Annotated in this window: 49 protein-coding genes (2 of these 49 cut by a window edge); 32 read left to right on the top strand and 17 right to left on the bottom strand. The window is 65.5% G+C overall.

Annotated elements, in window-relative coordinates; all coding sequences use genetic code 11:
• Positions 1-37, bottom strand: partial view of a FadR/GntR family transcriptional regulator gene (locus tag AC1VV3_RS17200; protein WP_132265500.1) — the 5' portion only. Its footprint begins 641 nt before the window's first position; only the first 37 of its 678 coding nucleotides appear in the window; it begins with the start codon at positions 35-37; its stop codon lies beyond the left edge, outside the window.
• A 76-nt stretch (positions 38-113) separates the two neighbouring features.
• Positions 114-1,460 (bottom strand): GntP family permease, encoded by a 1,347-nt coding sequence (locus AC1VV3_RS17205; protein WP_482963034.1) that lies wholly within the window; start codon positions 1,458-1,460, stop codon positions 114-116.
• Positions 1,461-1,794: 334 nt separating this feature from the next.
• Between AC1VV3_RS17205 and AC1VV3_RS17210 the strand changes: the two genes are divergently transcribed.
• The 3 genes from AC1VV3_RS17210 to AC1VV3_RS17220 are packed head-to-tail and all read left to right on the top strand — an operon-like array spanning position 1,795 to position 4,221.
• Positions 1,795-2,061: a helix-turn-helix domain-containing protein gene (locus AC1VV3_RS17210; protein ID WP_132265502.1), complete on the top strand. Its 267-nt coding sequence runs from the start codon at positions 1,795-1,797 to the stop codon at positions 2,059-2,061.
• Positions 2,062-2,107: 46 nt separating this feature from the next.
• On the top strand, positions 2,108-3,217 hold the full coding sequence (locus AC1VV3_RS17215; RefSeq protein ID WP_482963035.1) for a Gfo/Idh/MocA family protein: 1,110 nt from the start codon (positions 2,108-2,110) through the stop codon (positions 3,215-3,217).
• Entirely contained in the window at positions 3,214-4,221 is a 1,008-nt protein-coding gene (locus AC1VV3_RS17220) for an SMP-30/gluconolactonase/LRE family protein (protein ID WP_482963036.1), read from the top strand. Before AC1VV3_RS17215 ends, AC1VV3_RS17220 begins: the two co-directional genes overlap by 4 nt.
• An 11-nt stretch (positions 4,222-4,232) precedes the next feature.
• Here the strand turns inward: AC1VV3_RS17220 and AC1VV3_RS17225 are convergent, their stop codons facing one another.
• Positions 4,233-5,012, bottom strand: coding sequence for a DeoR/GlpR family DNA-binding transcription regulator (locus tag AC1VV3_RS17225; RefSeq protein WP_482963037.1), 780 nt, complete (start codon positions 5,010-5,012; stop codon positions 4,233-4,235).
• Positions 5,013-5,219: 207 nt separating this feature from the next.
• Between AC1VV3_RS17225 and AC1VV3_RS17230 the strand changes: the two genes are divergently transcribed.
• The 3 genes from AC1VV3_RS17230 to AC1VV3_RS17240 all read left to right on the top strand — a co-directional run bounded on the left by AC1VV3_RS17230 (position 5,220) and on the right by AC1VV3_RS17240 (position 11,463).
• Positions 5,220-7,568: a TonB-dependent receptor domain-containing protein gene (locus AC1VV3_RS17230; RefSeq protein WP_482963038.1), complete on the top strand. Its 2,349-nt coding sequence runs from the start codon at positions 5,220-5,222 to the stop codon at positions 7,566-7,568.
• Positions 7,569-7,638: 70 nt separating this feature from the next.
• The gene (locus AC1VV3_RS17235) at positions 7,639-9,756 is read left to right on the top strand and encodes a phosphocholine-specific phospholipase C (RefSeq protein WP_482963039.1); all 2,118 of its coding nucleotides are present in this window, start codon (positions 7,639-7,641) and stop codon (positions 9,754-9,756) included.
• 186 nt (positions 9,757-9,942) lie between these two features.
• On the top strand, positions 9,943-11,463 hold the full coding sequence (locus tag AC1VV3_RS17240; protein WP_482963040.1) for a DUF5690 family protein: 1,521 nt from the start codon (positions 9,943-9,945) through the stop codon (positions 11,461-11,463).
• Here the strand turns inward: AC1VV3_RS17240 and AC1VV3_RS17245 are convergent.
• The gene (locus tag AC1VV3_RS17245) at positions 11,423-12,634 is read right to left on the bottom strand and encodes an MFS transporter (protein WP_482963041.1); all 1,212 of its coding nucleotides are present in this window, start codon (positions 12,632-12,634) and stop codon (positions 11,423-11,425) included. The two genes, AC1VV3_RS17240 and AC1VV3_RS17245, sit on opposite strands and share 41 nt — an antisense overlap.
• A gap of 379 nt (positions 12,635-13,013) precedes the next feature.
• On the opposite strand from AC1VV3_RS17245, the gene AC1VV3_RS17250 reads away from it, so the two are divergent.
• From AC1VV3_RS17250 to AC1VV3_RS17305, 12 genes are all read left to right on the top strand, one after another.
• Positions 13,014-14,240, top strand: a complete 1,227-nt coding sequence (locus AC1VV3_RS17250; protein WP_482963042.1) for a CaiB/BaiF CoA transferase family protein — start codon at positions 13,014-13,016, stop codon at positions 14,238-14,240.
• The gene (locus AC1VV3_RS17255) at positions 14,237-14,887 is read left to right on the top strand and encodes a GntR family transcriptional regulator (RefSeq protein WP_207912925.1); all 651 of its coding nucleotides are present in this window, start codon (positions 14,237-14,239) and stop codon (positions 14,885-14,887) included. Before AC1VV3_RS17250 ends, AC1VV3_RS17255 begins: the two co-directional genes overlap by 4 nt.
• A gap of 48 nt (positions 14,888-14,935) precedes the next feature.
• Complete coding sequence (locus tag AC1VV3_RS17260; RefSeq protein ID WP_482963043.1) at positions 14,936-15,514, top strand: cysteine hydrolase family protein; 579 nt, start codon at positions 14,936-14,938, stop codon at positions 15,512-15,514.
• Between the two features lie 176 nt (positions 15,515-15,690).
• Complete coding sequence (locus AC1VV3_RS17265) at positions 15,691-16,899, top strand: FAS1-like dehydratase domain-containing protein (RefSeq protein WP_314466205.1); 1,209 nt, start codon at positions 15,691-15,693, stop codon at positions 16,897-16,899.
• Between the two features lie 10 nt (positions 16,900-16,909).
• Positions 16,910-18,076 carry a CoA transferase gene (locus AC1VV3_RS17270; RefSeq protein WP_482963044.1) on the top strand — a complete coding sequence of 389 codons (1,167 nt, stop codon included), beginning with the start codon at positions 16,910-16,912 and terminating at the stop codon, positions 18,074-18,076.
• Positions 18,073-19,266 carry a CaiB/BaiF CoA transferase family protein gene (locus AC1VV3_RS17275; protein ID WP_482963045.1) on the top strand — a complete coding sequence of 398 codons (1,194 nt, stop codon included), beginning with the start codon at positions 18,073-18,075 and terminating at the stop codon, positions 19,264-19,266. Before AC1VV3_RS17270 ends, AC1VV3_RS17275 begins: the two co-directional genes overlap by 4 nt.
• Before the next feature lie 19 nt (positions 19,267-19,285).
• Positions 19,286-20,161 carry an NAD(P)-dependent oxidoreductase gene (locus AC1VV3_RS17280; protein ID WP_132265523.1) on the top strand — a complete coding sequence of 292 codons (876 nt, stop codon included), beginning with the start codon at positions 19,286-19,288 and terminating at the stop codon, positions 20,159-20,161.
• Between the two features lie 25 nt (positions 20,162-20,186).
• Positions 20,187-21,149 (top strand): SMP-30/gluconolactonase/LRE family protein, encoded by a 963-nt coding sequence (locus AC1VV3_RS17285; RefSeq protein WP_482963046.1) that lies wholly within the window; start codon positions 20,187-20,189, stop codon positions 21,147-21,149.
• Complete coding sequence (locus AC1VV3_RS17290) at positions 21,146-21,970, top strand: HTD2 family dehydratase (RefSeq protein ID WP_482963047.1); 825 nt, start codon at positions 21,146-21,148, stop codon at positions 21,968-21,970. The genes AC1VV3_RS17285 and AC1VV3_RS17290 overlap by 4 nt, the downstream gene beginning before the upstream one ends.
• Positions 21,971-21,983: 13 nt before the next feature.
• Complete coding sequence (locus AC1VV3_RS17295) at positions 21,984-23,462, top strand: aldehyde dehydrogenase (RefSeq protein ID WP_482963048.1); 1,479 nt, start codon at positions 21,984-21,986, stop codon at positions 23,460-23,462.
• A 102-nt stretch (positions 23,463-23,564) separates the two neighbouring features.
• The gene (locus tag AC1VV3_RS17300) at positions 23,565-24,683 is read left to right on the top strand and encodes a Rieske 2Fe-2S domain-containing protein (protein WP_482963153.1); all 1,119 of its coding nucleotides are present in this window, start codon (positions 23,565-23,567) and stop codon (positions 24,681-24,683) included.
• A gap of 30 nt (positions 24,684-24,713) precedes the next feature.
• Positions 24,714-25,427 (top strand): GntR family transcriptional regulator, encoded by a 714-nt coding sequence (locus AC1VV3_RS17305; RefSeq protein WP_134096019.1) that lies wholly within the window; start codon positions 24,714-24,716, stop codon positions 25,425-25,427.
• 45 nt (positions 25,428-25,472) lie between these two features.
• On the opposite strand, the gene AC1VV3_RS17310 is transcribed toward AC1VV3_RS17305, so the two are convergent.
• The gene (locus tag AC1VV3_RS17310; RefSeq protein WP_482963049.1) at positions 25,473-27,125 is read right to left on the bottom strand and encodes an FAD-binding protein; all 1,653 of its coding nucleotides are present in this window, start codon (positions 27,123-27,125) and stop codon (positions 25,473-25,475) included.
• A gap of 286 nt (positions 27,126-27,411) precedes the next feature.
• Here AC1VV3_RS17310 and AC1VV3_RS17315 point away from each other — a divergent pair, with 286 nt between their 5' ends.
• The 8 genes from AC1VV3_RS17315 to AC1VV3_RS17350 all read left to right on the top strand — a co-directional run bounded on the left by AC1VV3_RS17315 (position 27,412) and on the right by AC1VV3_RS17350 (position 37,061).
• Positions 27,412-27,894 carry a hypothetical protein gene (locus AC1VV3_RS17315; protein ID WP_482963050.1) on the top strand — a complete coding sequence of 161 codons (483 nt, stop codon included), beginning with the start codon at positions 27,412-27,414 and terminating at the stop codon, positions 27,892-27,894.
• 132 nt (positions 27,895-28,026) lie between these two features.
• Positions 28,027-29,514: a carboxylesterase/lipase family protein gene (locus AC1VV3_RS17320; RefSeq protein ID WP_482963051.1), complete on the top strand. Its 1,488-nt coding sequence runs from the start codon at positions 28,027-28,029 to the stop codon at positions 29,512-29,514.
• Between the two features lie 9 nt (positions 29,515-29,523).
• The gene (locus tag AC1VV3_RS17325; RefSeq protein WP_132265534.1) at positions 29,524-30,285 is read left to right on the top strand and encodes an SDR family NAD(P)-dependent oxidoreductase; all 762 of its coding nucleotides are present in this window, start codon (positions 29,524-29,526) and stop codon (positions 30,283-30,285) included.
• Between the two features lie 269 nt (positions 30,286-30,554).
• Entirely contained in the window at positions 30,555-32,675 is a 2,121-nt protein-coding gene (locus tag AC1VV3_RS17330; RefSeq protein ID WP_482963052.1) for a TonB-dependent receptor, read from the top strand.
• A 4-nt stretch (positions 32,676-32,679) separates the two neighbouring features.
• Positions 32,680-34,089 carry an FAD-binding oxidoreductase gene (locus tag AC1VV3_RS17335; RefSeq protein WP_482963053.1) on the top strand — a complete coding sequence of 470 codons (1,410 nt, stop codon included), beginning with the start codon at positions 32,680-32,682 and terminating at the stop codon, positions 34,087-34,089.
• A 95-nt stretch (positions 34,090-34,184) separates the two neighbouring features.
• Positions 34,185-35,495: an MFS transporter gene (locus tag AC1VV3_RS17340; protein ID WP_482963054.1), complete on the top strand. Its 1,311-nt coding sequence runs from the start codon at positions 34,185-34,187 to the stop codon at positions 35,493-35,495.
• Positions 35,496-35,568: 73 nt separating this feature from the next.
• Positions 35,569-36,345 carry a helix-turn-helix transcriptional regulator gene (locus AC1VV3_RS17345; protein ID WP_482963055.1) on the top strand — a complete coding sequence of 259 codons (777 nt, stop codon included), beginning with the start codon at positions 35,569-35,571 and terminating at the stop codon, positions 36,343-36,345.
• Positions 36,342-37,061, top strand: a complete 720-nt coding sequence (locus AC1VV3_RS17350; protein ID WP_314466236.1) for a FadR/GntR family transcriptional regulator — start codon at positions 36,342-36,344, stop codon at positions 37,059-37,061. Before AC1VV3_RS17345 ends, AC1VV3_RS17350 begins: the two co-directional genes overlap by 4 nt.
• A gap of 20 nt (positions 37,062-37,081) precedes the next feature.
• Here the strand turns inward: AC1VV3_RS17350 and AC1VV3_RS17355 are convergent, their stop codons facing one another.
• A complete protein-coding gene (locus AC1VV3_RS17355) occupies positions 37,082-37,636 on the bottom strand; it encodes a GNAT family N-acetyltransferase (RefSeq protein ID WP_482963056.1) in 555 nt (184 codons plus the stop codon).
• Between the two features lie 57 nt (positions 37,637-37,693).
• The gene (locus AC1VV3_RS17360) at positions 37,694-38,104 is read right to left on the bottom strand and encodes an SRPBCC family protein (RefSeq protein ID WP_482963057.1); all 411 of its coding nucleotides are present in this window, start codon (positions 38,102-38,104) and stop codon (positions 37,694-37,696) included.
• Positions 38,105-38,272: 168 nt separating this feature from the next.
• On the opposite strand from AC1VV3_RS17360, the gene dinB reads away from it, so the two are divergent.
• A complete protein-coding gene (dinB, locus tag AC1VV3_RS17365; protein WP_482963058.1) occupies positions 38,273-39,355 on the top strand; it encodes a DNA polymerase IV in 1,083 nt (360 codons plus the stop codon).
• A gap of 18 nt (positions 39,356-39,373) precedes the next feature.
• Here the strand turns inward: dinB and AC1VV3_RS17370 are convergent, their stop codons facing one another.
• Positions 39,374-40,495 carry a zinc-binding dehydrogenase gene (locus tag AC1VV3_RS17370; RefSeq protein ID WP_482963059.1) on the bottom strand — a complete coding sequence of 374 codons (1,122 nt, stop codon included), beginning with the start codon at positions 40,493-40,495 and terminating at the stop codon, positions 39,374-39,376.
• A 252-nt stretch (positions 40,496-40,747) separates the two neighbouring features.
• Between AC1VV3_RS17370 and AC1VV3_RS17375 the strand changes: the two genes are divergently transcribed.
• Positions 40,748-42,358, top strand: coding sequence for an FAD-dependent oxidoreductase (locus AC1VV3_RS17375; RefSeq protein ID WP_482963154.1), 1,611 nt, complete (start codon positions 40,748-40,750; stop codon positions 42,356-42,358).
• Between the two features lie 39 nt (positions 42,359-42,397).
• On the opposite strand, the gene AC1VV3_RS17380 is transcribed toward AC1VV3_RS17375, so the two are convergent.
• Positions 42,398-43,294 carry a dihydrodipicolinate synthase family protein gene (locus AC1VV3_RS17380; RefSeq protein ID WP_482963060.1) on the bottom strand — a complete coding sequence of 299 codons (897 nt, stop codon included), beginning with the start codon at positions 43,292-43,294 and terminating at the stop codon, positions 42,398-42,400.
• Between the two features lie 182 nt (positions 43,295-43,476).
• Between AC1VV3_RS17380 and AC1VV3_RS17385 the strand changes: the two genes are divergently transcribed.
• A complete protein-coding gene (locus tag AC1VV3_RS17385) occupies positions 43,477-44,013 on the top strand; it encodes an AAA family ATPase (protein ID WP_482963061.1) in 537 nt (178 codons plus the stop codon).
• A 21-nt stretch (positions 44,014-44,034) separates the two neighbouring features.
• Here AC1VV3_RS17385 and AC1VV3_RS17390 read toward each other — a convergent pair whose 3' ends face one another.
• On the bottom strand, positions 44,035-44,943 hold the full coding sequence (locus AC1VV3_RS17390; protein WP_482963062.1) for an SDR family NAD(P)-dependent oxidoreductase: 909 nt from the start codon (positions 44,941-44,943) through the stop codon (positions 44,035-44,037).
• Between AC1VV3_RS17390 and AC1VV3_RS17395 the strand changes: the two genes are divergently transcribed.
• Complete coding sequence (locus AC1VV3_RS17395) at positions 44,942-45,949, top strand: IclR family transcriptional regulator (RefSeq protein ID WP_482963063.1); 1,008 nt, start codon at positions 44,942-44,944, stop codon at positions 45,947-45,949. The two genes, AC1VV3_RS17390 and AC1VV3_RS17395, sit on opposite strands and share 2 nt — an antisense overlap.
• A gap of 129 nt (positions 45,950-46,078) precedes the next feature.
• On the opposite strand, the gene AC1VV3_RS17400 is transcribed toward AC1VV3_RS17395, so the two are convergent.
• Positions 46,079-48,832 (bottom strand): TonB-dependent receptor domain-containing protein, encoded by a 2,754-nt coding sequence (locus AC1VV3_RS17400; RefSeq protein WP_482963064.1) that lies wholly within the window; start codon positions 48,830-48,832, stop codon positions 46,079-46,081.
• A 346-nt stretch (positions 48,833-49,178) separates the two neighbouring features.
• On the opposite strand from AC1VV3_RS17400, the gene xdhC reads away from it, so the two are divergent.
• Positions 49,179-50,093, top strand: a complete 915-nt coding sequence (xdhC, locus tag AC1VV3_RS17405; protein ID WP_482963065.1) for a xanthine dehydrogenase accessory protein XdhC — start codon at positions 49,179-49,181, stop codon at positions 50,091-50,093.
• Between the two features lie 21 nt (positions 50,094-50,114).
• Here the strand turns inward: xdhC and AC1VV3_RS17410 are convergent, their stop codons facing one another.
• Positions 50,115-51,818 (bottom strand): FUSC family protein, encoded by a 1,704-nt coding sequence (locus tag AC1VV3_RS17410; RefSeq protein WP_482963066.1) that lies wholly within the window; start codon positions 51,816-51,818, stop codon positions 50,115-50,117.
• A gap of 244 nt (positions 51,819-52,062) precedes the next feature.
• Between AC1VV3_RS17410 and AC1VV3_RS17415 the strand changes: the two genes are divergently transcribed.
• Positions 52,063-52,413 (top strand): hypothetical protein, encoded by a 351-nt coding sequence (locus tag AC1VV3_RS17415; RefSeq protein ID WP_482963067.1) that lies wholly within the window; start codon positions 52,063-52,065, stop codon positions 52,411-52,413.
• A 162-nt stretch (positions 52,414-52,575) separates the two neighbouring features.
• Here the strand turns inward: AC1VV3_RS17415 and AC1VV3_RS17420 are convergent, their stop codons facing one another.
• The 5 genes in view from AC1VV3_RS17420 to AC1VV3_RS17440 are tightly spaced (at most 9 nt apart) and all read right to left on the bottom strand, a layout consistent with a single transcriptional unit that may run on beyond the window.
• Positions 52,576-53,286: an alpha/beta fold hydrolase gene (locus AC1VV3_RS17420; protein WP_482963068.1), complete on the bottom strand. Its 711-nt coding sequence runs from the start codon at positions 53,284-53,286 to the stop codon at positions 52,576-52,578.
• Positions 53,283-54,083: an SDR family NAD(P)-dependent oxidoreductase gene (locus AC1VV3_RS17425; protein WP_482963069.1), complete on the bottom strand. Its 801-nt coding sequence runs from the start codon at positions 54,081-54,083 to the stop codon at positions 53,283-53,285. Before AC1VV3_RS17425 ends, AC1VV3_RS17420 begins: the two co-directional genes overlap by 4 nt.
• Positions 54,049-55,005, bottom strand: coding sequence for a LysR family transcriptional regulator (locus tag AC1VV3_RS17430; protein WP_482963070.1), 957 nt, complete (start codon positions 55,003-55,005; stop codon positions 54,049-54,051). The genes AC1VV3_RS17425 and AC1VV3_RS17430 overlap by 35 nt, the downstream gene beginning before the upstream one ends.
• Before the next feature lie 9 nt (positions 55,006-55,014).
• On the bottom strand, positions 55,015-56,493 hold the full coding sequence (locus tag AC1VV3_RS17435; RefSeq protein ID WP_482963071.1) for an acyl-CoA reductase: 1,479 nt from the start codon (positions 56,491-56,493) through the stop codon (positions 55,015-55,017).
• Positions 56,493-57,005, bottom strand: the 3' end of a protein-coding gene (locus tag AC1VV3_RS17440; RefSeq protein ID WP_482963072.1) for a hypothetical protein. The gene runs 876 nt beyond the window's last position; 513 of the gene's 1,389 nt are visible here — the last part of the coding sequence; the start codon falls outside the window, past its right edge — the gene reads right to left on this strand; it ends in the stop codon at positions 56,493-56,495. Before AC1VV3_RS17440 ends, AC1VV3_RS17435 begins: the two co-directional genes overlap by 1 nt.

Below are 57,005 nucleotides of genomic sequence, written 5' to 3' on the forward strand. Positions count from 1 at the left end.
CCGCATAGGCCTGATCGGAAAGCCGCGTCTGGTTCATCGAGTTTCCTGTTTGTCCATCATCGTTTGCAGTCAGCGGCCCGCGAGTGCGGGCCGGTTATCGGGATGGTCCTTTGTTAGATGATGCTGCTGGCCGCAAGCACCAGCAGCAGTCCGACCACGGCGACCACGGTTTCCATGATCGACCATGTGCGGAACGTTCCGGGCATGTCCGTGCCGAGGTAGCTCTTCACCAGCCAGAAGCCCGGATCGTTGACGTGCGAGAAGAACAGCGAGCCCGCGCCGATGGCCAGTACCATCCATTCGGGCTCTACGCCCGAGCTGGCGACCAGTCCTTCCATGACGCCGGCCGTGGTGATCGTCGCCACGGTGGCCGAGCCGGTGGCCAGGCGGATGCAGACCGAGACGCCCCAGGCCAGCAGCAAGGGCGAGATCGCCCCGCCGCCCGCCAGACGCACCAGCATGTCCGAAAGACCGGCGGTGACGAGGACCTGCTTGAGCGCACCGCCGGCGCCGATGGCCAGGAGGATGCCGCCCGCGGGCGCCATGGCCTCCAGCCAGATCGCGTCCTGAATGCGGCGCTCGCCGAGGCGGCCTCCGAACAGCAGGGGCAGGGCAACGAGATTGGCGATGAGCAGGGCGATGACGGGATCGCTCACCCAGCCGAGCCAGGCCAGCTTCGCGGCGACCGCTGGCGGAGCGATGGCGACGGCCTGTCCCGCGGCGATCAGCACCACCGGCAGCAGGACCGCGGTGAGGGTGCGGCCGACCGAGGGCGTCGCCACGTCGATCGTCTCGGGCGCGAGCAGCGGCGGGCTGAGTTTGACGCCGGGCGCGGTAAAGCGGGCGAGCACCGGGCCGGCGATGATCGCAGTGGGAATGCCCACCAGCAGGCCGTAAGCCAGGGTGAGGCCGAGGTTGGCGCCAAGGGCATTCACGGCGAGCAGCGGTCCGGGGTGCGGCGGCACGAGGGCGTGGACGACCGAGAGACCCGCCAGTGCCGGCAGCATCAGCCGCAGCTTGGAAGCGTCATCGTCCTGGCCCTTGGGCAGTGCCGCCGCGGCAGAGGCGACGATCGGCAGCAGCAGCACCAGTCCTGTCTCGAAGAACAGCGGCAGCCCGATCAGCAGTGCGGTGAAGAGGCTGACCCAGGGCGCGCCCTTGACGCCCGACACGCCGAGCGCGGCTCGCGCCAGCCCGGCCGCGCCGTTCGACAGTTGCAGCATGGCGCCAAGCCCGAGACCCAGGGCGACCACCAGGCCGGTGCCACCCAGGATCGAGCCGGCGCCCTTCTCAACGGCCTTTGCCGTTTCATCCAGCGGTATGCCGGCCAGCACGCCGACGGTGAAGGCGCCGCACAGCAGTCCCACGAAAGGATGCAGTCGCCCGCGGACGATGAGCGCAATCGACAGCGCGATGCCGACGATGGCGGACAGGACGAGCCTGATGTCTTCCGGCGTCATGATGCCTGCGATTCCGATGCGGTCGATGCTGCTGCGGGGAACCGGACATTCTTCCATGGGCCACACGCCCGCGCTCGACGAAATGACAGGGTCATCCCTCGCCTCTCCCTAGTCTTTGCTTTGTGATCGGGTTGGCAATACCACCCAAACCTGTTGGACAGGTTATAGCTGGAAGATCGGCATATTCTAGACAATTTAGTGTGAGAGGTAAGATTTCTCTTGAACCTGTCAGACTGATTCCATTATCACTAGGCTCAACGAACTCCGGTGCGGCAGGCTCTCAGCGGGCATGCGCGGTACCTCAAGAACCGAGTCATTTAGGGGAGAGAAAGAGATGCACCTGGTTGCAGATCTGTGCACGGTTCCCGTCAGTCAGGATGTTGCCGCGCGGGAGGCTCCGGCCGAACCGCTCCATTTCACGCCGACCCAGCTCAAAGTCCTGCGCTGCGTGCGTTCGGGACTTTTGAACAAACAGATCGCCTATGAACTCGGCATGGCCGAGGCGACGGTGAAGGTCCACATGACGGCGCTCATGCGCAAGCTGAACGTGCGCAACCGAACGCAGGTCGCCATCGCGGCGGGACGTCTGGCGCGCGCGTGATCGCGCATCCGTCGTGGGGCAGGAACGGCAACGTGGGGACAGGACGATGACGACAGGTTCGCGGCGCGAGGTTCTGGGAATGGGCGCGGGACTGGCGGCGGCGGGAGTCGCTCCGGGGTTTTCTGCTCAGGCCTTCGCGGCGCCGCGCAAGATCGGCTATGCCGTCGTCGGCCTGGGCTACTACGCCACCCGGCAGATCCTGCCGAACTTCGCCAATTGCGAACAGTCGCGGCTGGTTGCGCTGGTCAGCGGCACGCCGTCCAAGCTGGAGAAGTACGGCGCGCAATACGGCATCCCCAGGACGCATCGCTACAACTATGCCGAGTTCGACCGCATCCGCGACAACCCGGATATCGACGCGGTCTATGTGGTCCTGCCCAATAGTCTCCATGCCGAATACACCATCCGCGCCGCTCAGGCGGGCAAGCATGTCCTTTGCGAAAAGCCCATGGCCACCTCGGTGGCGGAATGCCAGGCGATGATCGCGGCCTGTCGCAAGGCCGGGAAGAAGCTGATGATCGGCTATCGCTCGCGGTTCGAACCCTACAACCGCCTGGCGATCGAATTGGCGCGGGGCGGTCATGTCGGTCCGACGCGGCTCGTCACGGCGGAGCACGGCTTTCCCATTCAGCCCGATCAATGGCGGCTGGACAAGGCGCTTTCCGGTGGCGGGTCGATGATGGACATCGGCATCTACAGCCTCAACGCCGCCCGCTACCTCACCGGCGAGGAGCCGGTGGAAGTGAGCGCGGTGGAATCGACCGACCGCGCCGATCCGCGTTTCCGCACCGTGGAGGACCGCGTCAGCTTCGTGCTCCGCTTCCCATCGGGCGTGCAGGCGAACTGCATCTCCAGCTACAGTTCTTCGCACAATGCCTACCGCGTGCATGGCACCCAGGGGTGGATCGCGATGGAGCCGGCCACGCCTTACACCGGACAGGCGATGACGATCCGCAAGGACGGTGTCACTGCACCGAGGACGCTGCCGCCGCCCGCGCGCAACCAGTTCGCCGGGCAGCTCGATCACCTCGCCGAATGCGTGCTGACCGGCGGCGCCCCCATCGTCGCGGGCGAAGAAGGACTTGCGGACATGCGTATAATAGAGGCGATCTATCGATCGGCGGCGGAGCGCCGCATCGTCGAGCTGAAGGCATGATCGATCGCCGCATGATGCTGGCCGGCCTCGCCGCCGTGCCGCTGCTCGACGCGGTGAGCGCCGAGGCCAAGGCGCCGGCGATCGGCACCGTGCGCCGTCTCGATCCGGCGCTCGACAGGATCGTCGCGCCCGGCGCTTCGGTGACGCGTCTTGCCGAAGGATTTCGCTGGGCGGAAGGCCCGGTCTGGGTTCCCGGCAGCAACTGCCTGCTCTTCGGCGATCCGCCGAGCAATACCGTCCACCGCTGGACGGCCGCAAAGGGCGTCGAGATATTCCTGCGTCCTTCGGGACTGCAGACGCCGGTGCCTGCCGCGATCCGGGAGCCGGGGCTCAACGGCCTGGCGCTGGATGCGCGCGGGCGGTTGATTGCGGCGGACAGCGGCTCGCGGGCGATCGTGCGGATCGACCTCGCCACGCGCCAGCGGGAAACGCTGGCCGACCGTTTCGACGGCAAGCGTTTCAACAGCCCCAACGATCTTTGCGTCGCCAGGTCCGGCGCGATCTATTTCACCGACCCGACCTATGGCCTGGCGGAAGGCGACGATTCGCCGCTGCGCGAAGTGGCGTGGTGCGGGTTATATCGTCTGTCGCCGGACGGCCGGGTGGACCTGCTGGATCGCAGCCATCGCCGCCCCAATGGCGTCGCGCTCTCGCCGGATGAGCGCACACTCTATCTGTCGCTGTCGGACGAGACCCGTCCCGAAGTGCTGGCCTATCCACTCGGCGCGGACGGAATGACCGGTGAAAGCCGCCAGTTCCTCGACATGCGCGCGCAGCATGATGCCGGCCGGCCGGGCCTGCCCGACGGGATCAAGGTCGGCGCCTCCGGGCACGTCTTCGCGACAGGGCCGGGCGGCGTCCACGTCTGCACGGCTGACGCGCGGCTGCTCGGCGTGATCGAGACGGGCAAGGCGATCGCCAATTGCGCGATAGGGAAGGGCGGCAAGGTCCTGTTCCTTACCTCTTCCGACAGCCTGGCCGTGATTCCGCTGCGCAGTTCCTGAGCGCCGCGCCGTCAGTCTCCCTGATGGGCCGGTTTGCTGAGGTGGATCGCCGTCCCGCCGTCTCTTGCAGCGTCGATGAGCGGCGGCGGGGGCGGCAGGTCCGTCACCAGGTCATGGATCTGGCCGAAGTCCGCGACATGGACGGTGCCCACCCGTGAGAACTTGGCGTGGTCGGCCACGACGACGATGCGCCGCGCGCGGTCCAGAAGGGCCCGCTTGAACGCGGCTTCGTCCGGATCGAAATCGAGAAAGCCATGGTGCGCGTCGATGGCGCCCATGGAGAAGATGGCGATGTCCGGCAGGAAACCGCGGACCATGCGGACCGCGTCGGCATCGAAAGCCGCGCGGTAGTCGGCATTGAGCATGCCGCCCGCCAGGAAGACGCGGTGGTCGGAACGGCCCAGCACGTCCGCCGCCACTTCGACGCTGTTGGTCACCAGGGTGAGCCCTTTCCGATGCCCCAGTTCCTGCGCCACCCAGAAGGAAGTGGTGCCGGAATCGATGAACACCGTCATCCCGTCCTGCACCAGGCCCGCGGCGTGGCGGGCGATCGAGCGCTTGGCCTCAAGCTGCTCGCGAAGGCGTTTGCGATAGGGCGCTTCCAGTCGCGGCGCGGGCAGGGTGACGCCGCCATGCACCTTGATCACCGAGCCGTTCGCCTCAAGCTGCCGCACGTCGCGGCGGATCGTCTCCTCGGAGACCTCGAAGCGCAGGGCCAGCTCGGAGATCGAACAGGACCCTCGCTCGTCCAACGCGGCCAGGATCGCGGAAATGCGGTCGGCCTGTATCATGCAGTTTCCCCCTGACGAACGTGCCTGCCGACCATGCTTGTTTGTGCTTGTGAGGGCAAGTGGGTTCTTGCCCGTATTATGTCGGTCTATGTGGATTTAATCCAGCAAAGCCACAAAATGTCACAGACCTGTAATCGGAGGCGCTTAGCTCGCCGTCAACGGCTGAATGGCCGAGGCCAGGGTGCCGCATCTTCAGGGGAAGCAGAAATGAAGACATGGATGATCGGAACGGCGATCCTCGCGATCGCTGCGGCAACGACGCAGGCGCACGCCGAGGATGCGGCGGCAGCGCCGACCGCGGAAGCGCCCGACAGCGGTGACACGGCGTCGAACGAGGACATCGTCGTCACCGGCGAGGCCGTGCACTTCGCCAATACCCGCGTAACGTCCGAGATGATCGAGCGCCAGTCGGCATTGACCAGCGTGAACGATGTCATCAACGAGCTTCCCGGCGTCTTCGTCTCGGAAGGTGATGCTTTCGGTTCGTCGGACTGGGCGACTTCCATCTCCATCCGCGGCTTCACGCAGATCGGAACCACCATCGACGGCCTGCCCAACGGCGGCTCGGGCTATGGCGGCGGCTCCAAGGCGAACCGCTACATCGACGTTCTGGACTTGCGGACGGTAGAAGTGTCGCAGGGCACCGCCGACATTTCTTCGCGCTCCAACGAAGCGCTCGGCGGTACGCTCAACTACGTGACCTCCGATCCCGAGAACGACTTCCGCGTTCGCCTTTCGGGCGCAGCGGGCGATTATGGCGCGCAGAAGTTCTATGCCCGCGTCGATACCGGTGAGTTCGCACCCGAAACCCGCGCCTATATCAGCGCCTCGCACTCCAAGGCGCACGACTGGATCGGCGGCGCCGGCAAGACCAGCCGCGACCACCTGAGCGCCAAGATCACCAGCACGCTCTCCAACGTCAATCTGACCGGCTTCCTGTCCTACGACGATGCCGACGAATCCGAATTCGGCTCCGTCTCGCTGGCGCAGTTCGAGGCCGATCCCGACCACGACGTCTATACCGACAACTGGACCGGCATTCCCTATATCGACCAGAATTACCGCGCCGGTTCGCGCGCACTGCGCAAGAACCTGTTCGGCTATCTGCGCGGAAAGGTCGACCTGGGCGAAGTGAAGCTCTCGCTGACCGGTTACTACCACCGGATGCGCGGCCGGGGTGACTGGCTTCCGCCCTATCTCGTGGATGTGACCGCAGATGGCGCCGGGGCGACCGAGAGCGAATATGCGGGCGGCTCCACCGTGATCGGCGGCAGCGCGCTGGGCCAGGTCTATTTCCTCACGCCCACCGGCGCTGCGGCGACCATGATCGCGGGTTGCACCGGCACGGCCGGCATCCCGGCCCAGTACTCGCCGAGCTGCTATGCCGCCGATGCCACCGGCGCGATGTCCTACCGCCACACCCATTACGAAAACGACCGCATCGGCTTCACCGCTGACGCCGATTGGACCCATGATTTCGGCGCGGTCACCAACACCCTGCGCGCAGGCGCCTGGTATGAGAACGTCAATGCCAACCAGGTTCGCGACTGGCACCGTGTAAAGAACCCACTGCTCGGCCTGGCCTATGACACGACGCCCTACTGGGTCCAGTTCAGCACCGACTACGACACTAACGAATTCGTCTATTACGCGCAGGACGCCGTGACTTACGGCAACCTCACGGCGGCTTTCGGCATCAAGCAGTACTTCCTGAAGCAGACGCGGGCCGAGCTGTTCGATGATCAGGTCAGCACCGGCATCACCTCGCATTCCGATCCGCTGATCTCGGCGGGCCTGACCTGGAAGGCGCCGATCGACGGGTTGGAATTCTTCGCGGGTTATGCGCAGAACTTCTCGGCCATCAGCAACGGCGTTCTGGGCGAATCGCAGGAAGTGATCGATCGCATCAAGCCGGAAACGGCCGACAGCATCGAAGTGGGCGCCCGCTACAGCACGCCGCGCGTCCAGGCCTCGATCACCGCTTACGACATCAAGTTCGACAACCACATCGTCTCGATCTCTTCCAACCTGGTCACCGGCATCGACTATCTGGAGCAGCAGGAAAGCGTCTATCTCAACGTCGGCGGCGTGCGCAGCCGCGGCGTGGAGGCGGCGCTGGCCTATCGCCTGCCGATGGGCCTGATGCTTTCGGGCAGCTACAGCTACAACCACGCCGTCTACATCGGCACCGGCAATGCCGAGCAGGATGCGGACGTCGGCATCACGCCGGGCGTTCAGGTCGAAAGCTCGCCGCGCAACATGTGGGTGCTCTCGGCCGACTACAAGCGGGACTTCTTCAAGGCCGGTCTCTCGACCAAGTTCGTCGGCGATCGCTTCATCGATACCGTGGGCGGCGAAGTGGCGCAGTCCTACACGCTGCTGGGCGGCTATATCGGGGTGGACCTTGCGAACTTCTCGGACAAGCTGCGCGGCATGGCGGTGACGCTCCAGGCGACCAACATCACGGACAAGCGCTATCTGGGCGGCGGCGGCGGCGGCGCGGCTTTCCTCGGCGCACCGCGCACGGTAACCGCATCGCTGACGTTCGACTTCTGAACTGAAATTGCAGACCGGGAGTGTGGCAGCTGCAAAGCCCCATGCTCCCGGTTCTCCCTGAGGATACTCGATGGCCGATCTCTCCCGCCGATCGCTTCTTGCCGGAGCCGGAACCGCCATGCTGGCAGGCCTTCCGGCGTCCATCGCCCGCGCGGCGGCCATCGCGCCCGACGTGCGCAGCGGAACGATCGCGGATGTGGAGCATGTGGTGATCCTGATGCAGGAGAACCGCAGCTTCGATCATTATTTTGGCACCTTGCGCGGCGTGCGCGGCTTTGCCGACCGCCTGCCGATCCCGCTGGCCGCGCCGGATTCCGGTGCAGGGCCGGGGACGGCGACGGGCACTGCGAGGGGCATGGGCGGCGAACGCAAGGTCTGGCAGCAGCAGGACCGTCATGCCGCCGGCGGCGCAAGGATGGTTGCGCCTTTCCATCTCGACACCCGGCGCGAATTCGATCTCATGCGGGTGGAGAGCACGCCGCACACCTGGCCGGATGCCCAAGCCGCCTGGAACGAGGGCCGCATGGGCAACTGGCCGGAGGCGAAGCACCAGCGCGCCATGGGCCACTATCGCCGCGCCGACATTCCCTTCCAGTTCGCGCTGGCGGAAACCTTCACCATCTGTGACGCCTATCACTGCGCGATCCAGACCGGCACCAATACCAACCGCCTGTTCCTCTGGAGCGGCACCAACGATCCGCAGGGGCGGGCGGGCGGTCCTGCCATCGGCAATTCCCACGATGAATTTCCGGAAAAGGGCGGTGCGGCCGACGACTATCTCTGGACCACCGTGCCCGAGCGCCTCCAGGCGGCGGGGATCGACTGGCGCATCTATCAGGACATGGCGGACAACTTCACCGACAATCCTCTGGTCGGCTTCCGCGCCTATCGCGAGGCGCACCGGGGCAAGGGCGATCCGGCCCTGAAAGAACGGGCCCTCACCACCCAGGCGCTCGACCGGCTGCGGTCCGACGTGGTGGCAGGCCAATTGCCGCAAGTGAGTTGGATCGTTGCGGACGCGCGCAGCAGCGAGCATCCCGGTCCCTCCAGCCCGGCACAGGGCGCGGTCTATACGTCGCGGGTACTCGATGCCCTGACCGCCAATCCACGCGTCTGGGCGCGCACGGTCCTGCTCGTCATGTTCGACGAGAACGACGGGTTCTTCGACCATGCGCCGCCTCCCGCGCCGCCTTCGCGTCTGTCCGACGGGACAGTGCTGGGCGCCTCCAGCGTGGACCTCGCCGGCGAATATCATGAGCGCTCCGCCCCCGGCGAGGCGAAGATCGACCTGCCGGAACTCCGGGGGCGTCCTTATGGCCTCGGCCCGCGCGTGCCGATGTATGTCGTTTCGCCGTGGAGCCGTGGCGGCTGGGTCAACTCGCAAGTGTTCGACCATACTTCGGTGATCCGTTTCCTGGAGACGCGCTTCGGCATTCACGAGGCGAACATTACGCCCTGGCGCCGTGCCGTGTGCGGTGATCTGACTTCCGCTTTCGACTTTACGGCGGCAGATCGGGACCCGTTCGGCCCCCTGCCGAACCCCGGTGCGGACGCCCTGCGCGCCGCGGCCGTGGGACGCCAGCCCGATCCGGTCGCGCCGCCCACGGACGAGATGCTTTGGCAGGAGCCGGGTCTCAGGCCCTCGCGCGCCTTGCCCTACCGGCTGGAAGTGTCCGACCGGCTGGACGAAAGCGGCATCCTCCTGCACTTCTCGGCCGAGGGTGCGGGCGCCGTTTTCCACGTCTACGATCGGCACGCGCTTTCGGCTCCACCTCGCCGCTACACCGTGAGCGCTGGCCAGGCATTGGACGGTCGCTGGGGCTGGAGCGCATCGGGGGGCTACGATCTCTGGGTGTTGGGGCCGAACGGTTTCCACCGCCACTTCGTGGGTCACCGCGACGATCCATTGCCGGACCTGACGTGGCGGCTTGGCGGGGCGAGCCTGTCCTTGCGGTCCGCTGCGCCGAAAGCGGCCGGTCTGCAGGTCCTGTCACTCGGCCTGAAGGGAGAGCGCAAGGAAGCGGTTCTGAAGGGCGGCCATGCCCGCCTGTCCTTGCGCGAAACGCGCGGCTGGTACGATGTCACCGTCACGGCCGCGCAGGGCAGCCTCTGGCAGCGCCGCCTTGCCGGACGGCTCGATGAGGTTGGCCAGGCGACGACCAGCGATCCCTTCACGCCCTTGGAATAAGCCGTTCGAACAGCGCGTCCGCCGCGGCGTCCATCACCTCTCGGCAGCAGAGACCTTGCGGCATGTCACCGTGGTGACGTGCGGCGCAGGCATGGGGGCAGCCGTCGCCATTGGCGAGCGAGTCGCAGGTGCCGCAACCGGTGCTTTCTCGCTAGGAGGTCGCAGGATGCCCGGAATTGTTGCCGAATGTCGGAAAAGGGCGAAGCTTCGGGCACCTTCGGCGCGCCCATGCTGCGGCATCCCGGAACACTTCGGCGCAATATCGAGCTTGATCGGGCACGCCGCATGAACACGCTGGCGGCGGAGCGAATGCCGGCCTGGAGCGGGCCGGACGAAGCCATGAAGACGCGGCCCTCGCTGGGCCAGGCACTGGCCCGGGGCCCTTCGTGGATGCTGGCGCTCTACGGGGGGCTGACCAGTTTCGCGGCCTATTTCTCCATGTATGCCTTCCGCAGGCCCTTTACCGCCGCGACATATGCGGACGTGCCGGGCTGGGAGGGCGTGGTGGACTTCAAGGTCGCGCTCGTAATCGCGCAAGTGGCCGGATATGCGCTCTCCAAGTTCATCGGGGTGAAGGTCGTGTCCGAGATGGCGGCGACCCGCCGTGCCGGCGCCATCGTCGGCCTCGTGGCGTTTTCGTGGGTAGCGCTGGTGCTGTTCGCGGTGCTGCCGCTCTCGTGGAAAGTGCTGGCGCTGTTCCTCAACGGCTTGCCGCTGGGCATGATCTGGGGCCTGGTCTTCGGCTATGTCGAAGGACGGCGCACCAGCGAAGTGCTGGCATCCATCCTTTGCGCCAGCTTCATCGTCTCGTCCGGCGTGGTCAAGTCGGTCGGCCTCTGGCTGATGACAGCCATGGACATCAGCGAGTTCTGGATGCCCGCGGCGACGGGACTGGTGTTCTTTCCGCTGCTGCTCGTCGCGGTCGTCGGCCTGTCCCAAATGCCGCCGCCCAGTCCGCAAGAACAGGCCGAACGCATGGCCCGCCCCCCGATGGCCGCCGCTGCGCGCCGCGAATTTCTGCGCGATTACGGCCCCGGCGTGGCCTTTCTGGTGCTCGCCTACGTCCTTTTCACCGCACTGCGAGACTTGCGCGACAACTTCGCTGCCGAGATCTGGAGCGAACTGGGCTATGCGGGCGTTTCCGAGGTCTTCACCGCCAGCGAGCTGCCGATCGCGGTGGTGACGCTGACGATCCTCGGCAGCCTCGTGATGGTGCGGGACAACCGCCGGGCTCTGATGGCGGTGCATGTCATCGTCATGGCCGGCGCGCTGCTGATCGAACTTTCCACCCTGGCGTTCCAGCTCTCGTGGATCGCGCCCCTGCCGTGGATGATCCTTTCCGGTCTGGGGCTCTACCTGGGTTACGCGCCTTTCAACGCCATGCTGTTCGACCGGCTGGTCGCGGCCAGCCGAAGGGCGGGGACAGCGGGGTTTCTGATCTACGTGGCCGATGCCTCGGGCTATGGGGGCAGCGTCGCGCTCACGCTGCTGCGCAACGTCCCGGGCGTGTCGCTGGACTGGCTGCACTTCTTCATCTGGCTCGCCTATGCCTCGTCCGCCGCTTGCCTGGCGATGATGGCAGCCTCCGCCTGGTATTTCCGCGCGAGGTTGGGGCAGGGCGGGAAAGCCATGCGCGCTGCGCCGAGGGAGCGAACTGCCGCGTTCGTCAGGCCGGAACCGGCTCGCCCGGCGGCCTGTTCGGCATGAACAGCAGCAGGATCGCGCCCGCCAGGACCGCGACGCCGCAGAACGTCAGGAAGGGCCCGAAACTGCCTCCGCCGCGCAAGGTCAGGCTGAGAATGATCGCACCCGTGGAAGCGGCGCCGGCGATGATGGCCGTCATCATGCCCATGACCGTGCTGTAGACCTGCACCCCGAAGGCGCGCGCGACCAGATAGCTGATGAGGTCGCCTTCGGCCCCGATGGTCAGGCCGATCAGCACGACGCCAAGAGCCACGATGGCCGGCGATGAAAGCGGGGATGCCATCACGAACAGGCCCACGGACGAAAGCGCCATGGCTGCAAAGGCCACGAGGTGCGCGGGAAGCCGGTCCAGCGCCAGGCCGCAGGCGAAGCGCCCGGCAAGCGTGCCGCTCGCAAAGGCGGAGATCATGACGGCAATGCCGCCCGCGCCGACACCCTTGTCTAGCAGCATGAGGTTCAATTGCGTGAGCGCGATGATCTGCGGGAGATTGCAGAGCAGCATGGCGCCTGCCAGCACCCAGAACGCCCGGTTGCGGAATATGGCCGGATAGTCCTCACGCGCGGCGCGGCGCGTGACCCCGGCTCCGCCGCCACGCTTTTCCGATGGCATCAACACCAGCGCCAGTCCGCCAAGCAGTGCGGAGACCACGGCGACCAGGACATAGCCGGCCCGCCAGCCCTGCGCTTCCACATACTGGTTGAGCAGCGGCGCGGCCAGCACGCCCATCGCGGCGGGGCCCGACGCCACAATCGCCAGCGCGACGCCCCGGGCATGGACGACATGTTGCACCACCACCCGGCTATAGACGGTGGCCGTGGTCGTGATGCAGATGAGGCCCATCGCCACGAACAGGGCTATATAGACGCGGATGTCGCCGTTCATGCGGCTCAGCAGGCCGTATCCGACCGGACAGGCGATCACGCCGACAAAGGCCATGCGCCTCACGCCCACCACGTCCGTAAGGCGCCCGATGAACGGGAACACCAGCACGCAGACGAGCGTGAGGCTGCCGACCGCAGCGAACTCGGCCTTGGACCAGCCGAACTCGCGCAGCAGGTGCGGGGCCATGATGCTGGTGATATAGCTGGTGATCGAATAGCCCGAACTGAGGCCGATGACGGCCGCCAGCAAGGGGCGCCACTGGGCGCGGAGTTCCTGAAGGTATGCCGGCATCTTCCCTCTCCGAAACCCGTATCAGTTCGCCGGGATGACTGTGCACATGGCTCAGACTACCGGCATTATCGGCAAGGGTTTCGCTCATCGTGCAGGATGCATCAAGCGACCGCGTATCAGCCCGGCGATATGAGGAGCGAACATCTGAAATTGACGCCAAACCAGCGCGAGAATGCACGTTCGATCATATTGGTGCAGCACTTGCCATCAAACCATCGATCATGGAATGGTCTGGGGGTGCCGAAAATCCGCGCGCGAAACGGTGCCATAGCCGTCCACGCGGTACGCTGTGGCGATATCGGCAGTGCCGAGATTTCAAACGCAACGAACGGGCCTGCCTTACCTTGATGTAAAATGCATTATCTATAGACGATTGCCGATGAACACATCTTTCATGCCTCTTGCCGGCAAGCGCGTCCTGGAACTTGGGACCATGATCGCGGCCCCTTTTGCCACGCATATCCTGTCGCAGATGGGCGCCGAAGTCATCAAGATCGAGCCGCCCGCAGGCGATACCACGCGGTCGCTGGTTCGCGGCGGGCCGTCGGGCACGATCATCGCCTACAGCCATTCCAAGCGGGCGATCTGCCTCGACCTGACCACGGAGGAAGGCAAGGGCGTCTTCCGCAGGCTGGCCGCGAGCGCCGATGTCGTGATTCACAATCTGGCGCCTTCGGCCGCCCGCAAACTGGGTGTCACCGCGGACGATTTCCTCGCGGAGAATCCCAGGGGGATCCACGTCCACATCAAGGGCTATGCCCATGGCCCGCAGGCGGACGACCTCATGACGAACCCGATTGCCGAAGCGGCGACGGGGGCGATGGACGATCACCGGGTGGACCAGCGGCCCACGCGTTTCGGGCCGTCCTACCACGACCAGTTCGCGGGAACTTACGCCGTCATCCGCGTGCTGGGCGCGCTGCTCGATCCGGAAGCGCCGGAAGCTGCGCGCCGGATCGAGATCGGACTCTACGAGACGGGCCTTCATCTGGCGGCCCGCGACCTGGCCGGAATGCAGTTGAAAACGCAGCTTCTGGGCCGGCTTGAAAAGGAGGGCGGGGGCGAGTTCTCGATGCCGGGGTATGGCGCCTATCTCACGGCGGACGCGCGCTGGGTCTATCTGTTGATCCTGACCGACGCGCATTGGGCGAAGCTGACCCGCGCATTGGACATGCCGGAAGACGGAAATCCCGACTATGCCAGGCTGCGCGATCGCAAGAAGGCGCGGGATGTGGTGGAGGCTGCCGTACAGGCGGCAGCGGCTGGTTTCGCTTTCGAGGACATATCCGCTCGGCTGCGCAACGCGGGCATCGGTTTCAACGAAGTCATGCCGCTGGAGCGCGTCCTGGATGCGCCGCAGGCGCGGCAGCCGGGCAAGCTTCGATCGCTGGATTTCCGCGGGTTGGACTTCGAGGTCCCTGAATTTCCGGGTCAGCCGCAAGTTGCGTCCAATCTCCCGCCGCCCGAGATCGGCGAACATACCACCACGCTTCTGGAGGAACTCGGGTACGGGGCGGCGGAGGTGGAGAACCTATTGTCATCGGGCGCTGCCAGGGCCTATCAGACCGGCGATTTCGCCTGGGCGCCGGTACGGGACAAGAGATGACGGACAAGATGATGCATTATCGCACGAAAGAGGAGCAAGTCGCCGATTTCTTGCGTGAAGGCATCATCTCCGGCCGTTTTCCGCGCGGGGCCAGGCTCAAGCAGCAGGAAATCGCCACGATGCTGAACACCAGCATCACGCCGGTCCGCGAAGCGCTCAAACTGCTCGCGGCCGAGGGGTACGTCCTGGGCGACAATTATCGCGGCGCGACCGTGGCCCCGTTCGATATCGAGGCTTCCAGTGAAGTGCTGGCGCTGCGCATTCTTCTGGAAACGCAACTGGTTCGCGGCGCGGTGGCATGCGTGACGAGCGAGGATATCGCCGAATTGAAGGTGCTGGCGGACAAGTTCGCCGCGGCGTTCGAAGCCGGCGAGAACGAGGCGGTGCGAGCGGCCAACTATCGTTTTCATCATCGTATGTTCGAAATCGCCCGAATGCCGCAGACCCTGCATTTCGTGCAGATCCTCTGGGCACGCTATCCCTTCGATCTGATCAATCGCCTCAAGGGCCGCGTCAGCCGCGCGGCCGAGGAGCACGACGAATTGCTGGCTGCGCTTATCGCCGGGGACACCGCCACGGCCATGCTGGCTACCCGCCAGCACATCGAGGCCGGCTTCAACGAATTGCGCCGTTCGGTGGCGGGCTGAGGTCCGCGCACTCTATTCCATCATCTTCAGGCAGGAGTTCCACGTCCCATGAAAACGCTTTTCCTCGTCATGGACATGTTGAACGATCTCGTCGCCGAAGACGGTTTCAGCGCCGGGAGCTACGGCGTTCAGGTGGCGGAGCGCAAGGTTCTGCACAACACCGCAGCTGCTCTGGCGGCGGCGCGAAGCGCAGGGGCGCGGGTGGGTTACGTCCGGATCGGGTTCTCGGCAGACTACCGGGAAGCGCCTGAAAACTCGCCGATCTTTTCCGGTGCCCGTCAGAACGGCATCTTCAAGCTTGGCACCTGGGGCACCGAAGTCCACGAGGCTTTGGCGCCGCGCGAGGGCGACTTCGATATCGTGAAGCACCGTGTCAGCCCCTTCTACGCGACCTCGCTCGAGGCGATATTGCGGGCGCATCGGATCGAGCGATTGGTGCTCTGCGGCGTCTCCACCAACGGTGTGGTGCATTCGGGCGCGCGCGAGGCTCATGATCGGGATTACCAGGTGGGGATCCTGGAAGACTGCTGCGCCGGCGCGACAACGGAAGAGCACGCTCACGCCCTGGCCTGCCTTGGTCGTTACGCCCGCATCGTGCCCAGCACCGCCTTCAACTGGGCGGAATGACGGCCGCCGGATCGGCCGAAGATCCATAGAATTGCGGAAATAGGCCTCTAACGCTCCAGCGATCATGCTTGTGGCCTACCTTGGCTGACGTGGACTCATGATGCGTTCCTATATAATGCATTATCCATCAAATGCAGCCGGCAGCGAATGCGCTTGCCGCGATAGGGAGTCCAGCGATGACGGTGGAGTTGAAGGAAAAGGAAGTCGGCGGCGCGCCGGCGGAAGGCAAAATCACCCCCGAGGCGATCAAGGCGGCCGAAAACATGATCGGCATGCAGTTGCGCCCGGAGGGGCCTTATCTGCAGGACGCCACGGAAGACACGATCCGCAACTTCGGCAACGGCATCGGTGACCTCAACCCACTTTACCGCGATCTGGAGAGTGGCCGCCTGACGCGCCACGGTTCGATGCTGGCGCACCCGAACTTTCCGATGGCCTTCGGCTGGGTCGGCCGCACCCGCTGGGGTCTGCCCGGCGTCCACGGCTTCTACGCCGGCAACGACTGGGAACTGTTCCGCCACATTCGCCCCGGCGACCGTATCAGCGCGATCGAGCGCGTGGTCGGCGTCGAAGTGAAGGAGAGCCAGTTCTCCGGGACGCTCGTGCTGCAATATGTCGAGGCGACCTATTTCAACCAGCGCGGCGAACTCGTCGCCAAGGCGCTGGGCACTTGCACCCGGCACGAGCGCAAGGCGGCGCGCGATGCGGGCAAATACGCGGACATCAAGACTCACGAATACACGCCGGAAGAGTTCGACCGGATCGACAACGCGATCCTCGACGAGGAAAAGAACATCCGCGGCGGCAATGTGCGCTACTGGGAGGAAGTGCAGGAAGGCGAGCAGCTTCCCGAGATCGTGCGCGGCCCGCTCAGCCTGATGGACACGATGGGCTTCCTCGTAGGCTGCGGTCGCGGCCACACCCACGGCGTGATCTTCAAGAACGCGGTGAAGCATCCCGGCCACTTCTTCCGCAATCCCGAGGCGGGTGGCGGCATCGAATATACCGGCATCGGCCACCACCGCGAGTCCACCGCCAAGGAAGTGGGCGTCCCCGGCGTCTACGATTACGGCCCGCAGCGTTCGTCCTGGATGGCATCGATGGTCACCAACTGGATGGGCGACGCCGGCTTCCTCAAGCGCATCAAGACGCGCATGAGTCGCTTCAACACCATGGGCGACTGCACCTGGGCGCGCGGCACCGTGACGCGCAAATATATCAAGGACGGTTATGCCCTGGTCGATATCGAGATCAAGGGCGAGAACCAGCGCGGCGAACTGACCACGCCTGGCCTGGCGACGGTGGTGCTGCCATCGCTCGATCCCAATACCAAGGTCTTCGTAGACGGTTCGGGTCTCGATCTCGAACTGCCGGTCGTGCGCTGAGGCAGGGGCAATGGCGGGGCAGGAAGATCAGGCGCCGCTGGCAGGCATAAGGATCGTCGCCATCGCCCAGGGCGTGGCGTCGGCCTATGCCGCACGGCTGCTGGCAACCATGGGCGCGCGCGTCCTGCTGGTGGAACCGGCCGGCGGCTCGCCGCTGCGCCGGGAGCCGCCCTTCCTCCCCGGACCATCCGGCGAAGAGACCGAGGTGAGCGCGCTCTTCGCCTATCTGGCGGCGGGCATGGACAGCGCGGTGATCGATCTTGCGTCTTCATCGGGACGCGAGGCTCTGGACCAGCACCTGGCCGAAGCGGACATCTTCTTCGACGATACGCCGCCGGGCGAGCGCGCGGCGGTGGCTCTCGACGAGGCGGGCATTGCTGCGCGGTTTCCCCGCCTGCTGCATGTCTCGGTGCTGCCCTTCGGCGCGCAAGGCGACAAGGCTGCCTGGAAGGGCGCCGACCTGATCGTCCAGCACGCGGGCGGCGAGGGCAACCTGCTGCCGAACGGGCTTGCGGTCGAAATGTTTCCCGGCCGCGCGCCGCTCAAGATCGGCGGTCACTTCGGGGAGATGCAGGGCGGCATCGCCGCGGCTCTCGGCGCGCTTTCGGCGCTTTGGGCACGGCCGGAGGCGGGCGGGCAGGCCGTCGATATATCCAACCAGGACGCGATGCTGGCGGTGGGCGCTTTCGCCATCCAGCGCCTTGGCGACGGTTCGGTGGAGCACCGGGTGGAGCGCAGCTTTCGCTACGGCGGGGTGATCCCCTGCGCCGATGGTCACCTCGAACTGTTGACCCTTGAGCAGCGGCAGTGGGATGGCCTGGTGCGGCTGCTCGGCAGCCCCGATTGGGCGACGGACCCTGCCCTGGCGAGCAGTATCGAGCGTGGGCGGCGCGGGCCGGAGATCAACCGGCATATCCGCGAATGGGCCAGCATGCGGCGCGTGGACGACATCGTCGCCGAGGGGCAGAAGCTCGGTGTGCCCCTGGCGCGCTACAAGTCGCCCGCGGAAATCCTCTCGGGCGAACAGGAAGCGCATCGCGGCCTGTTCCAGTCGATTGACATGAGAGGCGCGGGCCTGCTCGATGTCCTTGTTTCACCGTTCCATTTTGGCGGCGCGGCGCTTTCGCTGCGAAGCGGGCCGCCTGCATTGGCCGAGATGCTGGAAGTGACGCCATGAAGCCGCTGCAGGGCATCCGCATCGCCGACTTCACCGTGCACAACGCCGGTCCCTTCTGCACGCACCTGCTTTCGCAGCTTGGCGCCGAAGTCATCAAGATCGAGAGCGCCATGCGCCTCGACGCTTTTCGCAAGCCGCACCCGGTCTATGGCCGCGAAGGGCCGGCGACGTTCGACCAGGTGGCTTCGAACAAGCTGTCCGTCCGCATCAACCTCAAGAAGGCCGAGGGCGTCGCCCTGGCCAAGCGCATCGTCGCGGCCAGTGATGTCGCCGCCGAGAGCTTTCGCCCCGGCGTGATGGACCGGCTCGGGCTTGGCTATGCCGACCTTTGCGCGGTGCGCGAGGATATCGTGATGCTGTCGGTCTCGTCCTCGGGGCAGAGCGGCCCGGATTCGCACTTTGCGGGTTATGCGCCGCTGTTCGGCGCCTGGGGCGGCCTTGGCGAGCTGACGGGTTACGCCGACGGACCGCCGGTGGAGATCCGCCACGTTATGGACCATACCGTCGGCATGAATGCGGCAGTTGCGCTGATGGCAGCGCTGCATCGCCGCCGCGCGAGCGGGCAGGGCGTTCACGTCGACGTTGCCGCACGCGAAGTCGCCGCTTCGCTGGTCGGCGATCTGCTCCTGCTGGCGGCGGCAGGCGGCGCAACGGCGCGGATCGGCAATGCCCATCCCCGCATGGCGCCGCACGGCGTCTATCCCGCTGCCGGGGAGGACCGCTGGCTGGCGCTTGCCGTGGAGGACGATGCGGCCTGGACTGCGCTTTGCGGGGTGATGAAACGACCGGACCTTGCTGCGGACCCGCGCTTTGCGGACGGCGCCTCGCGCATTCGGCACCGCGAAACGCTGGACGCATTGGTCTCGCACTGGAGCGCCGGTGTCGAGGCGAACGCGGCGGCCGAGCAGCTTCAGCACGCCGGCGTTGCCGCCCATGCCTCCTGGACCACGCCCGAAATCGCCGCGGACGCGCACTTGCGGCAGCGCGGAGCGATCGTTTCGGTGGCGGAGCCGGACGGTACGCTGCGCGCGGCAGTCGGCGTCCCCTTGCGCCTTTCCAAGGGGGAGGACATCGGTATCCTGCGCGGAACCCCTCGGCTGGGGGAGCACGAAGACTACGTTTACGGCGAGATCCTGGGCATGGGGCGCGCCGAGCGTCTCGCGCTCGAGGCGGCCGAAGTGATCCACTGATCGCGGGATGAGGATGGACATGAGCGAGACAGCAAGCCTGGGCTTCATCGGCCTTGGCGTCATGGGCAGCGGTATGTGCGCGAATGCCGTGAAGAAGCACGGCGCGCCGCTCCATGCCTTCGACATGAATGCCGAGGCGCTGCGGGCGCAAGTCGATGGTGGCGCGCGGGGCGCCGCTTCGGTGGCGGAAGTGGCGCGCGCGGCCTCGGTCGTGTTCCTCTCGCTCCCCGGCGGCAAGCAGGTGCGGGCGGTCTGCGCGGAAATCGCGGCCCATGCCGCGCCCGGGACGGTGGTGATAGACCTTTCCACCACCGCCGTGGCCGAAGCGCGCGACGTTGCAGACTTGCTGGCTGCAAGGGGCATCGCTTTCGCGGACGCGCCGGTGGCGCGCACGCGGCAGGCGGCCATCGACGGTACGCTCTCCATCATGGTCGGCGCCGATCCGGAACTCTTCGCGCGGATCGAGCCGCTGCTGCGCTACATGGGCTCCGACGTCACGCATTGCGGCGCGGTGGGCTGCGGGCAGGTGGTCAAGCTCATCAACAATACCCTGTTGTTCGAGCAAGTGGCCGCGCTGGCGGAAATGTTCGTGGTGGCAGAGCGGGCGGGAGTAGCGCCCGCCAAACTGGTGGAGGCGGTCTCGCTCGGTTCGGGAGACAGCTTCGCGCTGCGGAACCACGGGCTCAAGGCGATGGTCCCGCGGGCCTTTCCGGCAAAGGCCTTTCCGATGGCCTATACGCTCAAGGACCTGGGCTACACGATCGAACTGGCCGAGGAGATGGGCGTCGAGCCCCGGCTGCCGCGCCTGGCCGCCGAATACTACCAGGCGGCAATCGACCAGGGCCTCGGGGAGAGTTACTTCCCCGGCGTGATCGAGGTGGTCGACCGCAGATAGCGGCGGCCGGATGGGAGAGAGCCCGATGCAGGAACGCAAGCTGGACTACCGCGTGGTCACGGAGGGACTGTTGTTCCCCGAAGGCCCCATCGCAATGGACGACGGCTCGGTGCTGGTCGTCGAGATCAAGGGCGGGCGGTTGATCCGGGTCTGGCCGGATGCTCGCAAGCAGGTCGTGGCCGAGCTGGGCGGCGGTCCCAACGGCGCGGCGATCGGCCCGGACGGCGCCTGCTACGTCGCCAACAACGGCGGCTTCCACTGGCTGACCGAGGACATCTTCGACACCCGTGGCTATATGCGGCCCCACGGCCGCGCGCACGATTATGCGGGGGGATCGATCCAGCGGGTCGATCTGGAGACCGGCGAGGTCACGACGCTCTACACCCATTGCGACGGCGTGCCGATCAACGGCCCCAACGACATCGTCTTCGACGCGAATGGCGACATGTGGTTCACCGACCACGGCAAGACTTACGGCCGCGTCATGGATAGCGGCGCCGTCTATCACGCGGCGGCGGACGGCTCGTGGATCCGGCAGGCGATATTCCCGATGGTGACGCCCAACGGCGCCGGGCTCTCGCCCGACGAGCGCACGCTCTATGTTTCGGAGACCGAGACCGGCCGCCTCTGGCGCTGGCCGATCTCCGGGCGCGGCGAAGTGTCGAAACAGGCATGGCCTTCCCCCAACGGCGGGATCCTGCACGGCCAGGCGACCGGCTACCAGCGCTTCGATTCCATGGCGCTGGAAGCCAATGGCAACATCTGCGTCGCGACCCTGGTGACCGGCGGCATCAGCGTATTTTCACCCGAAGGGGAGAAGCTGGAATATTGGCAGGGGCCGGAGCCCTACTGCACCAATATCTGCTTCGGCGGCCCCGCCATGAAGACCGCCTGGATCACCGTTTCCGGCCGCGGCGTGCTGATCGCGGTCGATTGGCCGCGCCCTGGCCTGCCGCTGCTGCACCAACGCATGGGAGTTACCGCTTGAGCGTCTACGAAGACTGGGTCGGCCGCAGCCAGACCGCGACCGATGTGCTCGATCCCGCCCGCAGCAATGCGCTCGACGTGGCGCTGGGCGGCGCGGGCGCACTGACGGCGGGCGATGTGCTGCCCTTGCTCGACCACTGGCTGCACTTCTGGGACGTGAAGCCGCCGGCCGCACTGGGCACGGACGGTCATCCGGCCAAGGGGGGCTTCCTGCCGCCCGTGCCGCTGCCGCGCCGGATGTGGGCGGGGGGACGCCTGACGTTCCTCCAGCCGCTTCACCTGGGCGAAACCGTCATGCGTACTTCGACGATCATGGCCGTCACTGAAAAGGTCGGGAAAAGCGGCACGCTCGTCTTCGTCACCGTCCGCCACGAACTGGATGCCGGAGGCGGCATCGCCGTCAGCGAGGAGCAGGATCTGGTCTACCGCGATCCCGCGCCCGGCGTCCTGCCACTGCCGGTCGCGGTGCCCGTGCCGGATGCGGCCTGGGCGGAAACGGTCGCGCCCGATCCGGTGCTGTTGTTCCGTTATTCCGCGCTCACCATGAACGGCCACCGCATCCACTACGACCGGCCCTATGCAATGGGCGAGGAGAGCTATCCCGCGCTGGTCGTCCACGGTCCGCTGCAGGCGGCGCTCCTGATCCGACTGGCGGGCAAGGGACTTGGCCGGCCTGTCGCCGGCTTCGATTTCCGCGGGCAGCAACCCGCCTTCGACGGCATCCCCCTGCACGTCTGCGGCAACGTGACGGACCAGGGCGGCGAATTCTGGACCCAGCAGGGCAAGGCGAAGAACATGGTCGCCACCGTGCGCACCGCCTGACCGGGAGAAGACGATGACCGAGACGTACCAGCTCCATATCGACGGCCAGTGGCGCGCGGCTGCCGATGGTGGCACGCTACCCGCCATCAATCCCTACGACCAGTCGATCCACGCCCATATCGCCGTCGCCACGGCCGAGGACGTCGAGGCCGCCATTGCCGCGGCGCGGCGGGCTTTCGATAGCGTCTGGAGCAAGACCACCCCGGGTGAACGGGCGAAGCTGCTCAACCGCGTGGCGGACCTGCTCGACGCCGATGCCGACCGGATGGCGTTGCTGGAAACCACCGACAACGGCAAGGTCATTCGCGAGACCCACAACCAGATGGGCTATGCCGCGCGGATCTTCCGGTACTATGCGGGCTGGGCCGACAAGATGCACGGCGATGTCGTTCCGCTGGACCAGAAGGACACGCTCGATTTCGCCATACGCGTACCTTACGGTGTCGTGGCCTGCGTGACGGCGTGGAACTCTCCCGTGGCGATCCTGACGAACACGCTGCCGGCCGCCCTGGCTGCGGGTAACTGCGTGATCCTCAAGCCCAGCGAACATGCCTCCACCACCACGTTGGAAATGATGAAGCTGTGCGAGAAGGCAGGTTTTCCGGCAGGCGTGGTGCAGGTCGTTACCGGCGCGGGCGAAGTGGGCGCGGCGCTGACGGGCAGCAGGCTGGTCAACAAGGTGAGCTTCACGGGCAGTCCGGGCGTCGGCCGCAAGATCGCGGCGGTGGCGGGCGGGAACCTCAAGCCGGTGACGATGGAACTGGGCGGCAAAAGCCCCAACATCGTGTTCGACGATGCCGATTTCGACCGCGCCCTGATCGGCGCGCTCGCGGGCATTTTCGGCGCGACCGGGCAGACCTGCATCGCCGGATCGCGTCTCCTGGTGCAGCGCGGCATTTACGAGCGCATGGTCGAAGGCCTTGCCGCGCGCGCGGCGCAGATCCGCATGGGTGACCCGCGCCTGCCCGAAACGGAGATGGGCACGGCGGCGAACGAGCCGCAGTTCGACAAGATCCTCTCCTTCATCGCAGCGGCCAGGGGCGACGGCGCCCGCCTTGTCGCCGGCGGCGGCCGGGCCGAGGGGCCGGGGCTGGAGAAGGGCTTCTTCATCGAGCCCACCATCTTTGCCGACGTGCGCAACGACATGAAGGTGGCCGCCGAGGAAATCTTCGGCCCGGTGCTGTCGATCATCCCCTTCGACGAGGAGGAGGAAGCCGTCTCCATCGCCAATGATACGCCCTATGGGCTGGCGAGCGGGGTCTGGTCGCAGGACATCAATCGTTGCCTGCGCATGATGCGTGCCGTGCAGTCTGGCGTGCTATGGGTGAACACCTACCGCGTGGCCGCGCCGCAGGCGCCCTTCGGCGGAATGAAGGACTCCGGCTTCGGCCGGGTGAGAGGCGAGGCGGGGATCCAGGAATTCCAGCAGACCAGGAACGTGTTCATCGATTTTTCGGGCGACCGGCGCGATCCCTTTTCCATGAAGTTCTGAAAATCTGCCCGCGCCTGCCGCATCCGCTTCTTGACATTGGATCCAATAAATTCATTATTGGATCCAATAACAATTCACAGGAGCGGATGTATGGGCAGCGCAATGCAAGCAGGGGAGGGCCGGATTTGGCCGAAAGACGCGTGGTACGTCGCCTGCACTCCCGATGAGATCGAAGACCGTCCGCTTGGCCGAACGATCTGCGGAGAGCGCATGGTGTTCTTTCGCGGGCCGGAGGGCGTCCCCACGGCGCTGGAAGATTTCTGCCCTCACCGCGGTGCACCGCTTTCGCTCGGTTTCATGCGCGAGGGACGGCTGGTCTGCGGCTATCACGGGCTGGTGATGGACTGCCTTGGCAAGGCTGCGGAAATGCCCGGCCAGAAGGTCGGCGGTTTCCCGGCCGGCCGCCGTTTCGCCGTGATAGAGCGCTTCGGCTTCATCTGGGTGTGGCCGGGCGATCCCGAGGCGGCCGATCCTGCGCGGCTGCACCATCTGGAATGGGCGGAAAGCGACGATTGGGCCTATGGCGGCGGCTATTATCACATCGCCTGCGACTATCGCCTGATGATCGACAATCTGATGGACCTGACGCATGAGACGTATGTCCATGCCGCCAGCATCGGCCAGAAGGAAATCGACGAGGCGCCGGTCCGAACGCGGGCCGACGAGAACGAAGTGGTCACCAGCCGGTTCATGGAAGGGATCAAGGCCCCGCCGTTCTGGCGCATGGCGCTGCGGGGCGCCGGGCTCAGCGAGGATGCCACGGTCGACCGCTGGCAGGTCTGCCGCTTCTCGCTGCCCAGCCATGTCATGATCGAGGTGGGCGTGGCGCTTGAGGGCCACGGCGGTTACGACGCGCCGGAAGCGGCCAAGGCCTCCAGCATCGTCGTGGATTTCATCACGCCCGAAACCGAGACCAGCCATCACTACTTCTGGGGCATGGCGCGCCGCTTCGCCGTCGAAGATGCGGCGCTTACGGACACCATTCGCGAAGGCCAGGGCAAGATCTTCTCGGAAGACCTCGACATGCTGGAGCAACAGCAGGCAAACCTGCTGCGCTGGCCGGAACGGCGGTTGCTGAAGCTCAACATCGATGCCGGTGGCGTGCGATCGCGCATGATGATCGACCGGGCCATCGCCGCCGAGAACCCAGAGCCGAACGGGGCGGCGAGCGCGGGCGATCTGCCCGCCGAGCCGGCGCGGGAGGAAGCCGGCGGGGTTTGACAGTTCGCCTCGTGCCGACGAAAGCAGGCCATGGACGATGAACGGAATGCCCAAGCGCAAGGCGGTCGCCGGTTGAAGCCCGGCCAGCACGTCATCATCTCGTTGCGGCGGATGATCGCGGAAGGCAGTTTTCGTCCCGGCGAGCGGATCGCCGAGATCGCCACCGCAGAGGCCCTCGGCGTCTCGCGCATGCCGGTGCGCACGGCACTGCGCGCGCTGGAGGCCGAGGGGCTGGTCGAGAAACTCGGGGCGCGCGGCTATGCGGCGCGCTCCATTTCCGCGGCCGACATTCACGGCGCGATCGAGGTTCGCGGCGTGCTGGAGGGCCTGGCGGCGCGGCGGCTCGCGGTGCGCGGACTGACCCCGGCCGAAGATGCACGCTTTGCGGCCTGCCTTGCCGAGGGCGAGGCGATCTTCGCGAAAGGCACTCTGGCCCAGGGCGATGTCGATCGTTTCCACGACTACAATCTGGCATTTCACAACCTGCTGGTAGAGGCCAGCGGCAATCCTTCCATCGGCCAGGCGCTGGAGCGGAACGACCACTTGCCGTTCGCTTCGGCTGTTGCGCTCGCGCTGGAAAACGAGCCGGCCGACGAATTCGCCCACCTCCATTCGGCGCACCGCGATCACCTGGCGGTAATTGCCGCGATCAGACTGGGGGATGCGCCGGCCGCGGAGCGCGGCATGGCCGAACATGCCCGGGCGGCACTGGGCAGCGAGCGCCTGTTCCAGCGCTTTCGCTGAGGGAACCGGCGCTGGAAGAGGTTGCGCCGGTCCATCCGTCCCGCGTCAGTGATTGGGAATATACGTGCCGAGATGGCGCCCGGCGATATAGCCGAAAGTCATCCCCGGTCCCAAAGTGCCGCCCGCGCCGCCATAGGCCTCGCCCAGCACGGCCGCCATGGCATTGCCTGCAGCGTAGAGGCCGGGGATCGGATGGCCGCTCCAGTCCAGCACCTGGGCATCGGCATTGGTCTTGGGGCCGCCGGCAGTCCCGAGCGCACCGGACTCCATCTTGACGGCATAGTAGGGTCCCCGATCGATCACGCCCAGCGTCCGGTAAGGCGGGTCGAATTCGGCATCGCCCCACATATAGAAATTGTCGTAAGTGTTGTCGCCGCGGTTGAAGTCGTCGTCATGCCCCTTGCGCACCATGTCGTTGAAGCGGGCGACGGTGGCAGTCAGCCCCTTGGCGTCGATGCCTGCCTTTTCCGCCAGTTCCTCCAGCGTGTCAGCCTTCATCATGAACGACGGCGTGGGACCGCCCGGCGGCGTGTTGAAGGTCTGGTACTTTTCGCGGTAGCGCTGGTCGACGATCAGCCAGTAAGGCAGGTTGGCATAGGCGTGAGTGCCTGCGTCGAAGGCGTGCAGCGCCTTGCCCATGGCGTTGTAATTGGCGGCCTCGTTGACGAAGCGCTTGCCGGCGCGGTTGACGAGGATGGCGCCGGGACGGGCGCGTTCGTCGGAGCCGAGCAGGTAGTTGGGCTTGGCCGCGCGGTGCTGTGGCTCGAATTCGAGCACGCTCTGCTGCCAGAAGGCATGCTGCATGTTGCCAAGCTGCGCGCCGGCCTCGATCGCCATGAGCAGGCCGTCACCCTCGTTTTCCGGGACGCTTACCGGGCCGGTGAGCGGACCGCGCAGGAAGGTCTTCACCAGTGTCTCGTTCCATTCGAAACCGCCGGTGGCGATCACTACGCCGCGGCGCGCGCGCACGCGAAAATCGCGGCCATTGGCGTCTTCCGCCACGACGCCGACCACGCGGTCGCCGTCCTTCACCAGTTTGCGGGCGCGCTTTTCGAACTGGACGGGAATGTCGCGGTCCAGCACGGCCCGGAACAGCGATCCGGCCAGCGCCTGGCCCAGCCCCCGGTAGTCGCCGGCCTCGCGCTCCGCGAGTGTGGCTTTATCCAGCGTTCCGTTGATCGCCTCCATGAGGCTGCCGCGGACGGGATAGGCCATTTTCGTGGGATTGATCCGCGTTGCCCATTTGCCAAGTCTTTCGAAGGAAAAGGCATCGTTGTCCAGCGAGCGCCCGCCATCGGGTTTCGCGCCCGGCATATAGGGCTGATAGTCGGGAAAATCGGCGTAGGCATGGAAGCGCACCGGCGTCCTGTCGGCCAGATAGCGGATCATTTCCGGCCCGCATTCCATGAAGGCGCCCAGCGTATCGGGATCGAGCGCGCCCGGAGCCAGGGCATCGAGGTAGGCCACCACGTCTTCGTCGGATTCCGCGATGCCGGCCTCGGCCTGATGATGGTTGCCCGGGATCCAGAGCATGCCGCCGGACATGGCGGTGGTGCCGCCGACCATTCCGGTCTTCTCCAGGATGACGACATCCTTCGCGCCAAAGTCGTGTGCGGAGATCGCCGCCGTCATGGCGGCGCCGCCGGATCCGAGCACCACGACGTCAGCTTCCAGGTCCCATTCGGGGTCTTCGCCCATCCTTTGTCTCCCTTTTGCTTCGATTTTCCCGTGTCGATTTTTTGGCGAGCGGCCCTGCCTCAACCCGGTCCTGCCGAGACTCGTTCGATGCGGGCGCTGCTTTGCGCACGAGACTAATGGCTGATTTTCTGAGCGTGACTGTCAGATTGAACAGGTTCCCGCATCGCCGCCGGGAGGAGTCGGCCGCGACCCGGCATTTCCCGCAAGCCACTGGAAAGAGCGGCGAACCCCGCCTATCCTGCCCGGCGATCGACCACCCCCAGCAGCGAAGAAGGCAACCAAGGCGATGAAAGCCACTGCACTGCACATTCTCATGCCGCTCATCCTGCTGGCGGCCAGCGGTCCCGCAGCGCAGGCGGACGAGGCGCCGCCGCGCGCCGTCAGCCAGGGCGAGGCGACCCGCATCCTCAACCAGCGAGGGGCGGCACGGCTTCTGGCGAACAAGGGTTTGACCCTGCAATGGATCGACTGGGATCGACGCGGCAGCGCCGATGTCCGGCGCGAGGGCGATGTGTGGAAGCTGCATGGCATCCAGGCGGAAGCGGGCGGGCCGGGCAGGCTGGTGCTGGACGGCACGATAACCGAGATCGGCGCCGATTACTTCACCTTCCAGGGCCGCATCAGCATTACGAACACGCCGGATCCCGGCCGCTCATGCTCGCAGGACAAGTCCTGGCACTTCGCCATCACTCAGAACCGCAGCTATTACCGGCTGCGGGAATTCGAATGGTGCGACGCGTTGACCGACTACATCGACATCTATTTCTGACCGCCCGGCTCCGTTCCTCGGCCGGAAGGCAATCGAATTGCGCCGATCTGCATAGTAAAAGCAGGTGGGAGGAGGCCCCCAAGCCGCTATTCTCGCGTTGAAAAGCCGAGGAATGGCAGGGAGAAGGCAAGGGTGATCGTCCGGACAACAGCGGGAGCGATACGCGGCATCGTGGACGGAGGCGTCGCGCGGTTCAGGGGCGTGCCTTATGCGGCGGCACCGGTCGGCGCGGCCCGGTTTGCAAGCCCGCGCGATCCGGCGCCATGGGACGGTGTGCGTGACGCTCTCGAACCCGGACCGAACGCCCCGCAGCGCGTCAAGGGGGTGCCCGGCCTCGACGCGGCGGCGCTTGTCGGCGAGGGCTGGCGGCACGGCGATGAATATCTGACGCTGGACGTATTCGCGCCCGGCGATGGCCAGGCCGAAGACGGCCGGAGAAGACCGGTCATGGTGTTTATCCATGGCGGCGGCTTCGTGATCGGCAGCAAGGACGCGCCGGTCCAGGACGGCAGCAGCTTCGCGCGGGACGGTATCGTCTTCATTTCGATAAACTACCGCCTGGGTGTCGATGGTTTCCTGCCCATTCCGGGCGTGCCCACCAATCTCGGTCTGCGCGACATGCTTTTCGCGCTCGAATGGGTGCGGTGCAATGCCGTCTCGTTCGGCGGCGATCCGGGCAATGTCACGGTCTTCGGGGAATCCGCGGGCGCCATGGCGATCGCCGATCTTGTGGCCTCGCCGCTCGCCAAGGGCCTTTTCCGCCGCGCCATCGTTCAGAGCGGGCACGGCCGCATGACCCGCGACATCGCGGTGGCGCAGCGGCTCGTCCGCAAGCTGGCCAAACTCCTGCGCATTTCCCCGGATGCGGAAGGCTATCGCAGTGTCGAGCCCGGCGAGACGTTGCTGGACGCGGTGGAGAAAGTCAGCCTGCCCACCACCCGGCTCGACTTGCGCGACGCCGAAGGGCACGAACCGGTGTTCGGCATCAGCCGCTTCGTTCCGGTCCATGGCGACGATGTCCTGCCGTTGAAACCGCTCGATGCGCTGAAGGCCGGCACCGGCGCGGAAATAGAGCTGCTGATCGGTACCAATGCCGAGGAGATGAACCTCTACTTCGTGCCGAGCGGGCTGCGCGAGAAGATCGGCAGGCTCCTGGCAACGTACGTGTTCCACCGCGTCCATCCGCATGCGCGCAAGCTGCTCAAGGCTTACGGCATGGGCCGCCGCGGGGTGAAGCCGGGCCATGCCTTCACAGATGCGGCGAACGATCTGGTCTTCCGCTGGCCGGCCCGCCGATTTGCCGAGGAACACCAGGGCCGAACGCATATGTACGAGTTCGAATGGCGCTCCCCGCTGTTCGGCGGGCTGGGCGCCGCCCACGCCATGGAACTGCCCTTCGTGTTCGACTCCCTGGCCACGACGACCGGTTCCGACGGTCTTTGCGGGGAAAATCCTCCGCAGGAACTGGCAGACCGCGTCCACCGCATCTGGGTGGATTTCGCCCGCGACGGCAGCCTGCCCTGGCGCGAATTCACCCGTGAGCATCGCGCCGTGTTCCAGCTGGAACGCGGCGAAGCTGTCGAGGAACCGCCGTTCCCGATCGCCCCCTTCCTTCCCTGAGGACCTTCCATGTATCTTGAACGCTTGAAACTGGATGGGCGCCGCGCGCTCGTCACCGGGGGCGCCAGCGGCATCGGGCTCGCCTGCGTCGAGGCGCTGGCCGAGATGGGCGCCGAGGTGGTGATCGCCGACTTGTCCGAAGCCGCCATCGAGAGCGCCCGTGGGACCATGCGGGAAAAGGGCTATGCCTGCGAGGGCCGTGTCATGGACGTGACTCACTCCGCCCGGGTAACCCAGGTCGCCGATGAACTGGGTGCGATCGATATCCTGGTGAACAATGCCGGCATTGCGCGCAGCGAGACGGCGGCCGAAACGGTCGAGGACGAGCACTGGCTCAACGTCATCGATGTCAATCTCAACGGCACGTTCTGGTGCGCCCGGGCTTTCGGGCGGCACATGCTCGCGGCCGGGCGTGGCAGCGTGGTCAATGTCGGGTCGATGAGCGGTTTCATCGTCAACCGGCCGCAGGGTCAGAGCTATTACAACGCCTCGAAGGCGGCCGTCCATCAGCTCACGCGCAGCCTTGCCGCCGAGTGGGCGGACCGGGGCGTCAGGGTGAATGCCGTGGCGCCCACATACATCCGCACGCCGCTCAACGAGTTCGCCGACAAGCAGGGCGAGATGTATCGCCGCTGGATCGACTCCACGCCGATGGCCCGTCTCGGTGAAGTGGAGGAAGTGGCCTCTGTCGTCGCTTTCCTCGCTTCCGATGCGGCCAGCCTGATGACCGGCAGCATCGTGCTGGCCGACGGGGGCTACACCTGCTGGTAACCGTAAGATCACCAGCCATCTTCCACTCACGACGTCATCCTAGATCCGTTTCAGGATGACGTTGTTTTGTTGGCGTTATTAAAGCAGGACAACGGGCCTGCAGGCGCCCACCGTCTCCCCGCCGATGCCGATCGGTCAACACATTGCGCCGATCGGCAAACTCGAAATGACTCCCCAAGGACCTTTCAGATAGGTTAGACCTGTCTTATAGGTTGAATTGGCCGACTTGCCAGGCATGGACCTCGGCAGGCGGTAGCGAGGGAGGATCTATGAATTTCAGGGTTTGCCTGTCTGTCGGCGCATCGTGTCTGGCTCTGGCCGCATCGCCGGCTACCGCGCAGCAGGAGCGCGCACCGGCCGCTTCGGCCGATAGCGCCGCTCCCGAAATCGTCGTCACCGCCCGCAAGCGCACCGAGACCCTGCTCGACGTACCCGTCGCGGTCACGGCCGTCTCGGGAGACACGCTGGCCAAGCGCAACATCAACTCCGTGCGCGAGGCAGCGGTGCTGACGCCCGGTCTCAATATCAGCAGCGACGGCGCCGGCCGCGCCTTCGTTTCGATCCGCGGCGTCGGCGTAACGCTGGTCCAGTCGGTCCAGCCTGGCGTCGGTCTGTTCGTGGACGGCATCTACCGGCCCAATACCGCTTACCTCAACAATCCGCTGCTCGACGTCGAGCGGATCGAAGTGCTGCGCGGCCCGCAAGGCACGCTTTACGGCAAGAACACGCTGGGCGGCGCGATCAACGTCATCACCCGCCAGCCCGGCAACGAGTTCGAGGCGCGAGGACAGGCGAGCTACGCCGGGCCGGACGATTCCTGGCTGGTGTCGGGCTCGGTCTCGGCGCCAATCGTCACGGACAAGCTGGCGGTTCGCGTCGGTGCCTCGCACCGCCAGCAGGACGGCTTCATCAACAATACCACGATCGGCGGCAAGTCGAACAAGTTCAACACGGATTCGGTCAGCGCCACGATCCGCGCGACGCCCACCGAAGACCTGACGCTGGTGGTCAACGGCTACTATGACTGGGTGAAGGGCACCAATGTCCCTTATGCCCGCGTCACCGGCCCCACCGACTATTCGCGCAGCAACCAGTTCAACACCCTGGGCACCACGACCTACAAGTATCGCGGCGTCAATGCCAAGGTCGAGACGCCGATCGAGGCCATCGCCACCACCGTGACGCTCCAGGCGGCCTACGACGCGCGCAACAGCAGCGCGCCCGATACCGACGGTGACTTCGGCCCGCTCAACATCGTGCGCCAGGCCTCCAGCGACAGCCTGCGCACCAAGACGGTGGAGCTGCGCTTCGACACCAAGCTCAGCGACCAGCTCTCCACCCTGTTCGGGCTGTTCTACAGCCGCGAGGATACGCGTTCCAACCAGGCGACGCTGATCGTTCCCTTCAATCTCACCAACAACAACAGCAACCGGACCAAGGCCGACACGTATGCCGCGTTCGGTACGGTGTTCTGGAAGCCTAATCCCGACTGGGAAGTGGCGCTGGGCCTGCGTTACGACCATGAGGACCGCTCGGCGAGCGGCGCGATCAACGCGGGCGCCGCGGGCAGCGTCGGTCTCAAGTCAGACCAGGTCGAACCGCGCCTTTCGGTCACGCGCCACTGGACGCCCGAACTGATGACGTACGCCTCGGTCGCACGCGGTTATCGCGGCGGCGGGTTCAATGCGGTGACCGCGCCCGTCCGCAAGTACAAGGGCGACTCCGCCTGGACTTACGAAGTGGGCACCAAGTACGTTTCGGCCGACCGCAGCTTCACCCTTTCGGGCGATCTCTTCTACAACGATTACAGCGACTACATCGGCCTCAATTCCATCGCCCCGTCCTCGACCGGCGGCCTCGTCACCGTCGACCTCAATTCGGGCGATGTCGAAAGCTACGGCGCGGAACTGGAGTTCAGCTATCGGCCGGTTGAGCAATGGACGCTCTCGGGCGGCGCCACCTACATGCATGCGCGCCTGACCGACTCCTCGCAATATACCGAGGTCACCGGCCGTACGCTGGCGACCGACCGGCTGACCTTCCAGCCGGACTGGATGTTCAACCTCTCCAGCGATTACGTCGTGCCGGTCGGCGCGGACAGCCTGACCTTCAATGCCAGCGTCAACGGCAAGGGCAGCCGCTCCGCCGCCAGCCTGAACCAGACGACGGCGACGATCCTGAAAAGCTACGTCCTGTTCAACGGCTCCATCACTTACCGGATGGAAAACGGGATCGAGCTTTCCGTGTTCGGCAACAACTTGTTCAACAAGAAGTATTTCGACTCCTACATCGAAAAGACCACCCTGGCGCTGGCGGGCCTGCCGGCATCGGATCTGGGCATCATCGGCGACCTGCGACGCTACGGCGTGCGCGCGAGCTTCCGGTTCTGATCCGATGGGCGCGTCTCCCCCCCAACCGCCCCGCAAGCCCCTGCCGGACGGCTTCCTCGATAGCCTGCACGCCGCTTTCGGCGAACGTCTGGCTACAGGGGAAGCCATCCGCAGCCAGCATGGCCAGAGCGAGGCCCATTTCGAGCCCGCGCTGCCGGACGCCGTGGTCTTCGCCCGTTCGACCGAGGACGTGGTCGAACTGGTAAGGCTCTGCGTGGCGGCGGGCGTGCCGATCGTGGCTTATGGCGCGGGCACGTCCATCGAGGGCAATGCGCTGCCGGTAAGGGGCGGCGTCACGGTCGATCTCAGCCAGATGGATGCGATCCTTGCAGTCAATGCTGAGGACTTCGATTGCACCGTCCAGGCCGGTGTGCGGCGCGAGCAACTCAACGAACACTTGCGCGACCAGGGGCTGTTCTTTCCCATCGATCCGGGCGCCAATGCCACCATCGGCGGCATGGCGGCGACCCGGGCATCGGGCACCAACGCCGTGCGATACGGCACCATGCGTGAGGCGATCCTGTCGCTGCGGGTCGTCACGCCGGACGGCCGCGACATCCGCACCTCACGCCGGGCGCGCAAGTCGGCGGCGGGCTACGATCTCACCCGCCTGATGATCGGCAGCGAAGGCACCTTGGGCATCATCACCGAAGTGACCTTGCGCCTTCACGCCATTCCCGAAGCGATTTCCTCGGCCGTATGCAGTTTCGAGACGCTGGAAGGCGCGGTCGATACCGTGGTGCAGTCGATCCAGCTCGGCGTGCCGCTGGCGCGTGTCGAGATCCTGGACGATTTGCAGATGAAGGCGGTCAACCGCTGGTCGAAGCTCGACTACCCGGAACTGACCACGCTGTTCTTCGAATTCCACGGCTCAAGCCGCTATGTCGAGGAGCAGGTGGAAACCGTGCGCGAGATCGCCGACATGAACGGTGGCAGCGCCTTCCGCTGGTCCAACCTTCCAGAAGAGCGCTCGAAGCTCTGGAAGGCAAGGCACGAGGCCTATTACGCTGCCGTCAATTTGCGCCCCGGGGCCGTGGGCTGGGCGACCGACGTCTGCGTGCCGATCAGCCGCCTTGCCGAATGCATAACCGAGACCAAGCGCGACCTGGAAGGATCCAGCGTTCCGGGCACGATCCTGGGGCATGTCGGGGACGGCAACTTCCATGTCGTCTTCTCGATGGACCCCGATGTTCCCGCGGAGATGGAGGAAGTGGAGGCCATCAATGCCCGCCTGGTGGAGCGCGCGCTGGCGATGGACGGCACCTGCACCGGGGAGCACGGCATCGGCCTTGGCAAGCAGGACTGGCTCGTTGCCGAACTGGGCGAGGCGGTGGAGATGATGCGTCTCATCAAGCGGGCGCTCGATCCGCAGGACCTGTTCAATCCGGGCAAGATTTTCGCGTTTTCCGAGTGAAAACGCCTGAGCCACGTTCCGCCGGGTGGGGCGGAACCGCCCGGTCGCCTCTGGTACCCCCCAGGCGGCCGGGTGACCTTTCGGGATCGCAAGACATGACCAGCCTCACTCTCGAAGCGCCCCGTTCGGCGCCCTCCTTCCGCCACCGGCTGATGCCGCTGCTGATCCTGGCGCTCGCCATGGCGGGCGGCTTCACGATGATGGGTTCTTTCAGCATGGTGCAGGAAGGCGCCAAGGCGGAAATGGGGCTGAGCGACTATGCCTTGGGCCTTGTCCAGGGCGTTTCGGCAGCGGTGCCGCTGGTGGTCTTCTCGATCCCGATCGGCATCCTCGTCGACCGCCGCAACCGGGTTCGGCTGCTGCTTCTGCTGGGGCTGGTCTGGACCGCGGGCACGCTCTTGACCGCTTTCGCGCAGAACCTGCCGGTGCTGTTCCTGGCGCGAATGATGGCGGGCATCGGCACGACTGGCGCGCTGACGGCCGCGCTCTCGCTGACCGCCGACCTCTGCGCGCCCGAGCAGCGGGGGCGGGCGATGCTCGTCGTGACCCTGGGCAAGTGCCTGGGCCAGGCAGGCGCTTTCGCGCTGGCGGGATGGCTGCTGGGCGCGATGATCCACGCGCCGCTTCCCTTCATGCACGGCCTCTCCCCATGGCGCGGAACCCATGTCCTGCTGGCCGCGATCAGCGTGTGCCTGATCCTGCCGCTGCTTGCCTTGAGGGAACCCGAGCGCCACGAAGTCGAGGCGAGCATCCATGCGCCATTCGCGGTCGTCGTCCACGAACTCTGGGCCAGGCGGGCGTTCCTGATCCCGCTGTTCATCGGGCAAGTGAGCGTGGTCATGGCCGATGCGGCCGCCAGCATCTGGGCCTCGCCGGTCCTGTCGCGCAGCTATGGCCTGGCACCTGAGGTCTTCGCCGGATGGATGGGCGCGCTGATCTTTTCGGCCGGGCTGGTGGGGTCGATCCTTGGCGGGCTTGCGGCGGATCTTGGCCAGAAGACCGGGCGCCGGGGCGGTTTGCTGATCGGCGCGGTTCTGGCGGCCGCGGCAGGCGTACCGGCGGCACTGTTTCCCATTGCCCCGAGCGTGCCGCTGTTCGCCGCTGCGGTAGGCCTGCTGATGTTCTGCGGTACGGTCACCGGGCTGATAACTTCGGTGGCTCTCACCGTGCTGATCCCCAACGAACTGCGCGGATTGTGCATCGGCGCCTTCATCGCCCTGGCCGGGCTGGTCGGCTTCGGTGTGGCACCTTCGCTGGTGGCCTGGGTCAGCGGCCTGCTCGGCGGCGAGGCGCACCTGGGGCAGGGGCTGGCGATCGTCGGCGCTATCGTAGGAGCTGTCTCGGTCCTGGCGTTCCTCCAGGCCATGCGCCGGGCGCCGCTTTCCGCGACCTTGGAACCTATCTGATAGCTCTTGCAGAAGCTGTCAGATAGGTTATCCTGCCAAGAGGAGAGGAGGGGCGATGGAAAACGAATCCCCAATGGCTGCGATCGAAGTGTCGCCGGAAATGGTCAGTCTGGTTGGAGCAGGCCCCGTGCCGCCGCTCGATACGCTTTCGCCCCCAGCCGCGCCGGTCGCTTTCGTGGTGACGTTTGGCTCTGCGGGCATAGCAGCGACCTTGCGCTACCTGGCCGCCCCCGATTGCCCGTCTCTGGACGCCGAGCGGCAGGAGCGGGTGATCCTGCTGGTGGCACGCGCCGCTTGCGAGCGGATCCTGGGCGCGGCCTCGCTGCCCGCCGACGGTGCGCTCCATCACCTCCCGGCAGACTTGCGGGCCATAGCCCTGGCCATTCGCGATTGCGACCTGCCGGAGATGGCGCGCACGCCTTATCGTCTGGCCAAGAGCATCGAACTGCTTTGCGATATCCTGCGCGCTCAAGGGCAGGGCGATCTCGTGCCCGTCAGCCAGGACCGCGTGATTTCCAGCGCCGATACCCGCCGGCTTCTGGCCGCGCGCCGCATCATCGACGAACGCTGGGCGGAAAAGTTGACGCTCGACATGATCGCCCGCGCAGCCGGTCTCAACCGCGCCAAGCTCACCCGGGGTTTCCGCGAGATGTTCGATTGCAGCGTGGCCGATGCCCTTGCCGATCAACGGCTGCGCCGGGCGGGACAGATGCTGCTTTCCACCGATCTGCCGGTCTCTTCCATCGGCTACCGCTGCGGCTATCTCAACAATGCCAGTTTCACCCGCGCCTTCGCCCGCAAGTTCGGGCAGGCGCCCACTTACTACCGGGCAGGGAGGCTGGCCGCGTGACGACACGGACGCTGGAAGGGCGAATGGCGGAGGGCGGCGGCTCGCTGGTGGAGCAGGCGGTTCAAGCCGTGCGCGGCCATATTCGTTCGAACGACCTCAAGGTGGGCGATACGCTGCCGGGTGAGGGGCAGTTCGCTGCCGATCTCGGTGTCAGTCGCGCCGTCATGCGCGAGGCTTTCGGCGCACTGGCTGCCCTGCGCCTGATCGACGTGGGCAATGGCCGACGTCCCCGCGTCGGTGCGATCGACGGCTCGGTGATCGGCACCTCGCTCGACCATGCCGTGGCCACATCGCAGATCAGCGTGGCCGAAGTATGGGACGTGCGCCGCACCGTCGAAGTCCGCATCGCCGCGCTGGCGGCCGAGAAGCGCAGCGACCTTCAGGCCGAGCAGATCCTCGCTCTCTCGGAATCCATGGCCCGCGCCGATGGCAACATGGCACAGATCACGGCCTTCGATACTGCTTTCCACCAGGTGATCGCGGCCGCCTCGGGCAATTTCCTGTTCAGCCAGATCGTCCGCTCTTTCGAGCCGCAGATGGAGTTCGCCGTGCCGCGCGCCTGGGATACCCGGCGGACCGAGGAAGAGAAGGCGGCGATCCTCAGTCTCCACCGCCGCATCGCCCAGACCATTGCCGACCGTGATCCGGACGCGGCGGCTGCGGCCATGACCGCCCATTTCGACGCATCGATCGGCGATCAGCTGCTGAACGGATAGGGCCGGGCTATCCGCTCCGTTCAGCCGCGCCATTCCGAGGCGAGCAGGCCAAAGATCAGCGAATCGCGAATGCCGATGTGAGTGTGCCATTCGCCGCGCAGATGGCCTTCCAGCCGGAAGCCCAGGCTTTCCAGCAGCGCAATCGAACCGCGATTGTCGGGGTCGGTATCGGCGAAGACGCGCCGCTGGCCCTCCGCGAAAAGCTGTCCGATCACGGCGGCCACGGCCTCGCGGCCGATCCTGCGGCCCTGCGCCTCCCGCGAGAGGAGATAGCCGACCTCGCTGACACCTTGCCGCTTGCTCCCGGCCGAGACGAAGCCGATGGCATGGCGGCTTCCAGTCTCCAGGACCGCCCAGGTTCGCCACGATCCGGCTTTCTCCAACCCGAAATCCTCGCGCAGTTCGCGCGGGTCGGCAAAAGGCGCTCGGGACCACCATGTCATGATCCCCGGATCGGACATCGCCGGGAACAGGGCTTCGGCATCGTCAGGCGTCCGCCCGCGCAAGGTCAGCCGCTCGGTGACGATGACGGGCAGTGCCTGGTTCTCGCTCACCGCTTGATCTCTCGATGTCATCCTGTCGTCCCCTGCCTGGCCGGATGCGTTACCTTATCACCGTTCCGGTCGATCTCGTCATTCGGCGCTCTCCGCCTCCAGCAGGCGTTTGAGCGCCTTTAGATCCTTCGTCACCGTGGCGGCGTCCGCAAAGAAGTCCTCGTCGGACATGCCGGGCTGTCGAAACAGAAGGAAGACAACTTCGGTCCCCTCGCCATTGGCGACGAGGCGCAGGGGTATGTAGATTTCCGGCTTGCCGGGCAAAAATACCCAGTGATCGAGCACGCCGAAAGCATTGGGCGGGCTGAACCGCACGGTGGCTGTGCCCGCGGGCGTTTCGGCCAGCCAGCGCTCGCCGTCCCGGTGGAGCGAGGATGACATGCCGGAGGCCCATTCCGGAAAGTTTTCAGGCAGGGATGCGAAGGCATAGGCCGCATCGAACGGGCAGTCGATCGTGCGTGTAATGGCGCGCGCGTCAAGGATCGTCATGGTCGGCTCCAACAGGGCATCGATGTGCCTGAGATAGCCTCCGAGATATGTATTGCCTGCGCCTTTCGCTTGCCGCCGAAAAGGCAGCCGTGCCGGAAATCCGACGGATCGAACAGTCCGCGCACGTCACGTGTTCACATTTTGTTCGCGCAGTGCTAGGCTCTCGATATGCCGGATGCTGCGGACAGGAAGATCATTCACGTCGACATGGACGCATTTTTTGCGTCGGTCGAGCAGCGGGACGATCCTGCACTGCGGGGAAAGCCCGTGGCGGTCGGCCATGCTGCTGCGCGGGGCGTGGTGGCGGCGGCCAGTTATGAGGCGCGCAAGTTCGGCGTGCGCTCTGCGCTGCCATCGGTCACGGCGCTGCGCCGCTGCCCGGACCTGCTGTTCGTGCCGCCGCGGTTCGACGTCTACAAGGCCGTGTCGCGGCAGATCCACGCGATCTTTTCGGACTATACCGATCTCGTCCAGCCGCTCTCGCTCGATGAGGCTTATCTCGACGTCACCGCCAATCGCCGCGGCCTTCCCACCGCGTGGAAGACCGCAAAGGAGATCCGCGCGCGCATCCTGGAGGAAACCGGGCTGACCGCTTCGGCGGGCATTTCCTACAACAAGTTTCTCGCCAAGCTGGCGTCGGACCAGCGCAAGCCGAACGGGCAGTTCGCGGTGACGCCCGACATGGGGGCGGACTGGGTGGAGACGCTGCCGGTGAAGCGCTTCCACGGCGTGGGGCCGGTCACGGCGGCCAAGATGGAGCGCCTGGGCATCGAAACGGGCGCAGACTTGCGCGGCAAGTCGCTGGAATTCCTGCAGCGGCATTTCGGAAGCTCGGCCGAATGGTACTTCCGCATCGCGCGCGGCATAGACGAGCGGCCGGTCAATCCGGATCGTGAGCGCAAGTCCTCCGGCTCGGAAACCACGTTCGACCGGGATCTCACGCTCGACGCCGAGATCGAGGCCGGTGTGCTCGGTCAGGCTGACGATGTCTGGGCTTGGTGCGAGCGGGCGCAGGCCTTCGGACGCACGGTGACGGTCAAGGTCAAGTACGGTGATTTCCAGCTCATCACGCGCAGCCGTACCCAGCCCGGCGTCGTCCGCCGCCATGAGGACTTGCGCGAGGCGAGCCTCGCGCTGATCCGCTCCGTCCTCCCGACCGACAAGGGCATACGCCTGGTGGGCGTTACCGTGTCGAACTTCGACAAGCCCGAGGAAGAGGAAGCGGCCTTGCCGCTGTTCGGCACCCGCTGACCGCCATGCCGACAGGCTTCACCCGAGGCTCGGATCGATCAGGAACTTCTCGCCCGTCGCCTTGCGCTCGTAGACGCGCAGCACGTCGGGATCGAGCGCCTGGGCCAGGCCGATGACGCGGGAATAATGGCTGGCGAACGTCGTATCGAGTTCCGCCACCACGCGGCTGCGCAGCTTCATCGCCACTTCGGGACCGGCTTTCTGGAGGAAGGGGAAGAGCAGCCAGCCCGAGACGCCCCACTGGAACCCGAAGGCAAGGCGGTTCAGCACCGTGGGGGAGGGGTCCAGGGCGCCGTAGATATAGAGCTGCTTGAACTCCATGGAGCCGTAACGGCTATATTCCGTCATCCGCTTCAACGAAGCCCGTTCCATGGCCTGGAGGATCGTGCCGGGAAGCGTGCCGCCGCCGATGGCATCGAATGCGACGGTGGCGCCGGTCTGCTCGACGGCCTCGGCCAGCCGGGCGCCGAAGTCCTCGTCCTGGCTGTTGACGATGTGCTCGGCGCCGATCTTGCGCAGAATGTCGGCCTGCTGCTCGGAGCGGACGATATTGACCAGGGGGATGCCGTCGTGGAGGCAGATCTTCTGCAACATCTGCCCCAGGTTAGAGGCCGCTGCGGTATGAACGATGGCCTTGTGCCCTTCGCGCCGGGCCGTTTCGACGAAGCCCAGGGCCGTCAGCGGGTTGACGAACATCGAGGCGCCCTGGGCCGAAGTCGCGCCATCGGGCAGGGGGATCACGTCGCTGGCCTTGATGCGGCGATAGTCGGCGAACATGCCGCCGCCGATCATGCCGACCCGCTTGCCCTTCAGCGCCGCCGCGCTGCCGCCCGCTGCCACGACGATGCCGGCCCCTTCGTTGCCGACGGACATCGACTGGCCAAGCCGGCCGGATACGGCGGACATGCGGCTTTCCGGAATGGCAAAACGCAGACGCGGGCGATCGCCTTCGAGCTTTTCCATGGTGGAGACATCCGCCGGGCCGAGGAGCAGGCCGAGATCGCTCGGATTGATCGGTGCGGCCTCCACGCGCACGACGATCTCGTCGTCGGCAGGTTCATCGATGCGAACGTCTTCAAGCGACAGGGTGAGCCTGCCGTCCTCGATCGTTGATCTCAGTTCGCGTCCAGTGAGGTCCATGATCTTCTCCGGTTGGCGGCCGAGGGGGCCGAAGCTGGCAGGGCGCTCTACAGCGCGGCACGTCCGGGCCAACTTAGTCGGCCCCGCCTGCTGTGCAAGGCGTCCGGTCGCCCGAGGCGGTCATGAGAGCCGCGTGGGCGGCGGCCGGCATGGCCAGGGATCGGATCGTCGCCCGAAGGTTGCCAAGGATTGCGGGAAGCCGCATGTCAGGGACTAGCGAGCACGCCCGATCCGTGAAGCTGGAGACACGTCCTGGAAACCATAGGCAGAGATCTTCGCGAGATGCAGCGGGTGCCCCTGGCAGCCTCTCACGTCGCCGCCCTTCGCGATGCCGGATCCGAGGTGGAATATGCCGCGGGCACGCTCATCGTCGATACGGGCGATCCGGTCGACCGGTTCGTCTATGTCGAGGAAGGGGAGATCGAGGTCGTGAACCCGTTCACCCGGGAGCGGCACGTTCCATCGACGCTCGGGCCGACGCAGTTCATGGGGGAGATGTCCTTCCTGGACGGCGGCAGCTGGTCCCTGCCGATGCGGACGGTCAGCGACACGAAGGTCATCGAAGTGCCGAGGCCGGTGATGTTGCGGCTCATGTCGGAAATTCCGGAAATGTCCGACATCATCATCACCGTGCTCGCCGCGCGGCGGCGGCGGCAGCTCGATGCCGGTGACGGGATGCTGGTGCTGATCGGGGAGGACGAAGACGCGTCTATCCGCCGGATCGCCGAATTCGCCAGCCGCAATCGCTTTCCTTACACCAGCTACGCGCTGGGCAGTGAGGATGCCCGGCTCGTCGCCACCAGCTGCTCCGTTTCGGAAGACACCCCTGCCGTCATTTTCGGGCGCAACAATGTCGTGGCGGACCCCACGCCGGACAAAGTGGCGCGCCTGCTGGGCCTCAACCGGGAACTGGTGAACGACGAGGAATTCGATGTCGTCATCGTCGGCGGCGGGCCTGCCGGCGTTGCGGCCGGTGTCTATGCCGGAGCCGAAGGCCTGCGGGCACTGGTGGTGGAAGATACGGCCATCGGCGGTCAGGCCGGAACCTCCAGTCGCATCGAGAACTACATGGGCTTTCCCACCGGCATTTCCGGCGCCGATCTCGTGTGGCGCGGCGAGGTTCAGGCGATGAAGTTCGGGACGCGCTTCGCCATGCCGCGGCGTGTCGTGAAGCTGGACCGGCTGGAGGACAAGCAGTTCTGCGCCACGTTCGACAACGGCCAGCGGGTGCGGGCCGGAGCCGTCGTCGTCGCCACGGGTGTCCAGTACCGCCGCTTGCCCATCGATGGCCTGGCGGAACTGGAGGGCAAGGGCGTCTACTACGCCGCCACCGAGAACGAGGCGCGTTTCTGCCGGAATGCACCGACCGTGGTGATCGGCGGCGGCAACTCGGCGGGGCAGGCGGCGATGTTCCTCAGCCGGTCCTCGGCCCATGTGAACGTGGTGGTGCGAGGCGGAACGCTGGCGGCATCCATGTCCAACTACCTGTCCAGTCGGCTCCAGGCCGACCCCGCGGTCTCGATCGACTACCAGTGCGAAGTCGTGGCGGTTCACGGGGATGGGAAGCTGGAATCCGTGACCATCCGCGACGCGCAGGGCACCCGCGAGCATCCCGCTTGCGCGCTGTTCATCATGGTCGGCGCCGCGCCGAACACGGAGTGGCTGGCGGACCTCATCACTCTCGACAGTTGCGGTTTCGTGCAGACGGGCGAGAGCGTTGGCGGAAGCTCGCCTTACGCCACCTCCTGTCCGGGCATCTTTGCGGTAGGCGACGTTCGGGCGAGATCGGTGAAGCGCGTCGCATCCTCGGTAGGAGAGGGATCCGTGGTCATTTCCAGCGTGTGGAACCACATTCGGACGTGAGCGGGAGCCTGCCTCGGTACCGGCTGTCGAGGCAGGGCCTCAGATCGAAGTCATGCGCTCCATGGCCTCTTCCAGCCCATCGACGCGGTTTGCGCCGGTGAAGGCCTGCAAGGGGAGCGGCGGCTTGCCCGCCGGAAGTCCCAGCACTTCGGCTATCCTGTAGATGAGCCTCAGGCTACCATGCTGCTGGAACAGGGACCACATCGGCGCGAAGGCCGCTTGCAGGCGGGCGGTCTCGGTCTGGTCGCCATTGCGGGCGGCCCGCGCCAGTCGAAGCGCGGGGGCCGGGAGGATGCCGGCAATCACGCTGTGCCAGGCATCCGCACCAGCCAGGAAAGCCGGCGCGGCGCACCAGTCTCCGCTGTAGCCGACCCGAAAATCCTCCGGCGCCGAGGCGCGAAGCCCGGCGATCTCGCCTGCGTAGTCCCCGCTTTCCAGTGGCGGCATTTTCACGGCAGCGATCCCGTCGACGTGAGACAGCGCGGCGATCAGCCCGTGGGAGAAGGTGAAATTGGTCGTGCCCGGATTGTTGTAGATGCAAAGCGGCAGGCCGGTGCTGCCCGCGGCGGCCTTGAAATGATCCGCCACTTCCCGTTCGGTCAGCTTGGCATAGGACATGGGCGCCAGCAGCAGCCCGCTCGCTCCGGCCCGTTCGGCCGCGGCGGCCAGTTCGCAGGCCCAGGAGGTGCGCAAGGCGCCCACGCCGACTACGACGGGCACGCGGCCACCGGCTGCCTCCACCGCTGCGACGGCGGCGCGGTTTCTCTGGTCGCGGTCGAGATAGGCATAAGTGCCTGTGCTGCCCAGCACGCCGATGGAATCGACGCCCGCGTTCGCCAGCCGGTCCACCAGCAAGCCCAGAGCATCGGTATCGACGATACCGTTTTCGTCGGCAGGGGTGAGCGGAAAGGCGGAGAGGCCGGTGAAGATCGTCATGGGCAGCGGTCCATCAGCAAACATCGAAGGGGGGAGTTCTAGGACGGAGCCAGCCGGGGGAGCAACGCCTTGCGCAAGGCCGGATTTCGAAAAGCGGGGGATCATTCTGAGGGCCGCGGCGGTGTCGGCAGACCGCCGCTTGCGCTATCCCCCTATCCGATCTCGAACGGAACATCGAACACATGACCGATCATCTCCACGTCATCACCGGCGGTCCGGGCTCGGGCAAGACCAGCCTGATCCAGGCCCTGGCCGCCGAAGGGTTCCGGCACATGCCGGAGGCGGGCAGAGCCATTATCCAGGACCAGGTCGATATCGGCGGCGAAGCTCTCCCCTGGGCGGATCGTGCGGCTTTCGCGGCTTTGATGCTCAACTGGGAAATGCGCTCCCACCGTGAAGCTGCAGCCACTCCCGGCACCGTGCTCTTCGATCGCGGCATCCCCGATGTGATCGGCTACCTGAGACTTTGCGGCTTGCCCGTCCCGGCGCCCGCAATGCGCGCGGCCGAACTGCGGCGATATGCCCCCAAAGTCTTCGTGGCCCCGCCATGGCCCGCGATTTTCCGGCAGGACGAGGAACGCAAGCAGACGCTGGCCGAGGCCGAGGCGACCTTTCATGTCATGATGGAGACCTACTCGGCGCTGGGCTATGCTCTTGTCACGCTGCCCCTGTCATCGATTGCTGAGCGCGTGAAGTTCGTTCGGGGGCATATTGCCTAGGCCCGTTTTTTCTTAGGCTGTTCAGGCGAGCGGGATGCCCAGTCCTTCCAGTTCACGCTCCGCCCAGAACAGGCGACCAGTATATTCCCATGGATTTTCGCAGGCCGCGAAGTAGACCATCATGCGCGCAGGCACCGTCATGGGCACGGCCACACTGTCATCCAGCCCGCGCTCCTTGACGCGGATGGCGACCAGTTCGGTGGCGACAAGGCCCGGATGAAGGCCGATAATGGCGATGTTGCGGGCGTGCAGCTCGGGCGCCATGGCGTTGCCGAAGCGGTCGAGCGCGCGCTTGCTGGAATAATATCCCGGTACGGCCAGGCTGAAGCCGCCAACGGCGCCGAGCTTGGGCAGCTCTTCCGGCTGACGAAAGACTTCGCCGCTGCCCGTGGACAAGTTGATGATGCGTCCGCCGCCGCGGGCTTCCATGATGGGAACCACCAGCTGCGTCAGCGTGAAGGGGGCATGGACGTTGACCGCGAACTGGTAGAGCCATTCCTCGCGCGTGAGGTCGAGAAAGGGCTTGCCCCAGATGTCGCCGGTGGTGGCAGCGGCATTGTTGACCAATATGTCGACGCCGCCGAAGCGCGCCATGGCCGCATCGATCAGCGCGCGCAGATCGGCCTCTTCGGCAAGGTCCGTCGCGACCGCGATGGCCTCGCCGCCGGCGGTCTCGACGGCCGCGAGCGTCTCGCCGATCGTGCCGGGCAGCGAGGCATCCGTTTCAACGGTCCTTGCGGCGAGCACGACCCTGGCGCCGCGCCGCGCGAAGTCGAGCGCCGCCTGCTTGCCCATCCCCCGGCTGGCACCGGTTATGACCACCACTTTGCCCGCGATGTCGAGTTCGCGCTGACGCACGGCCGGGATCGACGGATATTCCGCCCCGACGGCGCTTTGGGCGAAGGCGACGTTCTCGGAAACCTTGCTCATGGACATCTCCCGTTATTCCAATACTGGAACGACACTGGATAATGCTGGAATGATGTGTCAGGGTGCTACTCAAGTCAACGCCGCCTTGGCGATGGTTGGAGCCGTCTCATTGTCCGATCCGTCGAACCCCACCACGCGCGTCATGGATGTCCTCAAATTCCTGGGTGCCCATCCGACCGAGCGTTTCACCCTGGCAGAGATCGCCCGGCACGTCGGGCTCAGCAATGGATCGGCGCATCGCCTGCTGACGACGATGGCCGCCGGGCAGTTTCTCTCGCGCCATGAGAAGCACCGGACCTATTCGCTTGGTCTATCGCTCGTCGCCATCGGCCAGGCCGCCATTGCCGGCCACCAGGGCATCGAGATCGCGCGGCGAGAGTTGGCGCGGCTCGCGGCTGAGCTGGATATGCAATGCAGCGCGAATTGCCTTGCGGACGAAGAGATCGTGGTGCTGGTCAAGGAAGGCAGGCCGCAATCCCACCTTGGGCTCACGCGCGTGGGAGAACGGCGTCCGCTCATGCCTCCGGTCGGGCTGTGCCACGTCGCCTGGGGCGACCAGACGCTGATCGACGGCTACATTGGCAAGGCTCGGCCTTTCATGGCGGCTTCCGTGCTCGATCATTTGCGCGATGCGTTGCCGCTGATCCGTGCGCGCGGTTATGCCGTCTGCGCGAATGGCCCGGGCGCCGCGGCCAGCCGCCAGGTCTTGGTGACGGCCAGCGATCAGGTCCGCGACGAGGCCTATTGGACGCGAGTGCACGAACTGATCGGGCAGCTCTCGGCGGACGAGATCCAGCTGGTCGACCTCGCGCGGGCGGAGGGGGCAGGCGTCAGCTACATAGCTGCCCCGGTGTTCTCGCCGGCGGCAACGGTGGCATTCCAGCTGGTGGTGACAGGGCTGCCGACCGACCTCGATCCGCGCAAGATCGAAGCCTGCGCGCAGCGGTTATGCGCGGCGGCGGCAGTGGTGACCGCCGAGATGCACGGGCGGCATCCCGCGGGTTGAATTGGGAGCGGCCTGCATTTTGCGGCCAGCGCATCGGGGCTGGCGGTCAGGTCCCGCTGCTGCAATGTCGCTTCGCGGGCAATAGGCGCCGGGCGCCGGTGCATCTGGCACCGGCGCCCGGATCCGTGCTTACATCTTCACCGAAACGCGCAAGTAGCCGAACTGGCCGGGCACGTCATAGGTGGTGGGATCGTAGTTCGGGCCCGTGCAGGTGTTGCACGGCGGCGGATCGGTGTTGAACACGTTGACCACGCCCAGCGTGAAGGTGAAGGCGCTGTCCATGAAGCTGGGCGTATAGCCAAGCTGGACGTCGCCGTAGAACCGGCTGTTCATCTTGTGGCCGTCGCTCTCGGTCACGCTGTCGATGTAGCGGCCGGTGAACGAGGCATCGATGCCGGCGATGGACCACGAGAGGATGCCCGTGCCCTTGAACTTGGGATAGGACTGATCCGGGAAACCGCGCGTGGTACCCTTGTAGCTGATCGTGGCCGAACCGTCCGCCGTGGGGAACGTCTCGGTATACTTGAGCAGTCGGTTGGCGTTGAACGACAGGCCGAACGTGCCCGCGCCGGTATCGGGCGAGGTGTAGTTCAGGCTGACGTCGATACCCTGTGTGCGAATGCTGCCGATGTTCTGCAGCAGGCCGACCACGCGCGAAATGATGCCGCTGGGCGTGCGCACTACATTGGCGCAGGCGCTGGGATCGCCCAGTTCGGCGCAGCGCGACAGGGTGACTTGCGGGTTGATGGCCGAAATCGCGTCGCTCACCTTGATGTCGTAGTAATTGACTTCGAGGCTGAGATTGCGGGCAATGCCGCCGCGCGCCCAGGACGGACTATAGACACCGCCGAAGAGCAGGGTCTTGCTGGTTTCCGGCTTGAGCTGGTCGTTGCCGCCGGTCAGCGTGCCGATCTGGCCGCCCTGCGGCTCCTGATAGCTGCCGCTGGCGGGAACGCCGTTGGCGATGCAGTTCGTGCGCACCGTGGCGGAACTTTGCCACAGCGATCCGGCGACGTTGGTGCAGGGGTCGTCGATCGGGGCGTCGGCGCGGGACTGGGCGCCGAACAGTTCGCCGATCGCCGGAGCGCGGAACCCTTCGGCATAGCTGGCGCGCAGCAGCAGGTCGGAGACCGGCTTCCACAGGCCGGTCGCGGTGAAGGTCGTGCTGGATCCGCTGGTCGAGTAATTGGCGTGGCGTACCGCGCCGTCGGCTTCCAGCAGTTGGAAGAACGGGGTGTCCTTCAGGATCGGCACGCGCAATTCGCCGTAGAACTCATCCGAATTGTAGCTGCCTGCCGCGGCCTGCGCGGGAATGTCTGCGCCGAGCCCCGCCTGGATGATCGGATCGGGCGTGAACGAGCCGAACTGGTAGCGGTGCTCATAGCCGACCGCGATGCCGACCGGGCCCGCAGGCAAGTCGAACAGGTCACCGGTGAGGTTGGCGGTATAGTCCTGCATGCGCTGGCTGGACCGGTCTCGCTCGGTGAACGAGATGTAGTCGAGCATGGCCTGCGTGATCGAGCCTTCGCCGCCGAAGATGTTCAGCGGCACGCAAGCTCCGGTGCAGTCCGCCAGTGGGCCCAGCGCCTGCGCCACCCGCGCGGCGTTGACGTTGCCGGTGAAGATCTGCTTGGCGTCGTTCCAGCCGAAGGCGGCGTTGACATCCCAGTAGAACTTGCGCGAGCCCACATGGAAGCTGCCATCCAGCCCGGCATTGGCGGTCATCGTGTCGACGCGCTGCGTGTAAGTGCGCTGCCCGGCTTCGACCAGGCGGCGGGCGACGAAACCGTAAGTTGCCGGTTCCCCGTTCGCGCCCGAATTCAGCGTGATGCCGAAGGGATTGTATGGGTTGGTCACATCGACCGAGACGGTGTCGAGCAAGTTGCCGTTGCCCGCGTCAGGCCCGATGAACAGCGGCAGGAAGGCGGCCTGGTTCTGCGAATTGCGATGGTTGTAGACCATCTTGGCACGGAAGGTGATGTTGGAGGTGAGTTCCTGCTTGGCGCTGACCCAGAAGCCATAGCGCTCCTGCGGCGTCAGGAAGTAGTTGTAGGGAGAGAAGTTGAAGCGGTCGGCATCGGTGAAGGCGCGGAAATCCCCGCCTGCAAGCGTCGGATCGTAGACCCCCTGGGTGGTGAGCGGAGGATTGCGGGGGGTGATGCTGCCCCCTGCCGGTAGCGATGGATTGCCCTCGTTGAAGACGATGCGCCCGTTCACGGCTGCCGACGAACAGCCGCCGCGCGGATCCAGGCACGAAGTCTGGCCGGGGTTGGGGAACTGCGAGATCGAACGGTCCGCCGTGCTGACCTTGTCCTGCTTCACGTAGCTGGCGCCGAATACGACCGAAGTGGTCGGGCCCTTCACCCCGTAGCTGACGTTATAATCCTGCGTATGCCCGTCACCCTGCCGATAGGTTCCGAACTGGCCCGAGGCGCGCAGCCCTTCCTGCTCGGACTTGGTGATGATGTTGACGACGCCGGCGATCGCGTCCGATCCGTAGAGCGGCGACTGCCCCGATTGCAGCACTTCGATCCGTTCGATCTGGCTGGCGGGAATGGTGTTGAGGTCGACCGTGGAGGGGATGCCGCTGGCCGCCGTGGCGTTCACGTAGCGCATGCCGTCCACCAGCACGAGCGTGCGTTTGGCCAGAAGATAGCGCAAGTCGATTTCGCTGGTGCCGGCACCTACGCCGCCGCCGTCCTGCGGGTTGCCGATATTGCCCGAGTTGTTGGCCTTGGTATTGAGGCCGCCCGCCGCGCTGGGCAGGCGTTGCAGCACATCGGCGACGGAGGAAAGGCCGGTCTTGGCTATGTCCTCGTTACTGACCGTGACGACGGGACTGGGATTGTCGAGCGGGTTCTGTCGAATGCGCGAACCGGTCACGATAATAGCGTCGGTCGAAGCGGGATCATCTTGTGCGAAGGCGGTGGCAGGAAGTACAAAGGCCATTACGGCCATGCTGCAATGCAAATGAAAACGCATGGAATTCATTATTTCACCCTTTCGTAAGTCGCCTGAACTCGGGTGAAATGAAAGCTCTCTTGCCTGCCTCCGCACTGCAACAAGAATTCTTGAAACTGCCACATTTTTGAAACAAAAGCGCAACATCGTGACAAAAACGCAACGTTCGCCAAGAGGATACATGCGGCGTGATGCCTGACGACAGTTCTCTGGGACACCGGGAAATGCGGCAGTCCAACGGTCGATCCGGCTGCGGGTGGGCATCGGCATGACCCAGTGGATCGGCTGGCTGCGGCGCCTTCCCGGGACGCCCTCTGCGCTCATATCGGTACTGGCGACGGAAGGGGCAGCACCATGCGGGGCAGGGACGCGCATGCTTGTGACCACCGGCGACCAGCTGGGCAGCATCGGTGGGGGAGAGCTCGAACGCCTGGTGCTGGAACAGGCGCGCACCTTGCTGACGCTGCCGCCCGGCAACTGGCGCGTGGAGGACTATCCTCTCGGTCGGCGGCTCGATGCGTGCTGCGGCGGGCGGATGCGGATACTCATCGAGCATCTGGATCCGAGCGATCTCGACTGGCTGCATGATGCTGAGCCCTGGCACATGCTGGTGACGACACTGGAGAAAACTCGGGTCGAACGCGCGGTATTCCGGCGTGAAACGGCCACGCGCCAGTCGGCGCGCGGCGAGCTGCCTGGCGCCGGGACGCGCATGGTGGAGCCGCTGGGAAGGCGGCCGAGGCCGTTCTACCTGTTCGGTGCGGGGCACATCGGCAGGGCGATCGCCCGGCACACGATCGGCCTGCCGCTGCAACTCGCCTGGTTCGACACGAGACCGGAATCGGCCGAAATTGACGGGGTCACGGTGATCTCTGAAGAGCAGATCGCAAAATGTCTCGAAGAGGCGCCGGACGATGCGGCCGTCGCCATCCTCACCCATGACCACTCGCTCGACTACGGTCTGGCCCTTGCCGCCCTGACGCGAGCGCCCCTGGCCTTCGTCGGGCTGATCGGATCGTCGACCAAGATCGCACGCGTCAGGGCGCGTCTTCTGGCGGAGGGGGTGAGCGAAGATGCCTTGGCACGCCTCACCGCACCGATCGGGCTTCCCGGTGTGACCGGTAGCGAACCGGATGTCATCGCCATTGCCGTACTGGCCCAGGTGCTTCAACTGAACACTTAGCAGTTCTTCTTTCGGCTATGCCTAAGCTTGATTGAAGCGTCCTTCGTCGAAGATCGATGTTGACTGGACCTGAGCGCCCAGCCGCCGGTGCCATGCCATCGCCGCCTCGCCCGCAGTATTTCGCAGGTCCTGCAACGGTTCGCCGCCATGCCCGGACTGGAACAGCCGGCGCAGCATGCCGCCGACATCGTGCAGGGCGATTTCGGCCTCGACGCTGGCAAGCCCCGCCCCGCGGCGCGCCTGTTCGATTTCGGCAACCGGCTCGTTCCGGCGCACGGCCTCGAAATAGCGGCGATTGGCGTCGATGCCTTCGTCAATGCGGTTCTTCAGAGAAGCGCCGAAATCGGGCCACAAGGTGAATACGGCGATCAGCGCCGTCACGCTGCCGATCACATTGTCGAGCATGCGGGATGAGGCGATGCCCGCGCCGGGCTGGAGCATTTCGGCGACGATCACGAAAAGCATGGTGAGGAAGATGACGAAGATGGTGTAGTTCACCGAACGCATGGCGATCGCCGCGCCCGCCAGGATGACCGCCAGCATGACGAGGACTGGTGAAGCGTTGCTTACCGTCACCAACAGCCATGCGAGCATCCCGCCCAGCACGCTGCCCAGGATGCGCTCAAGGCAGCGCGCCCATGTCACCCGGGCGCCGCCCTGCAATACCACGACAAGCGCCATGGCCGCCCAATAGGGGTAACCCAGCTGGAAGACGATGGCCGACAGATAGACGACGACCAATCCTACCGATTGCCGCACGGCCTGGCGCAGGGCGACCGGGGAAGTTTCCGGGAGGGGACGTGCCTGCCCAGCCTTGCCCTGTAGATGGGTTCCGGATTGGCGAAAGGCCGATCCTTCCAGTGCGCTCTCGAATGCCCGCAGACAGCCGATGAACAGGTCTTCGGTGAGTTGGCCCTGAAGACGCCGCAGCCGGCCCGCGGCCCAATCGAGCGGGTCGCGCCGACGTCCGCCGGAGCGGGAAGAGAGGGCCCAGGCCAGCAGTGTCGTCTTGCAGGCATGGGCGACGGCGGCGCGCTCCTCGATCCGTCCGGCCCTGATGATGTAGGCCTGGTCCAGCGCGATCAAGGCGCCGAACAGCGTCTCGCAGGCTTCGCAGTCCTGCTCGAACCGGGCGGTGGCGGAAGGGTCTTCGCCATAGCGTTCCAGCATGCTGCGGAAACGCTCGATGGCGAGCCGTACCGCGCGTCGGTGTTCGGCATGTTCGCGGTGCCAGCGATCGTCGCGGTGCTGCGCGTCTCGGAGCTGCACGAGGCTTTCGGCCATGTCGAGCAGGCGCACGACGACGGCGTCCGATGCCCGGGAAAGCGGCAGGGCGGCGTCGATCCGCCATATCGCATTGATCAGCAGATAGGCCCAGACCGCGCCACCGAGAAAGGCGCCGGCTTGTACCGCGGCCTGCGCCGGAGGATGCGGGAAACCGACGGCCACCACGCCGACGACCGCGAGCAGCGTACCGAGCAGTCCACCGAACCGGATACGTGCCGACCACAGGACCGCACAGAAAACGATGGTCGGCCCCGCGATCATGCCTGCCATGGGCGCGAACGAGGCGAACCATGAACCGGCGAAGGAAATGACGGTGCCGCAGCCCACGAAGATAGCCAGCAGGCGGCGGCGCTGGGTGTCCGGTCCGGGACCGTCGCAAAGGCACGTCCAGAACGCCGCGAAGACGGCCCACCCCAACCCGGAGCGTCCGGTCGCCACGGCAAGAACGAGGGGGAGCGCGACGGCGACGGCAGCACGCAGGCCCTCGACATGGTTGAAGAGCTCTGGGAGCAGCCCGAAGGATCGCAGCTCGAGACGTCGCGCGGCTCTTCGGACGATCGTCCTGGTATGGGGCCGAGGCCGGCGAGGATCAGGCTTGTCGGTCATCACGCTCCGCCCAGCCTGCCCACTTCGGTCACCCGCATCAATTGCGATTTAAGCACGCTCCATCGAAGGCCGCGCAATGCGGATGTCTTCCGGCAGGACAGGGGCCAGGAAGGCCGGTTCGCCCTTCCACTGCGTGATCACCGTGGCGATGGGTGGAAGCTCGGCTTATCTTTTGGAACTGGGGCGCACCACGCTGGTCGGTACGCTTGGTTATAGTCATCTCGAAGCGGACGAGCGCCTGTTTCTCTATCCTGAACGGCGCATCGAGAATCGCAACAGCGCGAGCATTGCCGCGACCTTGCGCGCGCTTCACCTGGGCAGTTTCGCGCCGCTGGTCCGTCTCAAGTGGGAGCGCAATCGCTCCACCATCGAAATCTACGATTATCGCCGTGTTGTCGCCGAGTTCGGCGTCACGTCAGCTTTCTGAAAAGGGCGCTCACCACCTGAAGCATTCCCGCATGAGCGATCAGTCTTTGAGCAAAGCCATTCTAAGATAAACACCCAAACCCCCCATCCCAAGGCTCGATTTTCACCGTACTGGGATCAGAAACCTGGTGATCCAGAGAAATAGAACGATGTATCGGGCGCGTTATCCGGCTTTAAGCAGGATATCTATCACGCTCTGCGGCGCCGTCAGCATGACATCATGACCCGTGTCGAGCGACAATACAGTTTCGGCTTGCAACCAGCGGTGGCGTAGCGCTTCCGGCCGATTGGCCAATGATGTTGGGCAGTTTACGATCGTCCGGGGAATTTGAGCGAGGCGGGCCGGATCGTTCAGGATCAGCTTGTCGGTGACAGTTTTCCAAGGATGCGGCGTAAGGCGTTCCAAGGCCCAATCCTTAAGCGGACAAGCGCCGAGCCCGTATATCTCCCCCGCTGCCGCGTCGGGCCAAAGTCCCAGTTCAACGCCATCGACCATGCGTGTGGTCCCGGCCAGTAACAACAGGCCCGGCGACACATCGATCAGCGCTTCACCATCTTGAGGGATTGCTGCGTCAAGGTAGACGAGCCGCTCTATCCGATGCGCTTCGCGATCTGCGGCGCCGGTGACGACCATGCCGCCGTAGCTGTGGCCGACCAGAACAACGTCATGCAGGTCTTCGAACCTGAGCAAAGCGGCAATGTCAGTGATATGAGTCCCGAGACCCAGCTCCGGGGACAGCAGATGGCTCCGGTCCGCCAATCCGGTGAGTGTCGGCGCAACAACCTCGTGGCCGGCGTTCTGCAGCGCTTGCCTGACCGGAGCCCAGCACCATCCGCCGTGGCCGCCGCCGTGCACGAGGACGAAGGTCGTCATGTGCTGGCTGCGCCATTCGCGAGGATATGTGCGCCTGATACCCAGCTTGCCTCCGGTGAGGCGAGAAACGCCACCACCGCTGCGACTTCGCCCGCTGTGCCGATACGTCCGAACGGGGAGGCTTGCTCAAAAAAGGCACGGGTTTCCTGCGGTGCTCGGTCCATCATGCCCGGAGCCGTGGCGCCGGGAATGACCGTGTTGACCGTCACACCTCGCCGGCCAAGCTCCTTGGCCCAGCTTTCAGTGAAGCTCTTGATAGCCACTTTCGTCGCCGAATAGATGCCTGCACCCGCCATCGGAAATTCACCGAGGCTGGAGGAGAGGTTTATGATGCGCCCGCCGTCGCGCAGCCGGCTTGCCGCTTCCGCGGCAATGTAGAGCGGGCCGCGCAAGTTGACGCCGAGCATCCATTCGAGCTGCTCCTCGTCGAGATCGGCAAGACTCCCGCCACCGCTGACGCCCGCGCTGTTTACCACGATGTCGAGGCGGTCAAAGTGCTGGTCTATCGCACCGAAAAGCTGCTCGACTTCGCTCCGCTTGCTGATGTCGGCGCGCACGCGGATTGCCTTGCCCCCGGCTTCGACGATCTCATCCACCGTCGCGGCGGCGCCGGCTTCGCTGCCGCTGAAGTGGACGACGATGCTCGCCCCCGCGGCGGCAAGCCGAAGTGCGATCTGCTTTCCGATGCCCCGGCCTGCGCCAGTAACCAGGGCCACCTTCCCGGACAGAGGTATGCTCGTCATCAGGTCCTCCCCTCGCTCGTCATTCTTCGATGGCCTGGCCCGACCAGGAGCCATCGCTCGCCATCGATGCCAGCAGTTGCCGCAACAACATCTCGATCCGCACTGAAGCATGAGTGAGTACGATCGATGGATTACGGGCGATGACCATTGTGCGGGCCAGTGCATGCGCGCCGACGCGAGCCGCGCTCAGCGCCCCGGAGGCGACCTTGTCACCAATCGCCGACCAGGGCAGTACGCTGCACATCGCGCCGCTCTCCAGCAGGGCCAGCGTGATCTCGAGCGAATCGACTTCCTGCCGTACGGGCAGATCGATGCCGTGGTGACTGCTTTCCCGATCGAGAAGTTGCCGCAAACCATGCTGCATGCCGGGAAGGACCAACGGCAAGCGGGAAAGCGTCTCGTAAGTCATCGAACTTTCATGGGGGTCGGCGCCATGGTGGACCCCGTGAAGCGCCAGGATGTCCGGTTTGCCCACGGCGAACAGTGTTTCTCGGCACAGCCGCCGGGTCGAAAGATGCCGCATGCTCTGACTTTCGTAGAGTATCCCGAGATCGATCTTGCCGGTCTCCAGCCATCCCCGGATGGCGCCGCTATAGGCATCGACGATCCTCACGCTGGCAGCGGCCGATTGTTCGCCCAGTGCCGCGATCAGCGGGACGGCAGTCAGCCGGCCCATGGACGGCGGCATGGCGAGGACAACCTGACCGCGAAGGTCTCCGCGTAAGTGCCGCCCGTCTGCAATCGCCTCATCAGCGGCTTGGAGAATGTGGCGCGCCCGTTCCCGGAAAATGTGGCCGGCCTCGGTAAGAACCACGCCCCGCGCAGACCGATCGAACAGACTGAAGCCCAGTTCGTCCTCAAGTCGCAGCAACTGCTGGCTGAGCGAAGGCTGGGCAATGCCCAGGGACTCCGCGGCCCGCGTGATCGAGCCGTATTCGGAGATTTTTAGAAAGGCCTTGAGATGCGCGGTTTCCATCCGGTTTGGCTACTCGGCAGCGATTTCAAGCGCGGCGCCCCGATCGGCCGGACGCATGTCGACGACCCAGCGAACAGATCGCCGCATCGGTTCGATGCCGTCGTGCGGGGAGCCCGGCGGCATGTGGTGAGAATTGGCGTATACCGTCATCGGATCGCCGCCCGCAAGCGAGACGAGGCGCTGGATGCCGGCCAGCGCGAAGGCGTCGAGGATGCGGGGCCGTATGCTCTCGGGATAGATGCCAACGGTCTGAGTGGTGTCGTCGCACCATTTCAGAACGTCCGTCAGGTCATCGACCGGCACGAAATTGACCACGCGGTTGTTCAGTTTGTCGAAGAATTCGACCCGGTCGTTGAATTTGGAGACGATGAAGCCGCCGTTCAGCGTGTCGCCCTCGACATGGTAGAAATCGTCCTCAAGTGCGATGGCTGCCATCTCGGCTTCAAGCTCCCGGTTCGGCGCGGTGAACGGCACGGAAAGCAGCGGTGGCAACAGCCCATAGGCAGCGACCATACGTCGGCCGAGTTCGGCGACGCGCTCCAGCGAGGCGTCATCGGTGTCGCTTTCGACATAGACCAACCGCGTGTTCGCGCATGCAGTCTGGTTATAGAAGCCAGCCAGCGTGGCGAGACCTATCGCCGCCTCGTCCATGGCCGCTTCGCTGGCGAAAGTGTCGCGGCCGATCATCGACATCGAGTACTTCGGATTGAGCGCGGTGAGATCGATGCCCGGCTGAAGGAATTTCTGGATGTGGCGCACGGAACTCATACCGCCCCAGGCAGTGATCTTGTCGATCCGGCTCGTCCTGACGATCTCCGAGTCCATGATTTCGTCTCCGCCTTTCCAATAGGCGACCGCGATATGCTTCGTCACCGGATGATCGGGCGCCAGGTCGATCAGCGTGCGGGCGATGGCATTGGCCGTCAGCGGGTCATTCGATGGCGATTTGATCAGTATGTCGGACTTGGTGAGGCCGGCGCGGGCGACGGTCATGGCCGCAACCACCGGCACGTTGCCAGCGGTGATGTGCAACTGACGGGTGCCGACCGCGCGAATGCTGACGTTACCGTAGGGGCCGCTGCCCGGAACCCACCCGTCGATATAATCGAGGCCGATCGTCTTATCGACGAGGCCGGTCATCATACCGCGCTCGAACATATGCGGGAGCGCATCGTAAACGCCCCGCAGGATCGGTTCGGCAAGGCCGCCCGCCTTCAGCGCAAGCGCGAAGCTTTGCTGCAGCAGTTCGTTGTCATCCAGTTGCAGGCGCTGGCCGAGTTCTACGAAGAGATCGATGATCTCGAGTATCGGCGTGTCGTGCAGATCGCGCAGTTTCGCCGTGTCGCCCAGCACGAGATCGTGGATGTGCTTGTGCGGGTCCGCCTGGTGGAAGTCCGCGCCACCGCGCCCCCTGAACTTCACGGCATCGTCTCCGGGCATTATGACCCGGCCGCGCGCGATGATCGGTATTTCGAGGATCGGCTCCATCATGCCTCTCCCGCCACGAATTCCATGAATTCGTTGTAAGCCGCCTGCGATCCGGCGCAGGTGATCTTGTCATCCCCGCCCTCGTTCTCGGCGAAGCGTCGGATCGCCTTGGAAGCGCGTGGTCCGCCCCAACCGCACGGGCAATCCTCCTCCCAGTGCATCGTCACTTCGTCGCCCGAAGTGAACCCGCCCCAGTAGGAAGTGGGAATGGGATCGACGAGTACCAGCCGGCCTTTCTGCACCCCCTCGCGCGGCAGCGCCTTGCCGGCCGCGTCCATCAACAAGGGGATGGTGTAGGGCAGGAAATGGAAGTAGCCGTGATCGCAAAGCGGCGCATTGCCGATACATTCGGAGAAGCCATACTGGTTGCCGAGGTGCTCTACCCCGAAGAAGGTCTTCACCTGGTCCTCCCAATCGGCGGGCGCGTCCTTGTAGCCCTTCATGCCGCCCCCGCCCTGTAGGATCGAGCCCGGCGCGAATTCACAAGTCATGCCCTTGTCGAGGCCCGCTCT

This window comes from Novosphingobium sp. BL-S-34 (genome assembly GCF_056857015.1).

What these genes read in the sequence shown, in the direction of transcription:
- AC1VV3_RS17250 (WP_482963042.1), top strand. Translation starts at nt 13,014, where the DNA reads ATGAACACATCTTTCATGCCTCTTGCCGGCAAGCGCGTCCTGGAACTT.
- AC1VV3_RS17335 (WP_482963053.1), top strand. Translation starts at nt 32,680, where the DNA reads ATGGGCGCGTCTCCCCCCCAACCGCCCCGCAAGCCCCTGCCGGACGGC.
- AC1VV3_RS17240 (WP_482963040.1), top strand. Translation starts at nt 9,943, where the DNA reads ATGTCGGAAAAGGGCGAAGCTTCGGGCACCTTCGGCGCGCCCATGCTG.
- AC1VV3_RS17280 (WP_132265523.1), top strand. Translation starts at nt 19,286, where the DNA reads ATGAGCGAGACAGCAAGCCTGGGCTTCATCGGCCTTGGCGTCATGGGC.
- dinB (WP_482963058.1), top strand. Translation starts at nt 38,273, where the DNA reads ATGCCGGATGCTGCGGACAGGAAGATCATTCACGTCGACATGGACGCA.
- AC1VV3_RS17265 (WP_314466205.1), top strand. Translation starts at nt 15,691, where the DNA reads ATGACGGTGGAGTTGAAGGAAAAGGAAGTCGGCGGCGCGCCGGCGGAA.
- AC1VV3_RS17425 (WP_482963069.1), bottom strand. Translation starts at nt 54,083, where the DNA reads ATGGCTCCTGGTCGGGCCAGGCCATCGAAGAATGACGAGCGAGGGGAG.
- AC1VV3_RS17295 (WP_482963048.1), top strand. Translation starts at nt 21,984, where the DNA reads ATGACCGAGACGTACCAGCTCCATATCGACGGCCAGTGGCGCGCGGCT.
- AC1VV3_RS17215 (WP_482963035.1), top strand. Translation starts at nt 2,108, where the DNA reads ATGACGACAGGTTCGCGGCGCGAGGTTCTGGGAATGGGCGCGGGACTG.
- AC1VV3_RS17395 (WP_482963063.1), top strand. Translation starts at nt 44,942, where the DNA reads ATGGACATCTCCCGTTATTCCAATACTGGAACGACACTGGATAATGCT.
- AC1VV3_RS17355 (WP_482963056.1), bottom strand. Translation starts at nt 37,636, where the DNA reads ATGACATCGAGAGATCAAGCGGTGAGCGAGAACCAGGCACTGCCCGTC.
- xdhC (WP_482963065.1), top strand. Translation starts at nt 49,179, where the DNA reads ATGACCCAGTGGATCGGCTGGCTGCGGCGCCTTCCCGGGACGCCCTCT.
- AC1VV3_RS17390 (WP_482963062.1), bottom strand. Translation starts at nt 44,943, where the DNA reads ATGAGCAAGGTTTCCGAGAACGTCGCCTTCGCCCAAAGCGCCGTCGGG.
- AC1VV3_RS17325 (WP_132265534.1), top strand. Translation starts at nt 29,524, where the DNA reads ATGTATCTTGAACGCTTGAAACTGGATGGGCGCCGCGCGCTCGTCACC.
- AC1VV3_RS17235 (WP_482963039.1), top strand. Translation starts at nt 7,639, where the DNA reads ATGGCCGATCTCTCCCGCCGATCGCTTCTTGCCGGAGCCGGAACCGCC.
- AC1VV3_RS17360 (WP_482963057.1), bottom strand. Translation starts at nt 38,104, where the DNA reads ATGACGATCCTTGACGCGCGCGCCATTACACGCACGATCGACTGCCCG.
- AC1VV3_RS17420 (WP_482963068.1), bottom strand. Translation starts at nt 53,286, where the DNA reads ATGACGACCTTCGTCCTCGTGCACGGCGGCGGCCACGGCGGATGGTGC.
- AC1VV3_RS17305 (WP_134096019.1), top strand. Translation starts at nt 24,714, where the DNA reads ATGGACGATGAACGGAATGCCCAAGCGCAAGGCGGTCGCCGGTTGAAG.
- AC1VV3_RS17205 (WP_482963034.1), bottom strand. Translation starts at nt 1,460, where the DNA reads ATGACGCCGGAAGACATCAGGCTCGTCCTGTCCGCCATCGTCGGCATC.
- AC1VV3_RS17275 (WP_482963045.1), top strand. Translation starts at nt 18,073, where the DNA reads ATGAAGCCGCTGCAGGGCATCCGCATCGCCGACTTCACCGTGCACAAC.
- AC1VV3_RS17260 (WP_482963043.1), top strand. Translation starts at nt 14,936, where the DNA reads ATGAAAACGCTTTTCCTCGTCATGGACATGTTGAACGATCTCGTCGCC.
- AC1VV3_RS17310 (WP_482963049.1), bottom strand. Translation starts at nt 27,125, where the DNA reads ATGGGCGAAGACCCCGAATGGGACCTGGAAGCTGACGTCGTGGTGCTC.
- AC1VV3_RS17385 (WP_482963061.1), top strand. Translation starts at nt 43,477, where the DNA reads ATGACCGATCATCTCCACGTCATCACCGGCGGTCCGGGCTCGGGCAAG.
- AC1VV3_RS17415 (WP_482963067.1), top strand. Translation starts at nt 52,063, where the DNA reads ATGCGGATGTCTTCCGGCAGGACAGGGGCCAGGAAGGCCGGTTCGCCC.
- AC1VV3_RS17345 (WP_482963055.1), top strand. Translation starts at nt 35,569, where the DNA reads ATGGCTGCGATCGAAGTGTCGCCGGAAATGGTCAGTCTGGTTGGAGCA.
- AC1VV3_RS17380 (WP_482963060.1), bottom strand. Translation starts at nt 43,294, where the DNA reads ATGACGATCTTCACCGGCCTCTCCGCCTTTCCGCTCACCCCTGCCGAC.
- AC1VV3_RS17315 (WP_482963050.1), top strand. Translation starts at nt 27,412, where the DNA reads ATGAAAGCCACTGCACTGCACATTCTCATGCCGCTCATCCTGCTGGCG.
- AC1VV3_RS17220 (WP_482963036.1), top strand. Translation starts at nt 3,214, where the DNA reads ATGATCGATCGCCGCATGATGCTGGCCGGCCTCGCCGCCGTGCCGCTG.
- AC1VV3_RS17270 (WP_482963044.1), top strand. Translation starts at nt 16,910, where the DNA reads ATGGCGGGGCAGGAAGATCAGGCGCCGCTGGCAGGCATAAGGATCGTC.
- AC1VV3_RS17430 (WP_482963070.1), bottom strand. Translation starts at nt 55,005, where the DNA reads ATGGAAACCGCGCATCTCAAGGCCTTTCTAAAAATCTCCGAATACGGC.
- AC1VV3_RS17230 (WP_482963038.1), top strand. Translation starts at nt 5,220, where the DNA reads ATGAAGACATGGATGATCGGAACGGCGATCCTCGCGATCGCTGCGGCA.
- AC1VV3_RS17285 (WP_482963046.1), top strand. Translation starts at nt 20,187, where the DNA reads ATGCAGGAACGCAAGCTGGACTACCGCGTGGTCACGGAGGGACTGTTG.
- AC1VV3_RS17330 (WP_482963052.1), top strand. Translation starts at nt 30,555, where the DNA reads ATGAATTTCAGGGTTTGCCTGTCTGTCGGCGCATCGTGTCTGGCTCTG.
- AC1VV3_RS17340 (WP_482963054.1), top strand. Translation starts at nt 34,185, where the DNA reads ATGACCAGCCTCACTCTCGAAGCGCCCCGTTCGGCGCCCTCCTTCCGC.
- AC1VV3_RS17255 (WP_207912925.1), top strand. Translation starts at nt 14,237, where the DNA reads ATGACGGACAAGATGATGCATTATCGCACGAAAGAGGAGCAAGTCGCC.
- AC1VV3_RS17300 (WP_482963153.1), top strand. Translation starts at nt 23,565, where the DNA reads ATGCAAGCAGGGGAGGGCCGGATTTGGCCGAAAGACGCGTGGTACGTC.
- AC1VV3_RS17210 (WP_132265502.1), top strand. Translation starts at nt 1,795, where the DNA reads ATGCACCTGGTTGCAGATCTGTGCACGGTTCCCGTCAGTCAGGATGTT.
- AC1VV3_RS17225 (WP_482963037.1), bottom strand. Translation starts at nt 5,012, where the DNA reads ATGATACAGGCCGACCGCATTTCCGCGATCCTGGCCGCGTTGGACGAG.
- AC1VV3_RS17435 (WP_482963071.1), bottom strand. Translation starts at nt 56,493, where the DNA reads ATGGAGCCGATCCTCGAAATACCGATCATCGCGCGCGGCCGGGTCATA.
- AC1VV3_RS17245 (WP_482963041.1), bottom strand. Translation starts at nt 12,634, where the DNA reads ATGCCGGCATACCTTCAGGAACTCCGCGCCCAGTGGCGCCCCTTGCTG.
- AC1VV3_RS17370 (WP_482963059.1), bottom strand. Translation starts at nt 40,495, where the DNA reads ATGGACCTCACTGGACGCGAACTGAGATCAACGATCGAGGACGGCAGG.